Genomic DNA, 41,960 nt, shown 5'->3' with positions numbered 1-41,960 from the left:
CACAAACAGCGTCTGAAAGTAGCGAAGCTGCATGAGAAAATTGCGAACCAACGAAAAGACTTTCTGCATAAGGAGTCGCACAAATTAGCGAAACGGTATGATTGCGTGGTCATCGAAGACCTCAACATGAAGGGAATGTCCCAAGCCCTCCATTTCGGTCAACGCGTTCATGACAACGGCTGGGGCATGTTTATCACTTTCCTTCGGTACAAATTGGAAGAACAGGGGAAGAAGCTGATCAAAATCGACAAATGGTTCCCCTCGTCCAAAACGTGTTCGTGCTGCGGTCGAGTCAAGGAGTCTCTATCGCTTTCTGAACGTACATTCCGCTGTGAATGTGGATTCGAGAGCGACAGGGACGTCAATGCGGCTATCAATATCAAACATGAGGGCATGAAACGATTGGCGATCGTCTAACTTGTCCTCGAACCGTGGGGCACACGGGGATCGCTCGGTCAACTTCCCATCATGAGATGGGATTACCCGAGAAGCCCCCACCTCTAAGCGAAGCGTAGGTGGTGGGAGTATGTCACCGCTTGGCCGATGAAATTTATGCACAGCATCATCACCAAAATGAGCAATGATGCAGGCAGCCATACCCACCATTTGTTTTGCAGCACATCGGGATTGGTCGCATAGCTGACCAGCGTCCCAAGGCTTGGCGTGCTTTCCGGCAGCCCGAACCCCAGGTATGTAAGACCTGACTCAATGCCGATGTTGCCAGCTAAGTTCAACGTCAAATTGACGATGATAATGGAGCTTAAGTTCGGCAAAATTTGAAACAAAATGATTTTCCAATCCGGCGTCCCGAGCGTCTTGGATGCGCTGACATAGTCCAATTCCCGCTCGGCAAGCGTCTTGGCGCGAATGAGCCGGGCTTTGCCCGTCCATAAAAACGCGCTCATAATCAAAATGAACGTCGCCACATTGTATTTCGGGACGATGGCTACAAAGACGATCACCAACATTAAAAACGGCAAGACAAGAATAAAATCGATGATGCGCATGATGACGTTGTCGATCCAGCCGCCGAAATAGCCGGCCACAAGCCCCACCACAAGGCCGATCGCACCTGTGATTAGCGTAATCGCCAGGCCGATCGTAAAGGAATTGCGGGCTCCAATGATCAGCTGGCCGAACACATCGCGGCCGCCATAATCGGTGCCAAGCCAATGTTCCGCCGATGGCGGTGAATAAATGGCCAAAAAGTCTACCTTTACAATTTCCTCTTGGTCTAAAAAAATGGAAGCGCCGTAGACAATCAGCAAAATGACGGACAATATAATGAGCGAAACAAGAGCCAGCCGATCGCGGACGAGCTCCCGCCACATAATCGAAAGAGCGGAAGGGCTTTTCTCACAGGCTATTTCAACTGGAGCAGGACGGTTCACCTCAATTTTCATATTCCACGCCCCTCCCTTACTCAATGCGAATGCGCGGATCGACCGCACTTAAAATAATGTCAGAAAGCAAGGTCCCCACAAGCGTCGCGACCCCGGAAATCATCACAAGCGCCGTTACGACGCTGTAGTCGCGCTGCATAATCGACTGCAAAAACAGTTGTCCAAGCCCTGGATAACTGTAAATGGACTCTAAAAACACGGAACCGCCGATGAGACCCGTAATTTCATAGCCTAAAAACGCTGCGATCGGCAAAAACGAATTGCGCAAAATGTGCCGCCAGTAAATCTGGCGTTCTGGAACGCCCTTGGCGCGCGCTGTTTTCACGAAATCTTTCACTTTCGTATCAATGATTTCGCTTCGCAAATATTGAATGGTGACGACCGTGTTGATGAGCGCGCCCGATAAAGCCGGAAGCATGAGATGATTCAACTTGCTTCAACATTTTTTGTAATTTGATCCTTATCATATATGATTATTTAGAACATAAATTTGTTTGACTATATTAATGTTTCAAACGCTCAGCTTTTTTTGCTTTGTTGAATGCGCATCGAAAAAAATCGCCTTTACTCGACAAACAGAGGAGGGCGATGCTGTTTCATTTTTTCCGCCCCGTAACGTGCAAGCCAAAACGCAAAAACGCAGATGCCCATGACGAGACATCCGCGTTTTTCCATCATTTAAACGCCATCGCCGCCCGCACCGCTTTTTTCCAGCCATCGTAGAGCATCGTTCGCTTGTCATCATCCATCTTCGGCTCAAACCGGCGCTCGAGCTGCCATTGGGCGGCGATGTCATCTCGGCTGTTCCAGTAGCCGACCGCCAACCCAGCCAAATACGCCGCACCCAAGGCCGTCGTTTCATTCACAACCGGACGTTCGACCGGAACGGCAAGCAAATCACTCTGGAACTGCATAAGGAAATTGTTTTTCACCGCCCCGCCGTCAACGCGCAGCGTGGTCAGCGAGATGCCGGAATCGGCTTCCATGGCGGCGAGCACATCTTTTGTCTGGTAGGCGAGCGATTCCAAGGTGGCCCGGATGAAATGCTCTTTCGTCGTGCCGCGCGTGAGGCCAAACACCGCCCCGCGCACCTCGCTGTCCCAATACGGCGTGCCAAGACCGACGAACGCCGGGACGACATACACCCCGTCAGTCGACTCGACTTTTTCAGCGTACGCTTCGCTGTCCGCCGCTGTTTTGATCATCCGCAAGCCGTCGCGCAGCCATTGAATGGCCGAGCCGGCGACGAAAATGCTGCCTTCAAGGGCGTATTCGACCTTGCCGTCAATCCCCCAGGCGATTGTTGTGAGCAGCCCGTGTTTCGATTGCACCGCTTTTTCCCCCGTATTCATCAGCATAAAGCAGCCCGTGCCGTACGTATTTTTCGCCATCCCTTCCCGAAAGCACGCCTGGCCGAACAAGGCCGCCTGCTGGTCGCCCGCGGCGCCTGCGATCGGCACCTCGACGCCAAAGAAGTGATAAGGGGCGGTTTTCGCGTACACTTCTGACGACGGCCGAACCTCAGGAAGCATTGCCTTCGGTACGCCTAGGATATCAAGCAGCTCTTCATCCCACTCGAGCGTATGAATGTTGAACATTAATGTGCGCGACGCGTTCGAGTAATCGGTTACATGGGCGCGGCCGCCGGACAGCTTCCAAATGAGCCACGTATCGATCGTGCCGAAAAGCAATTCGCCGCGCTCCGCCCGTTCGCGCGCTCCGTCGACATGGTCCAAAATCCATTTCACTTTTGTCCCGGAAAAATAGGCGTCAATAAGCAAGCCGGTTTTTTCGCGGAACAGCGGATCATATCCTTTCGCTTTCAACTCCTCGCAAATGCCGGCCGTCTGCCGCGACTGCCAGACGATGGCGTTGTAAATCGGGTTGCCGGTGTCTTTCTCCCACACCACCGTCGTCTCCCGTTGGTTCGTAATCCCGATCCCTGCCACTTGTTCCGGCTTCACTTGCGCCTCGGACAAGACGCTGGCAATGACAGCAAGCACCGATCCCCAAATTTCATTGGCGTTGTGCTCGACCCAGCCGGGCTGCGGAAAATATTGCGTAAATTCTTTTTGCGCCATATGAACGATTTCGCCCTTTTGATTGAACAAAATCGCGCGCGAGCTCGTTGTGCCTTGGTCGATGGCTAACATGTATTGATTCATAACCTTCTTCCCCCTTCTCCTTGATGAGCTTGCAATCCCCATATGCCAGCTACAGAGAACGGCGGCTTGTGGCGCTCACTGTCTTTCCGTTTGTCATCTTCGGCGCCGCCAAAACGACTGCGGTTGCCGCCAGCACTCCCCATAATGCGGCTGACGGTTTTCCCAAGAAAACGGCTTTATAGACCAAACTGCCTAACGCACCCCCAAGCAGCGGTCCGACGATCGGCACCCACGCATACGCCCAATTCGATGACCCTTTCCCTGGGATTGGCAACAAAAAGTGAGCTAACCGAGGCCCAAAGTCTCGAGCGGGATTAATGGCGTATCCCGTCGTACCGCCGAGCGACAGTCCAATCGCCACGATCAAAAAACCAACGACAAACGGATTAAGCCCATCAGCGAATTTGTTGGCGCCAATGGCCAAGATGGCCAAAACCAACACAAACGTTCCGATGATCTCGCTAAGCAAGTTGGCAGCCGCATCCGGCACAGCCGGACCCGTCGCAAACACGCCAAGCTTGACACCCGGGTCGTCTGTTTCCTTCCAATGCGGCCAATAGTGGAGATAGACGACGGCAGCCCCAACCATAGCGCCAAGTACTTGTGCCAACACATAGCCAGGGACATCTTTCCATGGAAAATCGCCGCTTATGGCCAGTGCCACTGTCAGCGCTGGATTGAGATGGGCGCCACTATACCGGCCGACAGCGTATACGGCCACGGCCACCGCCAACCCCCACCCCATCGTAATGACCATCCAGCCCGAATTGGCCGCATATGATTTCTTTAAATTGACCCCGGCGCACACACCAGCGCCGAAAATGATGAGCAGTGCCGTACCGATGAATTCCCCTAAAAATGGCGACATTTGTTCTCTTCCCCCTTTTCATTCGTGATTTCCTCTGCTATTTCCTGCTTGGGCGGCCCCTCCGGAGGGTTAGCCGTTGGGTGGAAAAACAAAAACCCACACACTTCCCCGCTCATCAACGAGGAATATGTGTGGGTCTCCGCTTCTCCACCACAACATTATTAACTTGCTTTTAGCATATCATCTGTTGAAAACGCTGTCAACCTATTTCTTCGGCAAAATTTGCACGTAATCGAAGTCGAGCGTATCGACCGCGTCTTCGATATGAAGGCGGGTGATGAACCGGTACGACCGGCCGGGGCGCGATGGCGGCAAGGTTTCCGGAATCGTGTAGGAAAACGGGATCTCCTTTTTCTCGCCCGGCTTGATCGAAAACGCTCCGGCCGCCGGAATGACGGCGACAATGTCATCCAGTTCCTTGCCGTTTTCGATCGTTTTTTGCACGAGCTCCACATCGAGCCGCTCGATCATTTGTTCCACCGTTCCGCCGTAAATGTGGACGATCCCTTGAATCATTTCCCCCTGGCGCCATAACGATTTATTTAAGATCAAGTCGACGTGCGCCGACCCGACTCCGACTCTGGACATCATTTTGCGCAATAACACCGCAGTCACCTCTTTGTCTCTCTTGTCATATCATCATACGAAAAAACGAAGCCGCCTGTTTCAACGCGAGCCAAAAAAGAAACAGACGATGCTGGCGCGGCACGTCTGCCCCTGGGAGAAACAGGGACGAATGCGGCTTATTTTGTTACCGCTTACATTTGAGATTACCGCATTCGCCTTCCGCTGTCAATTGGTTATTCGTACACATTTTCGTTTTCGATAATGTAATCGATCCGAATGACCGGGACGTCCTGTTGCTCGACTTCCGCAACAATCAAGCCGACGCGGTCATTATAGATGCAAAACATATCCTGCCCTTTGCGAAACGCCGACTCTCCGTACGAAAGAACCATGTGGTAAATTTTATTGTCGCTGAAATAGCGGCGGCTGACCCGGTTGCCCAATCGAACGATCACTTCTTTTCCCGCGATTTTTCCGCGGTACATCCGCTTCTCCCCCTTTTCGTCGTTCCTATTCCAATGTATGGCCGTTGTTGCCCGCTCATGACTTTTTTCTCCCCAGCGGCCCGCTTTCCTTTTCAACGCATTGTTTTTCGGGCCGGCAAACAATTTTTTTCGGAAATTTCCTTTCTTTTGCTTGACGCAGCCACCCGCGGTAGTGTATAGTAAAGTCATCACATAACAGAATATATTTCAGGCATTCAACATGAAGACGCATCTTGGATGGCTGTGAAGTATATTTTGTTATTTGATAAAAATCTTGAGGTTAGCCGAACAGGCTAAAGGTATTAGGAGGAATTCAGTATTATGCAACGTGGTAAAGTAAAATGGTTTAACAACGAAAAAGGTTACGGTTTCATCGAAGTGGAAGGCGGTTCCGACGTATTCGTCCACTTCACGGCGATCCAAGGTGAAGGGTTCAAAACGTTAGAAGAAGGCCAAGAAGTTTCGTTTGAAATCGTCCAAGGAAACCGCGGACCGCAAGCAGCGAACGTTGTCAAATTATAAGACTTCGTTGACATAGACGAGAGAACGGGAGCGGAACGAGAGGCACTCTGTTTAAGCAGGGTGCCTTTTTCATTACGATTTGCATAGATTCCATCAAACGGCAAACAATAAAGAAAGGGAGGTGTTCATATGGCCAGACGCGATGCCGACATACATACGGGATACAACGACGTAAAGCAAGTGGAAATGTTCGTCGAGACGGCGGAGAAAATGGTCGGCCAGGCGACGATGCAGCTCGACCCCGAGATGCTTCGCCACGCCGAACAAGCGGTGAAAAACGCCCGCGACCAACTTGCGCGCGCCCGCCAAGAAGCAACGGGCGTCGACGGTGATTTTCTCGCCCGTTGCGAACAAACATTGGCCCGCGCCGAACACCAGCTTCGCGAGGCGCAGCAATAACAGCAAAACGGAGCTTCGCTTGGCGAAGCTCTTTTTGCACCATCTATAAGGCGGAGGACAAACAGCGATTTCCTTTTGGAGTGAAAAGAAGAACAGCTTTTGAGGTTTCTCCATGTTAAAACGTATGTTCTGTCAATCACCGGCCTTCGCAGCGCATCCGCTTCCTCCGTTCAAACGCCAGAGCTTGCCTGGTCGCAGCCGGCACCGCCCCAGGCTCGCGAAAGCGCAGATTGGGGCTCCTATCGCCCGCACCAACCGCCTCTTAAAAAAAATTCCTTCATTACCGACGCGGACGCGGCGGCGCTGATAGAAGCATCTCCCCGTACTGCCGCATTTGTTCCCCGACCGTGCATTGCTGGATGCAAAACGATTGGGCGTACGTTTTGCCGTACTCTTTCCGGAACGTGCTTTTTAAAAAGCAGCCATCGCAGTACGTTTCCTCCAGCCAAGCGATTTGGTCCAATATTTCTTTGCGTCGGTTCCGCTTCTTTCCCATACGACCTTACCCTTTCCCTGTCAATTCCGTTCGGCTTGTGATGATCTGCCCTTCAAGCGCCTGGCGGGCGAGCGAATCCGCCTCTTTATTTTGTTTGCGCGAAATCGGCTCGTACGCCGGTTCGATGTGAAGTTCGCGCATTTTCGCTTCAATGCGGTCAAGCCAGATGTTGAAATCGTCCTCAAAACACGGCCAATCGCCGGACAGCTGCTTTAACACGACGTGGGAGTCGCCGCGGAACGTCACCGGCAAATGATGAACACCAAGTTCCTCGAGCAGCTGCATGACAAACCAAAACGCCGCATACTCTGCCTCGTTATTGGATTTGATTTCGCCGAGCCGGCGGTTGGCGCGCAACCGGTAGCGATGATCGTTTTGCTTATAGTATACGACCGCGCCGGCGCCGCCTTGGGACGTCTCATGGTCAAAGCCGCCGTCGAAATACACAACGATCTCATGCGGCTCGCCGGCGATCTCCTCAAGCAGCTTTTGCAGCTCTTTTTTTGACCACACCGTGCCGTTTCGATCGATGAACTCCACTGTTTTCGTCCGCCCGGTTTTTTCAAAATCATCCGCCAAAGCGAGCGCCTTTTTGGCATCGACCCAATCGGAGACAAGAAACGCCTCTTGTTTTTTCGGCGTGATATACGTCCAGTGGATTTGTACGTCCAACGCATTGTCACCCTTCCGCGTGGCGATGATCGGAGCTGGTTTTTATTTTACCACACTTGCGCCCTTGTTCATTACCTAATATTATGCGCAAATTCTTCTTGTATCAACCATTTTGCCGCAGGCGCCCATCTTTTTTCCAAAATATCTATCTTTTTCGGCCTACTTGTGGTACACTAGCGGCTAGCACCCAAAATGAGATGGGGCGCAAGCATATGAAGAGGGAGGATTCGAATTGAAGCGTCAAACCATAGCCGATCTGAGTCTGCTCATGGTGACGTTCGTCTGGGGGGCGACGTTCGTCGTCGTCCAAAATGCCATTTCGTTTTTGGAGCCGTTGTCGTTTAACGCCGTTCGCTTCAGTTTGGCCGGCTTGTTGCTTCTCACCTGGATCGCTGCCGCTTCCCGCCCACTCTTCGGCCAGTTGTCATGGCGAGTCATCGGCGCTGGAGCGTGGATGGGGCTATGGCTGTTTTGTGGCTACGCATTCCAAACGATCGGACTGTTGTATACCACTTCCTCGAAAGCCGGCTTTATTACCGGACTGAGCGTTGTGCTCGTTCCATTGTTTTCCTTTTTGATTTTAAAGCAAAAACCGTCTGTGAATGCGGTCGTTGGAGCGGCACTTGCCGCGTTCGGCCTGTATTGGCTGACAGGGGGAGCGGAGCTGTCGTTCAATCAGGGCGATTTCTTTGTCTTTCTTTGTGCTGTTTCCTTTGCCATGCACATTATCGTCACCGGCCGCTATTCCTCTCAGCATTCGACGATGCTGTTGACCATGGTGCAAATTTTTACCGTCGGCATCCTCTGTTTCTTCTTTGCCTTTTGGTTTGAAGACGCCGCGCAAATGTGGAATATGGCGGTGCTCCGCCGTCCGGAAGTATGGGGGGCGCTCGCTGTGACATCGTTGTTGGCGACGACCGCGGCGTTTCTCATCCAAACGGCGGTGCAAAAATATACGACTCCCGCCCATGTCGCGCTGATTTTCGCCATGGAGCCGGTGTTCGCCGCTTTGACCGCCTACCTTTGGGCTGGAGAGCGGCTGTCGCCATCGGCCTGGCTTGGCGGCGCTGCGATTTTGGCCGGCATGATTTTCGCCGAACTGCCAAGCATGCGCCTCTGGGGCAGACGGTGGCGGGAAAAGCGGAACATCCCATCGTAGCCGCAACGATTGCTCTTAGCGAAAAACAGTGAAGCTTTCCTCCTTTGCTTATATTTTGACCAAGAGCGGCCATACTATCCGTAAAGAGCGGAGGTGAGAGCAATGACCAAAAACGGCGGCCGAAACCGCGGCACGAAGGCGCCGGGCGTCAACCCGCAAGGCTTTGGTCAAGACGGAACGTTCACCCCGGATCCAAAAAGCAAGCTTGAGAACGCAGCGAAAAAGCTCAACACAAAATAAAAGCAGGCTTCCCGATATGGGAGCCTGCTTTTTGTCGTTATTGTTTCACTTTCGCCAATTTTTCGCGCAACACCATTTGCAAAATGCCGCCGTGGCGATAGTAGTCGATTTCGACTTCACTGTCAAAGCGGACGATGACCTCAAATTCTTTCTTCTCACCCGTATCCGGGTTCGTCGCCGTCACTTTGACGAGATCGCGCGGTTTGACGTTTTCATCGATGTGAATGTCGAACACTTCTTTACCCGTCAAGCCGAGCGTCTCCGCATTTTCGCCTTCTTTGAATTGCAGCGGCAGGACGCCCATCAAAACGAGGTTCGAGCGGTGGATGCGCTCAAAGCTTTCGGCGATGACCGTTTTAATGCCGAGCAAGAACGTCCCTTTCGCCGCCCAGTCGCGCGAGCTGCCCATGCCGTAGTCTTTGCCGGCGATGACGACAAGCCCAGTGCCGTCTTGTTTGTATCTCATGCACGCATCGTACATCGACATCACTTCGCCGGTCGGCCAGTACGTCGTATAGCCGCCTTCCGTGCCCGGCGCGATTTGGTTGCGGATGCGGATGTTGGCGAACGTGCCGCGCATCATCACTTCATGGTTGCCGCGCCGCGAACCGTACGAGTTGAAATCTTTCGGCTCGACGCCTTTCGAGATCAAGTATTGGCCTGCCGGCGTGTTTTTGCCGATCGACCCAGCTGGCGAAATATGGTCAGTCGTGACCGAATCGCCGAACTTGCCGACGACGCGCAAGCCGGTGAGAGGTTCGACTTTGCGCACTTCCGGCGACAAGCCTTCAAAGAACGGCGGATTTTGAATGTACGTCGAGTTTTCATCCCATTGGTACAGCGGCTCATCCGTCGTTTCGATGGCGTTCCAGCGCGGATTGCCGTCGAACACGCGCTCATATTCTTTGCGGAACAGTTCCGGATCGACCGCTTGCTTGACGACATTCTTCACTTCTTCCATCGACGGCCAAATGTCGCGGAAATAGACGTCGTTGCCGTCTTTGTCTTTGCCAATCGGCTCGTTAAGCAAGTCAATGTCGACCGTGCCGGCGAGCGCATAGGCGACAACAAGCGGCGGCGATGCCAAATAGTTGCCTTTGACAAGCGGGTGGATGCGGCCTTCAAAGTTCCGGTTGCCGGACAGGACGCTTGTCACGAGCAGATCGCTTTCCGCGAGCGCTTTTTCGAGCTCCGGCGCAAGCGGACCTGAGTTGCCGATGCATGTCGTGCAGCCGTAGCCGACAATGTTGAAACCGAGCTGCTCAAGATACGGCAACAAGCCCGAATCGCGCAAATAGCCGGTGACGACTTTCGAGCCCGGCGCGAGCGACGTTTTCACGTATTTCGGCACTTGCAAGCCTTTTTCGACCGCTTTTTTCGCCACTAAACCAGCGGCGACAAGCACGTACGGGTTCGACGTGTTCGTACAGCTTGTGATGGCCGCGATGACGACAGCGCCCGTTTTCAATTTCACTTGTTCGCCGTTCAGCTCGACCGTAATTTCCCGCTCCAAGTCCGCTTCCGTCAAGCCAAAGCCTTGGTTGCCTTGCGGCGCTTTCACCGCGTCGCGGAACGACTGTTTCATTTTCGAGAGCGGGATCAAGTCTTGCGGCCGTTTCGGGCCAGACAAGTTCGTTTCAATTTCCGACAAGTTGATTTCCACCACATCCGTAAACACCGGCTCCGGTGCATCCGGCGTGTAGAACAAACCGTTCGCTTTGCAATACGCTTCGACGACTTGAACGTGATGTTCGTCGCGGCCGGTCAAGCGCAAATAGTCAAGCGCTTCAGCGTCGACCGGGAAGAAGCCGCACGTTGCCCCGTATTCCGGCGCCATGTTGGCAATCGTCGCCCGGTCGGCAAGCGGCAAAGTCGCTACTCCTGGTCCGAAAAATTCAACGAATTTGCCGACGACGCCTTTTTTCCGGAGCACTTGCGTCACCTTAAGCGCCAAGTCCGTGGCCGTCGCTCCGTCCGGCAGCTTGCCTGTCAGGCGGACGCCGATGACTTCCGGCACCGGGAAGTACGACGGTTGGCCGAGCATGCCGGCTTCCGCTTCAATGCCGCCGACCCCCCAACCGAGGACGCCGAGGCCGTTGATCATCGTCGTATGCGAGTCCGTGCCGACAAGCGTATCCGGGAACGCTTCGTACTCGCCGTTTTCCCCTTCGACCGCGTGAACGACGCTGGCCAAATATTCCAAGTTCACTTGGTGGACGATCCCCGTTGCCGGCGGAACGGCACGATAGTTGTTAAACGCTTTTTGCGCCCATTTCAAAAACTTGTACCGTTCGGCGTTCCGTTTGAATTCCAAATCCATGTTGTACTCCAGCGCATCGTCTGACCCGTAGCGGTCGACTTGCACCGAGTGGTCGATAACGAGATCGACCGGAATTTCCGGGTTGATTTCGTACGGGTCGCCGCCTAGATCCGCCATCGCTTTGCGCATCGAAGCCAAATCGACGACGGCCGGCACGCCGGTGAAGTCTTGCAAAATGACGCGCGACGGCTTAAACGGCACGTCGATGTCTTTCATTTCCGGCGTTCCCCATTTCGCCAAGTTTTCGACGTGCTCTTTCGTGATGACGCGGCCGTCGACTTGGCGAAGCACCGATTCAAGCAATACTTTGATCGAGTACGGCAGGCGGCTCACCTGGCCGATGCCCGCTTCTTCAAGCGCTTGCAAACGGTAGTAGTTGTACGTTTTGCCGTTTACAACAAACGAAGAGCGGGCGTTGAACACATCTTGTTTCGCCATATGTATAACCCCCTTCACTTCACAATAATACTATACTATTTTTTCGCACAAAAGTCGAAAAAATAGCATGAATTCTCCCAATCCCCATAAAGTTCGGCACGACTTTATCTTATTATAGAACAGCACAAGTTGTAAATAATGATTTCCAATGTCTCGCCATATTACTTCCTTACCGCGGCAAAAGAGGAATAAGGCGCCCGTTTCGTCGCAAACTAGAAGCGGAGGTGAAACGAATGGCAAAGCGAAAAGCAAACCACGTGATCCCTGGCATGAACGCCGCCAAAGCGCAAGGAATGGGAGCCGGCTACAATGAAGAGTTTTCCAATGAACCACTGACAGAAGCCCAGCGCCAAAACAACAAAAAACGAAAAAAGAACCAATAGCATGGCGGCCATTTCGCCATCCCGGACTGCCATAGCATGCAAAAAGGGAATGACCGCCGCCGGCATTCCCTTACTCGTTCTCATTGACTTCGTCAACGATCGCCTGCAAATCGCTGCGGAATTTCTCAAGCTGCATGCGCTGCGTTTCCGAGGCGACTTCAAGCGCGTTTTCAATTTGTGCAAACGCTTCGTTCACTTCCTGCCGCAAATGGGCTAACTGATGGCCGTAATCGGCTTGATCGCGGACGAGATGGTCATGCCACTCTTTTGCCTCCATCGTCGCCTTTTGCGCCGCCTGAAACGCGTCTTGCTTCGTTTTATGATAAACCATGGCTCGTTCCTCCTTCGCAGTCATCGCGGTCATCCACTACTTATCGTTTCAAACCGGGCGCAAATTATGCGCCGAATAAGCAAAAGCACAACGCCGCATGCTAACGGACAAAGGAGGGACAACAAATGACGAACAAAAACGACGGCAAAGATATGCGCAAAAACGCCCCAAAAGGCGACAATCCTGGGCAGCCGGAGCCGCTTGACGGTTCGAAAAAAGTGAAGAACCGCAATCACACGCGGCAAAAGCACAACACAAGCCACGATATGTGACGAAAACAAGCGGAGTTTCCTTATCTCCGTTTAGCCGCGCCCGGCGGCAGCCGGGCGGGCTGAACGGCTGGTGTCATTATGTTTACATAATAAAATTATTGTAAAATCAACAAAGCGGGCGGTCGCTAGAACAGCCCGTTGCCGCCCGCCTTGGGTTCATTCCCGTTGAAGTGAATCATCCTCACCCGGTCAACAAGCCGGCCGACGGCGATTATGATTCGGCTGTTTGCCGCTTGAGCGCTTCATACAGCTCCACGAATTCAGCGGCTAAGTCCTTGACCGTGATCGCCGTCATCAAATGATCTTGGGCATGCACCACAAAAATCGTCACCACCGGCTGCCGCTATGCACAAAACAAAAGAACGAGGCCTTATTCGACCCCGTTCATCTCGTGAAGACATGGTGCCCGATGCGAATCGTCACCGGACGCGACAACATCCATTTGTCTTTTGTGATTTTCGGATTGTAGAAATAAAGCGAGCCGCGGCGATCGTTTGGGAATAAGGCCAGCGCCTTGTCGACCGCCTCGTAATCCTGCTTGGTCGGCTGAATGCGGGTCAATTTCCCCGTTTTGGCTGGTACAAACGCATAGCCGGATTTCGTTTTTTGATAAATGACGCCGCGCACCGTCTTTGGAAACTCCGGATGCTTTGTGCGGTTTAAAACCACAAGCGCCACTTCCACCTTGCCGACCAACGGCTCGCTCGAACCGGTCTCCGCTTGCACAAGCTGGGCGAGAAGCTTCCGGTCAGCGGCGCTTAATGAGATCGATTTCTTCTTTGCCGGCGCCGAAGCCGATCGCTTCGCCGCAGCCGGCACTTTCAGCCTTTCTCCGGCATAAATGGCATCGCTTTTTAAGTGATTTAACAACTTTAACGAAGCAACCGTAGTATGATATTGTTTGGCGATCTTCGACAACGTATCGCCTTTTTTCACTTGATAGTATGTATACGAGCCAGCCGCTTCCGCCGACAGCCCATGAGAGCTTAACGCCATACAGCAAGTGATCGCGAGCGCTGCAATCGTCTTTTTCACTCTGCGCATCCCCCTCATCGTTGCCTTTTGGCTTTTTTCTGTTTACTAGATTAGCAGGCAAAGAAGGGAACGTCACTGTATATCTTTTCCATACAAAGCGGCCGGCGGCTTTCCATCCATTGGCGCTGTATGGCGGGACAAGCTTTTTTACAGTTGCATTACAGTTGCGTTACACTTCGTAACAAGCCGCCGTTTGAAACTTGCCAAACAGCAAGCTTTTCGACATAATAGTAGACGAATCTTGCCTATGGCAAAACAGTTGATCATCATGTTGGGGTGGGGATCGTGCTGACCGGATGGTTTCTTTGGTTTATTTTGCTTTGGGTCGTCTTTTTGCTTGTCATGATGTCGATCGGCGGCTTTTTCATGTTCCGCAAGTTTTTGAAGCGGCTGCCGAAAGAAGATGGGAAATCGGAGCTCGACTGGCAGGAATATTACATTGAACAGACGCGTCATCTATGGGGGGAAGAAGAAAAAGCGCTGCTTGAGGAATTGGTTCGCCCTGTGCCGGAATTGTTCCGCGACGTCGCGCGGCAAAAGATCGCCGGCAAAATCGGCGAGCTTGCGCTCAAGGAACAGGCGCCGCGCATCACACGCGACTTGCTCATCCGCGGGTATATTATCGCGACGCCAAAGCGCGACCATAAGTTTTTGATCCGGACATTGCAGGCGAAGAACATCGATCTCGCCCCTTATAAACATTTATTGGAAAGCCGCTGACGTTCCGCCTTTCGTCTAAGGCTGACCGGCAGCTTTCGTCTGTTTCAGCATGAAAAAAGCGGCCCAAACAAGCAGCTTTTTAGGCCGGGACCGACGACTTCAGCTCCGTCTGCGGGACAATTCCAGGGAAGCGAAGTGAAGTGGCTTGGCGCAACAAAAAAGGGAGCTGTCCATCAGCGGGACAGCTCTTTATGTCAGCACTGGCGGTTTCAGCTGCGCCGCCAGCTTTCTATACGAAACGTACATCGCAATCCGCCATGGGACGATCATCGAAAACGCGAGCAAATAAAACATGCCGCTTAACTGGCGGTAGTCGATCGTTCGTCCTAAATACGTTTTCAAGCCAAGACGAATGACAATCAACCCGAGCAAAATCCAAATAAAGGATTTTGAGCGTTTCAAATAAATATCGCTGCCGCGGATTTCAAATTTTGACGTTTTAATGAGAAACAGCGAGAAAAACAGGCCGAGAATGACCGCTTCGATGAGCTCCCCGCGCGTAACGCGAAAGACCGGATCGATGAACATCAGCGCCCCGGTGCTCATAAACAGCGGCGGCAAAATAATTTTTTTGGCATTCGTCGGCTTTTCCGACGCCTTCATGCGCACAAAAAAGATGAAAAACGCCATCACAACGGCGATGAGCGATGTAACAAGCGCCAAAGCCATCACCTTCTTCCGACAAAATTCACGGACAACGCCATTATAGCAAAAACCGCTCCGCTTGCCTACCGTCCTCTAAAGCCGCCCCCGCCTTCGCCAAACATCGCGCTCGCTTCATCCCTCTCGCTTGCCAAGAGGAACGCAGCCAGCTGTCTTCCAGCGGTCATAAGCCGGCGCCTTCCTATGCCGTACGGAGCCGAAGCCCGCTTACAAAAGACGGGCAATCGCCTCGAGCACGCGGGTTTCTTCAAACGGCTTGACGATGAAGTCGGCCGCTCCGGCTTCAATGGCCTCAACGACCATACGCTGCTGCCCGAGCGCCGAGCAGATGATGATTTTCGCCCCGGGATCGATCTCCTTAATCGCCCGCACCGCTTCAATCCCATTCATGACCGGCATCGTAATGTCCATGATGACAAGATCGGGGCGCAGCCGGCGATACAGCTCGACCGCCTCTTTGCCGTTTTCCGCCTCACCGGCTACGGTGTGATCCGTTTTTTCCAGTATGCGCGCCAGCGTTACCCGCATAAACTTCGCATCGTCAGCAATTAAAATGGCAGCCATCTTTCCATCGCCCTCTCCTCAACGATATTCCTCCAACAACAGCCGCTAAAAACCGGTGAAACCGCCAAACAAGCTTGTCGTATAAGCAATCAGCTTTGTCATCCAGTCAAAGTACAAAACGACGCCCATCGCCACCATGACATAGCCGCCCGCCTTCATGATGGATGCGCTATGGCGGCGGATCCATTGCAGCTTGCCGATAAAAAACGACAACATGAAAAACGGAACGGCAAATCCGAGCGTATAAGCAAGCATATACATCATTCCTGAGCCCGGGTTGGTGGCGGCTAGAGCGACAACCGCCACCAAAATCGGCCCCATGCACGGCGTCCAACCGGCGGCAAACGCCATGCCGATCAGCACGGAGCCGACATATCCCGATGGCCGTTCACGAAACGAAATGCGCCGGTCTTTCAGCAAAAACGCCGGCTTCCACAGCCCGGCGACGACGAGGCCGAGAGCGACGATCACGACCGCGCCGATTTGCCGGATCGCATCTTGATAATCAACAAACAGCCTTCCAAGAAGCGAGGTGCCAAAGCCAAGCGAGATAAAAATGAGCGAGAAGCCGAGCAAAAAGCAAAGCGTATGCCATAAGCTGCGGCGGTTCAGCATCGCGTTTTCCTCTTTCAACTCGCTGACCGACACGCCGGTGATATACGATAAAAACGCCGGATAAAGCGGCAAGCAGCACGGGGAAATAAACGACAAAAACCCGGCGCCGAACGCTAAAAATAGATTGAGATCATTCATTGGTGAACCAGCCCCTGCTTTTTTACTTTTTATTTTAGCAGAATTCCTTCTTCCCGTAACATGTTTCTCATTGTTCCTGGTCAATTTTTCTATTTTCCATTTTTGCGTTCACTGATAAAATAGTATAAAGCACCATACACAATACTTCAAGCAAAGGACGGTCGATTCGTGCCGAAATGCAAATTGTTGACCTTGATTGAACAAAAGCGGATGGAGCTTGTCGACACGGTGGCCAAAACGGGGTTAAACTCGGCGGCGGCCATGAAAATCAGCAAAGAACTTGACACGTTGCTCAATGCCTATCAACGCGAACAAACCAAGCGGCGAAAGCAAAGCGCCTCCCGCTAGGCGGGACATGGCGCTTTCTTCTTTTTGTTCCAAGCAGGGGCGGCAAAACGCCGCCATTTACGCATGGACGTCGACGAGGCCGTTTTGCAGCAAGTACATTTGGTAGTAAAGCCCTTTTTGCGCCAGCAGTTGCTGATGCGTACCGCGCTCGATGATTTCGCCGCGGTGGAGGACGAAAATTTGATCGGCGTCTTGAATCGTTGATAGACGGTGGGCGATGACGATCGTCGTCCGCCCTTTCCGCATGCGCATGAGCGCATCTTGAATCGCTTCCTCTGTTTCGGTGTCAATATGGGCGGTCGCCTCATCGAGCACCAAAATTTTCGGATCAGCAGCGATCGTGCGAGCAAAGGAAAGAAGCTGGCGCTGACCGCTTGATAACGTCGCCCCGCGCTCGGCGAGCACATGGTCGTAACGATCGGGCAATTGCTCAATAAACGCATCGGCCTGCACGAGCCGAGCGGCCTCCTGAATGGCTTCGTCGTCCAGTTCCTGATTATACATGCGAATGTTCTCTTTGACCGTCCCGTAAAACAAAAACGGATCTTGCAAGACAAGGCCGAGGCGGCGGCGCAGCTCGGCGCGCGAGTAATCGCGGATCGACCGGCCGTCAAGCAAAATATCGCCGCGGTCAAACTCATAAAAGCGCATGAGCAAGTTGATGATCGAACTTTTGCCGCTGCCGGTATGGCCGACAAACGCGACCGTCTGACCTGGACGGATGACAAACGACAGCCGTTTCAGCACATCCCGTTTGCCATCGTAGGAAAAGCTGACATCCCGAAATTCGATTTCCCCGCGCTCGATCGCATGCGGCGACCAGTTTGGATTGGCCGGCGCCTCTTCTTGATGATCAAGAAGGGCAAACACGCGAGAGGCGGAAACGATCGCCTGCTGGTAAAGAGACAGGCGCATCATCATTTGCGTCACCGGTTCGAAAAAGCGCTCCAAATAGTTGACAAACGCATACAGCACGCCGATCTCAACTGGGCCATCAAGCGCCGTGATGCCAAAAAAGCTGAGAACCACTATGATTGACAACATATACACCACATCGATCGCCGGTCGAAGCAGCAGTCCATCGAGGTGGATGTTTTTCATCCCCGCCTTGTAATGCGCTTCATTGACGGCGGCAAACTCTTGATATAAACGGCGCTGCTGGCGGAACGCTTGAATGACGGCCATTCCTTGCAGCGATTCGTTCAATTTGGCGTTCAGTTCGCTCAGCCGTTCGCGCATCTCTTGATAAAACACCGAGCTGTAGCGTCGGTATGTGTGCATGATGAACGCGATCGCCGGGAGGATGAACAGGCAAAACAACGCAAGCTTAGCATCAAGCGAAAACATGGCGACAAACACGCCGATGACAAACAAGCCGTTTTGCACAAAGGCCGCTAGGACGCTGATGAACATGTCCTTGATCGCTTCTGTATCGTTCGTCACCCGCGAAACGATGCTTCCGCCCGGCGTCCGGTCAAAATAGCTCATCCCGAGCCGGTGCACTTTCGCAAACACATCCATCCGCAGCGCTTGAATGACGTGCAAAGCGAGCCGCTGAAACTCGACAAGCTGGAAGTAGGAAATGATCGTTTTCAAGACGAGCACGCCGAGATAGGCGGCGGCCAGCGCCGCCACCGGTCCAAAAGCAAGGCGGCCCGGCACCAAATAGTCGTCAATGAACACTTTCACCAAATACGGGCCGGAAAGCTCCCCGGCCGTTGCCAACAGAAGAAGCGTAAACGCAAGCGCAGTTTCTTTTTTGTATCTTCCCATATAAGCGAGCAGCCGCCATAAAACGCGCCGCTGCTCTTTTGTTGTCAACCATCGGTCGTTCATCCACTTCCCCCTATCTCCACAAACAACTTGTGTTTTCATGTTTTTCGATCCGCTCGTTTTTGGCGGGAGCTCGAACGTTCAGGTCTGTTGTTACTCCGCAAGCGCCTCAAGCTGCTGGCGTCGATGCATGTCACGATACCAGCCGTCTTCTGCCATCAGCTGCTCGTGCGTTCCGGCCTGCACAATTCGCCCCCCGTCAAGGACGAGAATCCAATCGGCATGCTCAACCGCGCTTAAACGATGAGCGGCGATGATCGTCGTTTTTCCGCGCCGCTCCTGTTTGAGCGCCGCTAAAATCCGCGCCTCGGTCTTCGCATCCACGGCCGACAACGCATCATCAAAAATGAGCACTTCCGGGTCAATGAGAAGCGCCCGGGCGATTGACAGCCGCTGTTTTTGCCCACCGGATAGGGAAACGCCGCGCTCGCCGATGACCGTCTCATACCCGTCAGGAAACTGCAAAATGTCATCATGAATGTCGGCCAGCCGCGCCGCCCGGACGACCTCGTCCTCTCCGGCTTCCGGCTTGGCAAAGGCGATGTTGTCGCGGACAGAGGCAGAAAACAAGAAATGGTCTTGCGGCACGTAGCCGATCGCCGAACGGAGCGCGAAAAGCGTATAATCGCGGATGTCGCGGCCGCCGAAGCGAATCTCGCCGTCATAGCCGTCAAACTCGCGCAGCAGCAGGCGAAGCAGCGTCGTTTTGCCCGCCCCGGTTTTGCCGACGACGCCAAGCGTCGCCCCGCGCTCCAGCGAAAAACGAATGTCCGCGAGCGCCGGCTTTGTCTCTCCCGGATAGACGAACCGGCGAACACGGTATTCAATGTCCCCTTTCGGCGGGACATCTACGGCATCGGGGTGCTCGATGATTTCATCTTGTTCAGCCAACAGCGCCCGCACCCGGTCGTACGAAGCACGCCCTCGCTCAACAATGTTAAACAGCCAGCCGAACGCCAACATCGGCCAAATAAGCAGGCCAAGGTAGGTCGTAAACGACACAAGCTCGCCGATCGTCAATTCGCCCGCCAAAACCATTTGGCTGCCAAACGCCACAGCGAGAAAAAATGACAGCCCAACAAGCAGCCCGATCGTCGGATCAAACAAGGCGTCAATTTTGGCGACGGCAACGTTTTTCGCCACGACGTCTTCCGATTGACGGCGAAACGCCTCGACATCGTGTTCCTCATAGCCGAACGCCTTGATGACGCGGATGCCGTTGACGCTTTCCTGCACCTTGTCGTTCAGCGACGAAAACGCCGCTTGCGCCGTTAAAAACCGACGATGGAGCATCGTCCCATAGCGGCTCGTCGCCGCCGCCATCACGGGCATCGGCAATAGGCTGATGAGCGTCAGCTTCCAGCTGATCGAAAACGCCATCGTTGCCAACACAAACCCGCCAAGCGTCACCGAGTCAACAAGCGTCAAAATGCCGCTTCCGGCCGTCTGCTGAATCGCTTGCAAATCGTTGGTTGCATGGGCCATTAAATCGCCGATCCGCTTCCGCTGGTAAAACGACGGCGACATGTTCGTAAAATGCTGATACAGCTCGTTGCGCAGCTGGCGGGCAAGCTTGACCGCCGAACCGAAAATGAAAATGCGCCAAGCGTAGCGGAGCCCGTAAAGCGCCGCCGCAACGGCGGCGAGGACGGCGATCCAGCGGATGAGCACTTCTTTTGTCATCGTGCCGTTTTTCATATGATCGACCAACAAGCCGATCACTTTCGGCGGGACTGTCTCCAAAAACGCCACGATGACAAGCACGAAAATGCCGGTGATATACGCCTTCTTTTCTTGGCGGAAAAACCAAAACAAATCGCGAAACACGCGCATAAGGCCCGCCCTCCTTTCATTTGGCTGACGAACAATCGCCATATTATTGTAACAAAACTAGAAAAATTTTGAAAGAACATTTTGGCAAAATAAAAAGACACTCTCGATCGAGTGTCCGTTTCGCTTATTTCAGTTGATTGTTCATCATTTTCATCATCTGGTTGATTTTCTTCTGCGACGGAGTCATGCCCATTTGCATCATCATCATGCGAATCATTTGTTCATTGATCGGCGGGTTTTTCTTCAAATAATTGATCATCGTTTTGCGGGCGACGAAAAATCCGATCGCCACCCCGGCGATGAGCGCCAGCACGCCAACGAGAATCGTACCCCACATAACAGCGATTTTCCTCCTTCTTGTTGTCTCCCTAACAGTGTACTAAACGATGCGTCATTAGACAATATTTCGCGACAAAAATCTTTTCATTACGCAAATTTTCTTCCTTGCCGAGGCGCAGACAGCCAGTAGTAATCGACAAAATCGGCGTCGACCGCCAAAAACGTCGGCGAAAGCCGAGCGAGCGCCCGCCCGATGTCCGCGGCAAGCGGCGCGCTGTCAGCGACAAGAAGCAAGCGGCGCTTTTGCACGACAAGCAACGCTTCCTCGCCGGCGTCGTTTTGCAAAACAAACATATTGCGCTCCAAATTTTTGCCGACGCGGCCGGCAAAATATTGCTTTAAGCCAAGTTCCAGGCGCGAAAATGACAGCCGTTCGGTGATAAATTCGACTTGCTTGCGGCAAATCGCCTTCAGCGGCGCTTTCGCGTATTGATGCTCACGAAGCAGTTCGACAATTTTTTCTGCCCGATGGCGGTAATGCGACGCCACATCGTCATTCAACAAATAAATCCAATAGCGGACCATGCCCCATCCCCCATTTCTGTTCATCTATTTTCTATTATAGAAAAGGAAAGGGGAAAAATATGTCTATTAACGGCAAGTTTTTTCACTAACATTGTCGATTTTTGTTTGCGGTGGCCATGCGGCCGCAAACAGGCCAACACGTCATGAACAAGCCTTTGCCCTCGATTCAACCCCGAAAATACTTGACCAAGGCGCAGCCATCTTTCACAAAAACAAGCTGCCCCTGCAACAACGCAAGGGCAGCTTTCCCGGTTACTTGCCGAGCAGCGCTTTTGTGCGGCGGACGACGTTGTCAACCGTAAAGCCATACTCGGCCATGATTTTCTCTCCCGGAGCGGAAGCACCGAATCGGTCGATGGCCAAAATGTCGCCCTCGGCGCCGACGTAGCGCTCCCAACCGAGCGACGCGCCCATTTCAATGGCGAGCCGCTTCGTCACGGCCGGCGGAAGCACTTCATCGCGGTACGATTTTGGCTGCGCTTCGAAGCGGTCCCACGATGGCATGCTGATGACGGAGACATGGATGCCCTCAGCGGCAAGCGCTTCTTGCGCTTTGACGGCCAGACCGACTTCCGAGCCAGTCGCCAACAACAGCGCCTCCGGAGCACCGTTTTTCGCCGGTGAAACGACGTACGCACCTTTTTTCACGCCTTCATACGCCAACTCAGCTGTTGCCGCCAACGTCGGCACATCTTGACGCGTCAAGACGAGCGCAGTCGGCTTGTCCGTCGATTCGAGCGCCAGCCGCCATGCGGCCGCCGTTTCGTTTGCGTCAGCCGGACGGATGACCGACAAGTTCGGCATCGCCCGAAGCGAAGCGAGATGTTCGATCGGCTCGTGCGTCGGGCCGTCTTCGCCGACGGCGATGCTGTCGTGCGTCAAGACGTAGATGACCGGCAAGCCCATCAGCGCCGCCAAGCGGATCGCCGGACGCAAATAGTCAGAGAACACGAAGAACGTGCCGCCGAACACTTTCAATCCGCCGTGAAGCGCCATGCCATTGAGCGCCGCCCCCATGGCAAACTCGCGCACGCCAAACCAAATGTTGCGCCCTTCGTAGCTGTCCGGCAAGAAGTTGCCGCCGCCTTTGATGAGCGTTTTATTCGAGCTTGCCAAGTCCGCCGAACCGCCAAACAATTGCGGCACCGCTTTGGCGATGGCGTTGATCACGTCCCCGGACGATGAGCGGGTCGCCAGGCTTTTGCCTGCTTCGTATACCGGCAAAGAAGCTTCCCATCCATCTGGCAGTTTGCCTTCGATCGCTCGCTTCAATTGGGCGGCCAGTTCCGGATGGGCCTGTTCATAGGCGGCGAGCTGCTCATTCCATTCCGCCTCTTTTTTCGCTCCCGGCTCTTGCACCGTCGCACGGAAGTGGGCGTACACTTCTTCTGGCACGTAAAAATCTTCCGCAAATGTCCAACGATACGCCTCTTTCGTCAGCTTCGCCTCTTGGGCGCCGAGCGGAGCGCCGTGGACGCCGGACGTGCCCGCTTTATTTGGCGCGCCGTAGCCAATCGTCGTTTTGACTTCAATGAGCGTCGGCCGGCTGAGGTCCGCCCGCGCCTCCTCGAGCGCTTTGGCGATTTCTTCAATATTGTTGCCGTCCTCAACGCGCAAATATTGCCAACCGTACGCTTGGAAACGTTGGGCGACGTTTTCCGAGAACGACAGGTTGAGCTCCCCGTCCAGCGAAATGTCGTTCGAGTCATACAGGACGATCAGACGGCCGAGCTTCAAGTGGCCGGCGAGTGACGCCGCTTCGCTCGCCACTCCTTCCATCAAATCGCCATCGCCGCAAATGGCGTACGTATAATGATTGATAATCTCAAACCCGTCGCGGTTGTATGTAGCGGCCAAATGCCGCTCCGCCATCGCCATGCCGACCGCCATCGCGATCCCTTGGCCAAGCGGTCCCGTCGTCGCTTCCACGCCCGGCGTATGGCCGTATTCCGGATGGCCCGGCGTTTTGCTTCCCCATTGACGGAATTGTTTCAAATCATCCATCGATACGTCGTAGCCGCTTAAATGAAGCAAGCTGTACAATAACATCGACCCGTGCCCGGCTGACAAGACAAACCGGTCGCGGTTGAACCAGTTTGGATTCGCCGGGTTATGATTCATAAATTTCGTCCAAAGCGTGTACGCCATCGGCGCCGCGCCCATCGGCATGCCCGGGTGCCCGGATTTCGCTTTTTCGATCGCGTCAATCGACAGCGTTCGAATCGTCGTAATCGCCAACTCCTCGATTGAATGCGCCATCGTCTTCCTCCCTTTCATCAACATGGTGTCATTTACTATCATATAGAAAATCGATCGGCTTGTACAACGTTATTTTCCGAGCCACCCCTCTTTCGACCGTTTAATGGAAGCGCCGCCGCTGGCTTTCCTTTAATTTTTTCGGCGTCACGTCGTTGCCGTTCGGGTCAATGACGGTCACTGTATGGAGCATATCGGTCATCGCCTTGCGGAACGCTTGAATGTACTCACGGCGCAGCTTCGCTTGCTCGAAGGCCTCTTCGGCCGACAAGCCGGCCGTTTTCGCTTTTTTCGCCAGTTCATTGATGCGGGCTAATTTATGTTTGGCAAGCATTGATCATCTTCTCCTATCTGCCATATTCTCACTCTGTTTTATCTTATCTGATCAACCGGGAAGATGGCAACGATGGCATCTTGGCTTCCTTTGCCCGCTCGCCGCTTTAGGGTCAGGCGCAGTACACGATCAACGCCGCCTTTGTTGCTCGTCCATATATTCCTGGTAACGCCGATGGACGGTCGCCTTGGACGCCTCGTAACCGAAGCTTCGCATCGTCGCGGCGATATCGGCAAACGTCAGTCCGCGCTCGCGCAAGCGGACGATCTCCTCAACCGGCAGATCAATTCGATCGCGCCCGGCGTTTTCGCCCCGGCGCCTTAGGTTCCGCTCCGGTCGGTAGCCGCTGGCGATGGCTCGCTGCATGCCACGCTTAATTTTGGCGTTATGTATTTTTCTTTGGTACTCCTCGACAATCGCGATGATGGATAACACCATCTCATCGGCCTCCGACAGCGGCATCTCCCCGCGGTGGCTGGCGCTGTATATTTTCACCCCTTGCTTTTTCAAGCAATGCAGCACCGCCATGCGCGCATGGCCGCGCCCAAGCCGCGTTTCATCTTGAATGAGCAGCACATCGACCTCGCCTTCCTCGCAAAGCGAAAGCAGCTCCAACACGCCGTCGCGGTCGGCTTCATAACCGCTCGCCTGCTCGGCGATCACTTTAACGACTTCAAATCCACACTCGGCCGCCAGTCGCTCGAGCTCATCTCGTTGCCTCGCGAGCGACGTTTCCTGTTCAGCTTTGTCCGTGCTGACTCGGCAGTAAATGACCGCCCTCATGGCCAATCCCTTCTTTCCATCACTGATTGACGGCCACCGAGCCGCCCTGCTTTGATTTTAACACAGGAATGACAATTTGTTCACCGGCGGCAAGACGCGGGCTCGGCAAATGGTTGACATCGACGACCCAGCGGATGAACTCATCAGGCGGCATATGGTGTTCCTGTTCGTACTGTTTTGCCAGCCCCCAAAGCGTATCGCCGGGAGCGACCGTGATCGTCACGTATTCTTTTTTATCGACCGGGCTGCTGGCGTAAACGAACCCTGCCAACACGAGCGCAAACAAAAATGAAAACAAAACATAGTGCAGCAACGTTCTCCCCATTCTCCCCACCCTTTCTAGAATGTTTGTTCGCTTTCCTTCATTATAGTCAAGAACATTTGTTTGTGTCAATAAAAAAACTCGAACTTATGTTTGTTTTTTCGTCTTCCGCATGGTATAATGAAGGCAAATGATGTGGCGAGAGGTGTGAAACCATGACGAAACTGTCAAAACGACAACAGCAAATTTTAGAGTTTATTAAACAGGAAGTAAAAACAAAAGGCTATCCTCCGTCGGTGCGGGAAATTGGGGAAGCGGTTGGACTGGCGTCAAGTTCGACGGTCCACGGGCATCTCGCGCGCCTAGAAAGCAAAGGGTACATCCGCCGCGACCCGACAAAGCCGCGCGCCATTGAAATTTTGGACAACGATATGGCCAAGGAGAGAGAAAAAGAGGAGATCATCTCGGTGCCGATCATCGGCAAGGTGACGGCCGGTCAACCGATTACAGCGGTGGAAAACATCGAAGGCTACTTTCCGCTGCCGAAGCGGCTCGCCGCCGGCGAGGAGCAGCTGTTTATGCTTGAAGTGATGGGCGACAGCATGATCGAAGCCGGCATTCTCGACGGCGACTACGTCATCGTCCGCCAGCAGTCATCGACCAACAACGGCGACATCGTCGTCGCCATGACGGAAGACAACGAGGCGACGGTGAAGCGGTTTTTCAAGGAAAAAGACCACATCCGCCTGCAGCCGGAAAACGCCCATCTTGAGCCGATCATCGTCCGCGACTGCACGATTCTCGGCAAAGTGATCGGCGTCTATCGCCTGTTCGACTGACTCGTGCCGGCCTGCGCCCATAAAAAAGCTGCCCTGAAAAAAACGGGGCAGCTTTTTTATGAATCAGTAGAGTTCCATATATTGGTCCAATTCCCATTGATGAACCGTTGTCCGATACATATCCCACTCGATTTCTTTCGCTTCGACGAAATGCTCGAATAAATGTTTGCCGAGCGCGTGAATCATCACTTCATCGGACTTCAAGTTTTCCAACGCTTCATAGAGCGTTGCCGGCAAATCGACAATGCCTTCTTCGAGCCGTTCTTCTTTCGTCATGACGTAAATGTTTCGATCCACTGGCGCCGGAGGAGTGAGCTTGTTGCGAATGCCGTCAAGCCCAGCGGCTAAAAGCACCGCCATGGCCAAGTATGGGTTGGCCGACGGGTCAACGCTGCGCACCTCAATGCGCGTGCTCATGCCGCGCGAAGCTGGAATGCGGATGAGCGGGCTGCGGTTGCGCGCCGACCAAGCGACGTAGCACGGCGCTTCATAGCCTGGAACAAGCCGCTTGTACGAGTTGACGGTCGGGTTCGTCACCGCCGTAAAGTTCGGCGCATGCTTCAGCACACCGGCGATAAACTGCCGTGCCGTATCGCTCAACTGCAAGTCGCCGTTCGGATCGAAAAAGGCGTTTTCACCGTTGCGGAACAGCGACAGGTTGCAATGCATTCCTGAACCGTTAATCCCAAAAATCGGCTTCGGCATAAAGGTCGCATGCAATCCATGTTTGCGGGCGATCGTTTTGACGACGAGCTTAAACGTTTGAATGTCGTCGCACGCTTTAATCGCATGGGCGTATTTAAAATCGATCTCATGCTGGCCCGGGGCGACTTCATGATGGGACGCTTCGATTTCAAACCCCATTTCCTCAAGCTCGAGCACAATGTCGCGCCGGCAGTTTTCCCCAAGATCGGTCGGCGCCAAATCGAAATAGCCGCCGCGATCGTTCAGCTCCATCGTCGGGTGTCCTTTTTCGTCAAGCTTGAAAAGGAAGAATTCAGGCTCAGCTCCTAAGTTAAAGGCGTTGAAGCCAAGCGCCTCCATCTCTTTCAGCATCCGCTTCAAGTTGTAGCGTGGGCAGCCTTCAAACGGCGTGCCGTCCGGGTTGTAAATGTCGCAGATAAAGCGGGCGACTTTCCCTTTTTCTGCGGTCCACGGGAAAATGACGAACGTATCCAAGTCCGGATACAAATACATATCCGACTCTTCAATGCGGACAAATCCTTCGATCGACGACCCGTCAAACATAATTTTGTTGTTAAGCGCTTTCTCCAGCTGGCTGATCGGAATTTCGACGTTTTTGATCGTGCCCAAAATATCGGTGAATTGCAGGCGGATGTACTTGACATTTTCCTCTTTGACGATGTGTAGAATGTCGTCACGCGTATATTTTGCCATGTCCAAACTCCTCCCCGGCTCGGAAATCATGTTCCGTCATTAATGAAAGAAGCGAGCGAGATCTCCTTGGCGAAGCGATGCGCGCTGGAACCGCCCGGCCTGCAGCAATTCATTCCGCAAAATTTCGCGCAGTTCTTCGTCCGACAGCTTCGGTTTTCCTACTTTTTCGACTTTCTCCGCCTGCTGGTGGCGTCCTTCCTCCCGCGCGGCAAAAATTTGCTTAATGCCCGCCAAGTTGACGCCTTGGTCGATCAAATCTTTAATTTCCAGCAAGCGGTCAATGTCATTGAGCGAAAACAGCCGCCGGTTGCCTTCCGTGCGCGCTGGCGTGACGAGGCCGTGCTCTTCGTAATAGCGGATTTGGCGGGCCGATAGATCCGTCAGCTGCATCACGATCCCAATCGGAAACAATGGCATGGAACGACGAATATGGCTGCTCATGCCAATTCCTCCTCGCTTTTGATACCTTCATTTTACCATAATGTCAAGAAACGAGTCAATGAAGCGTTACATTTTCTCACAAACAAATCAACTGCTGTTCAAGCAAACGGTGGACGGCTGAACAAATGGCGATTTTGACGTGTGAATACGTCAGCCCGCCTTGCACGTAGGCGACATATGGCGGCCGCAGCGGCCCGTCTGCCGTTAGCTCGATGCTCGCGCCCTGCACGAACGTGCCTGCCGCCATGATGACTTTGTCCTCATAGCCGGGCATCTCGCTTGGATACGGGGTGAAATGGGCGTTGACGGGAGAAGCGGCTTGGATGGCTTGGCAAAAAGCGACCATTTGTTCTGGATCGTCAAAACGGACGGACTGAACCAAATCCGTGCGCTTCTCCTTCCACGACGGCGATGTCGAAAGCCCGATGCGCTCGAGCATCGCCGCCGTAAACACCGCCCCCTTGAGCGCCTGTCCGACAACATGTGGAGCAAGGAAAAACCCTTGGTACATATCGGGCAGGCTGTACAGCGACGGGCCGACTTCCGCCCCGATGCCCGGCGAGGTCATCCGGTAAGCGCACGCTTCGACGTATTTTTGCCTCCCAACGATATAGCCGCCTGTTTTCGCCAAGCCCCCGCCCGGGTTTTTAATGAGGGAGCCGGCCATCAAATCGGCGCCGACATGACACGGCTCTTTCTCCTCCACAAACTCGCCGTAGCAGTTGTCGACAAACACGACGACGTCGGGCTTAATCGCTTTGACAAAAGCGATCATCTCCGCGATTTCGTCGACCGTAAACGACGGGCGTGTCGCATAGCCGCGCGAACGTTGAATGCCGATCATTTTCGTCCGCTCGTTCATCGCCCCGCGCACCGCCGGAAAATCAACGGCCCCGTCCGCCGTAAGCGGCACGCTTCGGTAGCGGATGCCAAACTCTTTCAGCGAGCCGACGCCGCGGCCGCGGACGCCGACGATTTCCTCAAGCGTATCGTACGGAGCGCCGGTGATGTAAAGCAGTTCATCGCCCGGGCGCAACACGCCAAACAGCGCGATGGCAATCGCGTGCGTGCCGGAAATGATTTGTGGGCGCACAAGCCCTGCTTCCGCCCCGAATACATCGGCGTAAATGCGGTCAAGCGTATCGCGGCCGATATCGTCATAGCCATACCCGGTCGATGGGATGAAATGCCCGTCGCTCACTTGATGGCGGCGGAAACTGTCGAGCACGCGATATTGGTTCGCATCGACCATCCGGTCGATGCGCCGGTGGATCGGCGCAATTTGCTGTTCAACTTCCTCAACAAGTGCAGCGATCGTTTCTCCATGTTTCCATTGTGTCCAAAACATCGATGAACCCTTTCTACCGTTGGAATGATTGCAATTCCCCATACAAGGGATGCGCTGGCAGCACGTACCCTTGGCAGTCGTACGTGCCCCTTTGTTCATTATAATGCCATTCGTGCAAAATGGTGTCCGATTTTAGCTGGGCGAGCAGTTTTCCTTCCCCGCTCGGGATCGATACGTCATAATGAACCATTTGCCGTTTCACCGCTTCTTCAATAAAGCGGCGGAGCCGGTCGACATCGGCAGCCGAGAGCGCGCTCATCACGATCGCATCGGTTGTCGTCGGGAGAAATTCCAGCGTTTGCCGGTCGCTTTTATTGTAAACGGTGACGGCCGGAATGGAAGAAGCCCCTAGTTCCGCCAAGAGCCGCGATACCGTCCGCTCATGCTCGGCGTAGTCCGGATGCGACGAATCGACGACGTGAAGCAATAAATCCGCTTCCTTCACTTCTTCAAGCGTCGAGCGAAACGCAGCGACAAGCGTCGTCGGCAAGTCTTGAATGAACCCGACCGTATCGGTGAGAAGCACCGTGTAGCCGCATGGCAAGACGCATTTGCGCGTCAACGGGTCGAGCGTGGCAAACAGCAAGTTTTCCTCGAACGAATCGGCGGCGGTCAGCCGGTTGAAAATCGTCGACTTGCCGGCGTTCGTATAGCCGACAAGCGCCACTTGAAAGGCGCGGTTTTTTTGCCGGCGCTCGCGGTAGCGTTCGCGATGCTCAGCCACCCGGCGAAGTTCGCCTTTAATATCGTCAATGCGGCGGCGAATGTGACGGCGGTCGGTCTCCAGCTTCGTCTCCCCCGGACCGCGCGTGCCGATGCCGCCGCCCAAGCGAGACAGCGCCTCCCCTTGGCCGCTAAGGCGCGGCAGCATATACTCCAGCTGGGCGAGCTCGACTTGCAGCTTTCCTTCTTTCGATCGGGCGCGCTGAGCAAAAATGTCTAAAATGAGCTGCGTCCGGTCAATCACTTTCACCTCGCCAAGCATGTTCGTCAAATTGCGCGCTTGGCTTGGAGAGAGCTCGCTGTTGAAAATAACCACGTCCGGTTCCAGCTGCTTGACTATGGCGGCGAGCTCTTCCGTTTTCCCTTTTCCGATATACGTCGCCGGGTGCGGCGCTTCACGTTTTTGCGTCACCTCTGCCACAACCTCGCCGTTCGCCGTCGCAACGAGCGAAGCGAGCTCCTCCATCGAATAGCGAAACCGTTCATCATCGACACCAGCGAGCTGGCAGCCGACAAGGATCGCTTGTTCACGGCTCATGGCATCCCCCTTCCTTTCCCTCGCGGCGAACATGTTCTCTACGTTCATGATACCAAATCCCACCGTCGGTCTGCTAGTTCGTTCCAAAAAAACGATTGATTTTCCGCCGCTTTTGCCTCTACAATGATACAAGAACACGACACGGAAAGGAACAGCACGAATGACGTGGGAAGTATTGAGCATCATCGGCACGATCGCCTTTGCCATCAGCGGGGCGATCGTCGCGATGGAAGAGGAGTACGATTTGCTTGGGGTGTACATTTTAGGGATTGTCACCGCTTTTGGCGGCGGGGCGGTGCGCAATTTGTTGATCGGGGTCCCCGTGTCGGCGTTATGGGAACAGCAGCCGCTCTTTCTTGTCGCTTTGGCGGCCATGACAGTTGTGTATTTGTTCCCAAAGCAAATGCTGCCGCCGTGGAAGCGGTGGGGCAACTTTTTTGACGCCCTTGGGTTGTCCGCGTTCGCCATTCAAGGGGCGCTGCATGCCGTCAACATGGGGCATCCATTAAGCGCGGTCATCGTCGCCGCGGTGTTGACCGGAAGCGGCGGCGGCATGATCCGTGACGTGTTGGCGGGAAGAAAGCCGCTCGTGTTGCGCGCAGAAATTTATGCCGCCTGGGCCATTCTCGCCGGTCTCGCCGTTGGGCTGAAATGGGCCGAATCGCCCATGGAGCTGTATGTGCTGTTGATTGTCGTCGCCGCCCTCCGCATTTTGTCGTACACATACGGTTGGAAGCTGCCGCGGCGGGCGGTTGGAGAAAAAGCGGGCGAGCAATGATCAAACGGCAAAAACAACATCTACTCATTGATTCGTACGAAAAGATAGGCGGCTCCTCGCTTTTATATAGATGCAATTTAAAGCTTTGCCATTTTTCTTTTTTACCGGTCATTTCATCCGACTGTCGAGTGACCGAACAACGCCGCTTAAAGACCCATATATGGGTCTGTGAAGCAGGCGGTTGTTCGGTCCTCCGTCACGCCAAGGCGTGACGGAGAAGCCTGTGGCTTTCCTCCGACAGTCGAAAAGGGGAAAACCGCTTTTCCGTCAAGGATATGTTAAACTTCTTCGTTGCATCTATATAGTTTGCTGACGCTTTCCTTTACGCGCTTTGCCCGCTTCGCACCGCCACGACCACCCCAGCAACGATCAGCGCCCCACCAAGCCAAAACGAGGCGGTGAGCTCCTCATGCAACAGCAGCCAGCCAAAGAGCGAGCCGACAAGCGGCTGGAAAAAGAAAAAGAGCGAGCCGACGCCGGCGTCGATCATTTCCATCCCTTTGTTCCAAAGAAAAAATGCCCCCGCCGTCGATACAACGCCAAGATACAACACTCCAAGGGCGACGGGAACGCTCCAATGGCTCGCGGCAAGCCCCGGCCCTTCGGTGAGCATCATCGGCGTCATGCCGATAAACGCAGTGAAAATAGCGTACGTGGTGATCGAAAGCACGGACAGGCGGGCCGAAGCGATTTTCACCAGCACCGACAACAGCGCCCAAGTGATCGCCGCGCCGACTAACGCCATATTTCCAGCGAACGTCGACTCCCCGCTGCCCCCGAGGCCAACGATGACGATGACACCCGCTGTCGCCAGTAGCAGCGCGGCCATTTTCCGCCATGTAAGCGCCTCGCCAAGCAGCCAGCGGGCAAACAAGACGACAAACGCCGGCGTTGAGGCGGTAATGAGCGAAGCAGTATGGGCGTTCGACCATTTCGTGCCGACAAACTGCAAGGAAATAGAAACGACGTAGCCGATGATTCCGATCGCGATGACCATTCCCCAATCACGCCCGTTTTTCGGCGGGCGCTCGCGTTTCACCGCGGCGATGGCACCGAGCACAATCAAGGCGACGGCGTAGCGCAGCCAGACGAGCGTAAACGGCGGAATGTAGTCCAACACGTATTTGCTCACGACGTACATCCCGCCCCAAATGCTGGCAGCAAGCGATAAACACAAGGAAGCGAGAACAGGTTGTTTCATGGCATCGATCCCCCTATGCGTTCTTCTTTCTGCTGCTGACATCAAAGGCGAAGCCGTTATTTCCAGAGATGGCAGTCAAACAAGGCTGTTCTCCATCAGCTACACATCGCTTTCTTCCGGAGGAAACACGGGGGCGAGCGAAACCGTCAAATCCGGTTGCCAAAAAGAAACCAACTCATCGCTTGGCCCAAAAACCGCTCGCTGCTCGAATCGTCCATCTTGCCAGCTGAGCACTTCGATCGTTCGATTGCTGGGGTCTACCATCCAATATTCATGCACACCATATTTTTCGTATAAATAGTATTTCTGGTTTCGATCGCGTAGAGCGGTGCTTGGTGACAGCACTTCCACAACGAGATCGGGAGCCCCCTTCATTCGCCGATTCCCGATTCGCTCCACCCGACAAACGACTGATAAATCCGGCTGAACAACCGTTTTCGCCATCCGTTCCGGCTCCTCAGGATCAAGCTGAACATCAAACGGGGCCAGAATGACATGACAGCCACGCGCCTGAAAATGCGAAGCCAATGCAAGGTGCAGTTGTCCGACCACATACTGGTGCTCAAACGACGGAGACGCCAATAAATAGGGAACGCCATCGATCAGTTCCCAATTCCCTTCCCAATGTTGAATGTCGCCATACGTGTAAAACGGCTTCTCCTTCTGCACTGTGCTTGCGCTCCTCCTTTCACTTGCTTTTCTTTCATCTTATCACAATGTTCCAGCTCCATGGCATATTTTTATTTTCAAAGAGAAAACAGCGGCCGCCACCGCTGTTGAGTGTGTGTCAAACAAATGTTTTTTCCACGCGTTGCTCTTACTCCCGCTCGATGATCGTGGCCGTCGCCATCCCGTGGCCGATGCAAATCGTCAATAGCCCATAGCGGCCGCCGCGCCGTTCCAGTTCGTGAACGAGCGATGTCATGAGCTTCACACCGGTGGCGCCGAGCGGATGGCCAAGCGCAATGGCGCCGCCGTTGACATTCACCTTCTCAAGCGGAGCGCCGATTTCTTTTTGCCAGGCGAGCACGACCGGGGCGAACGCTTCGTTGATTTCAATGAGGTCGATGTCATCGATCGAGAGGCCGGCTTTTTTCAACACTTGCCTCGTCGCCGGAATGACGCCATCCAGCATGTACGTTGGGTCGGAGCCGACGACCGTTTGCGCGACGATGCGCGCTTTCGGCTTCAGTCCGAACCGCCTCGCCGCCTCCCGTTCCATCAAAAGCACAGCGGCCGCCCCGTCGCTCATTTGGCTCGCATTGCCGGCGGTGATGACGCCGTCTTCTTGAAACACCGGCTTGAGCGCGGCGAGCGCTTCCGGTGATGTATCGGCCCGCGGCCCTTCATCATCGGTGACAAGGATTTCGCGGCCATCGCGGTCAAGCCCTTTGACTGGGACAATTTCGGCGCGAAACTTCCCCTCGCGCAAGGCGGCCAAGGCGCGCCGATGGCTTTCGTAGGCATAGGCATCCAGCTCCGCGCGCGTCAGGCCGTATTTTTTGGCGATCCGCTCAGCCGAGACGCCCTGGTGGATGAATTCGTATTTTTCATGAAGCGACGGCGGAATCGTCTGCTCGTTGCCATCGCTTAAAATCGGCACTTTCGTCATGCTTTCGACTCCGGCGGCGATCGTGACATCCATATCGCCAGAGCGGATTTCCTGGGCGGCGAAATGAATCGCCTGCTGCCCCGAGCCGCACATTCGGTTGATTTGCACGGCCGGCACTTCGATCGGGAATCCGGCCTCGAGCGCCGCCAGCCGGCCGATGTTGTACCCTTGTTCGGCGATCGGCGTCACGCAGCCCATGACGATGTCTTCGACCATCCGTTTCTCAATGCCCGCCCGGCGCACGACTTCATCGAGCACCACCGCGGCAAGATGCACCGGATGAACATCCCGGAAGACGCCGTTTCGCTTGCCGACCGGCGTCCTGACGGCTTCCACAATCACCGCTTCACGCACCATTTTCTCCTCCTTGTTGATGTTGTCAACGCCACGCCTTGACGGCGCAGCCGCACCGTTGTATCCAACGATGCACCGCGGCGCCGCCAAACGAGCCCGTTTCTGTCCACCTCTCCGTGAGAGGCGCTTGTTCATTTTGCATACGTATAGAACCCTTTCCCTGTTTTCCGCCCTAAATGCCCGGCTTCAACGAGCTTGCGCAAAAGCTGAGGCGCCCGGAACCGGTCGCCGTATGCTTCCGTCATGTTTTCACTCACAAACAGGAGCGTATCAAGCCCGACCATGTCGGCGAGCTCAAAGGGACCCATCGGGTAATTGAGCCCAAGGCGCACCGCTTTATCGATGTCTTCCACAGAGGCTACTCCCTCTTCGTACATGCGGATGCACTCGATCATATGAGCGGCGATCGCTCTTGTCGTCACAAATCCTTGCCGGTCTTTCACGACGACCGTTTCTTTGCCAAGCTCCACAGACAGCCGACGGATGGCGTCGACTGTGTCGTCAGAAGTCGTCTCACCTTTCACAATTTCGATCAACTTCATCACTGGCGCCGGATTGAACCAATGCATGCCGATGACGTTTTCCGGCCGCTTCGTCGCGGCGGCAAGCGCCGTGACGCTCAGCTCGGATGTGTTGGTCGCTAAAATGGCGTCCGGCTTCGCCAGTTGATCAAGCTGCTGAAACACGTCTTTTTTCAGCGCCAAGTTTTCCGGCACGGCTTCGATGACGACATCCGCCCCGCGCACCGCTTCGGCCAAATCGACGGTCGAGCGGATGCGCCCGAGCGCCGCTCGCGCTTCCGGCTCGGACAGCCCGCCGGTTTTGACAAAGCGGCGCAAGCTTTTTTCCGCCGAAGCGAGCCCATTTTGCAAGGCCGCTTCGGACACGTCATATAAATACACCGTTTTTCCCGCCATCGCCGCCGTTTGCGCGATGCCGCTTCCCATCACCCCGGCGCCAATGACCGCAATTGTGTCTGCCACGGTGTCCGCCTCCTTTACTCCTTCGCCGCATCGGCATAGCGCGCTGCCATCTCATCGCGCAGTTTCCGCTTCAAAAACTTGCCGACGCTCGTTTTCGGAATTTCATCGAGAAACACAATGTCATCCGGCAGCCACCATTTTGTAAATTGCGGGCGCAAAAAGTCGTACAGCTCTTCTTTTGTCACGCTTTTGCCTTCTTTCAGCACGACGCAGGCAATCGGGCGCTCTTGCCATTTCGGATGCGGCACAGCGACGACCGCCGCTTCGAACACCGCCTCATGGGCCATAAGCGCATTCTCCAAATCAACCGATGAAATCCATTCGCCGCCGCTTTTAATGACATCCTTCGTCCGGTCGACAATTTTCACAAACCCTTCTTCGTCCACGGTGACGACATCGCCGGTATGGAGCCAGCCATCGCGAAATGCTTCGTTCGTTCTCTCATCGTTGTAATACTCGGCGGCAATCCACGGACCGCGCAAGCAAAGCTCGCCCATTTCCTGGCCGTCCCAGCGAACCGGCCCGTTTTGGCCGATCACTTTCATCTCAAGCCCCGGCGCAAGCAGCCCTTGCTTGGCGCGAACATCAAGTTTCTCCTCGTACGACAGCCCGTCTTGATAGCTTTTCAGGCGTGAGACAAGCACAAGCGGGCTCGTTTCGGTCATGCCGTACGCGTGAATGAACGGAATGCCGTATTTTTCTTCAAACGCGCGGATGATCCCTTTCGGCGCGGCTGAACCGCCGCAAATGACGCGCGTCAGGCTGCTGACGTCATAGTTTCCTTTCTCCAACTCTTGCAACAGCCCGAGCCAAATCGTCGGCACGCCAGCGGTGATCGTCACTCGTTCGGCGTCAATCAGCTCGGCAAGCACTTTCGGCGTAAACGCCGGACCCGGCATGACGATCGTCGAACCGAACCAAGTAGCGGCAAACGGCAGCCCCCACGCGTTGACATGGAACATCGGTACGACCGGCATGACGACATCGCGCTCGCATAACCCTTGCGTATCAGCCAGCCCTAACGCCATCGCGTGCAAGACGGTGCTGCGGTGCGTATACACAACCCCTTTCGGATTTCCCGTTGTCGCCGACGTATAACACATACCAGCCGGTTGGTATTCATCGAGGTCTTTCAAGAACGGAAATGTTGGATCGCCCTCGGCAAGCAGTTTCTCGTAATGGTACACCGGCGAGAGCTTCGTTTCCGGCAGCTCGTCGGCATCGGTCATGACGATGAAAGCGCGTACGTTCGGGATCTCGTCCTTGATCGCTTCAATTGCCGGCAGCAAATCATCATCGATCAGCAGCACACGGTCATCGGCGTGGTTGATGATGTAAGCGATATGCTGCGCGGAGAGGCGGATGTTGATCGTATGGAGCACCGCTCCAATGCCGGGAATGGCAAAATACGCTTCCAAATGGCGGTGATGATTCCAAGCGAACGTGCCAACGCGGTCGCCGACTTCAACCCCGATCCGCTTCAACACGCTTGACAGCCTGCGCGTCCGCTCGCCGATCTCCTTGTATGTATGGCGGACGATGCCGCCTTTCATGCGCGAAACGACTTGCTTTTTTGGGAAAAACAACTCCGCCCGCTCGAGCATCATGGAAATGTTTAACGGTGTTTTCATCATCGGTCATTCCTCCCCCTTTACCAAATGCGCATGTTCATTGACTTTAGGCGGCTCCCCGCCGCCCCATTGGCCATCCGGCCCATGCGCAGCCGTCCACACGCCGCCCGGCTGCAGCCGAACGAGATGGCGGAGCCGGCCGTCAGCAAACAGCGCCTTCGCCTCACCCGTCTCCAGCACCGGGGCAAGGCAGACGTCGACCGCTTCGGCGAACGCGCTCCACTCATCCAATGTCTTTTCACGGAACAAGGCGGCGAGCTCGTCATATACGGCTTCCCCCGATCGCGCCGGCGCCCATTGCGCCTCCGTCCATTCCGGATGGCCGACCGCCTCGCAAAACCGCCGCCAAAAGTGCGGCTCGAGCGCCGCTAAACTCATATAACGGCCGTCTTTTGTCTCGTACAGCTGATAGCACACCACCTCCCCAGACAACTCGGAAAGACCGGTCTTCGGCCCACCGCCGTGTTCAATGGCAAAATGGCCAGCCATCATCGCGACCAATCCGTCCACAAGCGAGACGTCAAGATAAGCCCCCTTGCCGGTCCGCTCGCGGGCAAACAGCGCCGCCAACACGCGCTCGGCCGCCGCCATGCCGCCGATAAAATCGGCAAGCGTGATCTTCGGATGAACCGGTCGGCCGCGTTCATCGGCGAGCTGCGCCAACAAGCCGGAGAGCGCCATGTAGTTTAAATCATGGCTTCCGAGCAGCGAGCGCCCGCTCTGTTGGCCAAAGCCGCTGATCGAGCAGTAAATGATCCGTTCGTTGTCGCGGCGCACGTCGTCGTAGCCGAGCCCAAGCCGCGCCATCACCCCGGGCCGGAAGCTTTCGATCAACACGTCGGCGCGGGCGGCGAGCCGCCGGGCTTGGTCTCGTCCTTCTTCCGTCTTTAAATTTAACGCAACGCTTTTTTTGCCGGCGTTGTAGGCGGCAAACAGCCGGCCCCCGGCGAACGGGCGCAGCCGGTCGCCGGACGGCGGCTCGATTTTGATGACGTCCGCTCCGAGCTGCGCGAGCCGCCAGCTGGCAAACGGGCCGGGCAAGTAATGGGAAAAATCAACGACTACAATGCCATGAAGCATGTCTTTCCCTCTCTCTACAAATCTAGCTGCCGGGCGATGATCGTTTTCATCATCTCGTTCGTCCCGGCGTAGATGGCGCTGACCGGAATATCGCGATAGCGCCGGGCGATCTCGTACTCCTCCATATAGCCGTAGCCGCCGTGCAGCTGCATCGCCTCGGCGGCGACGCGTTTCGCCATCTCGGTGATCCACCATTTCGCCATCGACACTTCCGTGACGATCTGTTTTCCCGCTATATGCTCCTCGATGACACGGTCGACAAACGTGCGCCCGAGGGCGATTTCGGTCGCCATTTCGGCAAGGCGGAACTGAACGGTCTGAAACTCGCTCACCCGTTTGCCGAACGCCGTGCGCTGTTTGACATATTGCTTCGTCAAGGAAAACATCACTTCCGCCGCCGTTTGGGCGGCAATGGCGACGACCAACCGCTCTTGCTGGAGCTTTTCCATCAAGTAGTAAAATCCTTTTCCTTCCTCGCCAAGCAAGTTATGTGCCGGCACTTTCGCATCCTGGAAAAACAGCTCGGCGGTATCTTGAGCGTGCAGCCCGACTTTTTCAAGTTTCCGGCCGCGCGTAAACCCCGGTGTGTCGCGCTCGACGACAAGTAAGCTGATGCCGCGGTGCGGCGGTTTCGTGTGCGGGTCGGTTTTGCAGGCGACAACGATCAAGTCGGCATGAATGCCGTTCGTGATAAACGTTTTTTGCCCGTTGACGATGTAATAATCGCCCTCTTTAATGGCCGTCGTTGAAATGTTCGCCAAATCCGAACCGGCGCCCGGCTCAGTCATGGCGATCGCCGTGATGAGCTCGCCGGTGACGCATTTTGGCAGCCATTTTTGTTTTTGCTCCTCCGTTCCGTACGATGCGATATACGGCGTGACAATGTCGTTGTGCAAGCCGATGCCGACGAGGCTCGATCCAACTTTTTCTAGTTCTTCGTTAATGACAACCGAATAGGCAAAATCGGCGTTTAGACCCCCATACTTCTCATCGACCCAGGGGCAAAGAAAGCCGTTCTCGCCCATCTTCGCCCAAAACGAACGCGGAATGATGCCGCGCTTCTCCCAATCGTTATAATGCGGGTACGCTTCTTTTTCCAAAAACTTGCGAAACGCCGCGCGGAACATATGGTGCTCCTCACGCAAATAGCGAGCCGTCACCCGTTCATCCCTCTCTTCTGTTCGGTCACTTTTTCTCTGTTCCGCCCGCCGCCTGTTTTTTCAGCTGTTCGCGCAGCAAAAACTTTTGGATTTTCCCGCTCGCGTTGCGGGGCAGAGCATCGATGAAATAGTAGGCGCGCGGACGTTTGTACGGAGCAAGGCGGTCGCTCGTTTTGCAAAACTGCTCGAGCTCATCGGCGGTGAGGCTGATGTCCTTTTTGACGACAAACGCAACGACCTTTTCGCCCCACAGCTCATCCGGCTCGCCGAGCACAGCGACATCAAGCACTTTCGGATGCTCGTACAACACGTCCTCGACTTCGCGCGGATAGACGTTTTCCCCGCCGCTGATCACCATGTCATCGACCCGGTCGGCGACATACAAGTAGCCGTCTTCATCAAGGTAGCCGAGGTCACCGGAATGATACCAACCTTTGTACAACGCTTTTTCCGTCGCTTCCTCGCGCTTGTAGTAGCCGGCCATCATGCACGGCCCGCGCATCACAATTTCACCGACTTCATATGGCGGCAGCACATCGTCTGGGTCGGACGGCCCGTCTTCACGCGCGCGGACGACGCGGATCTCATGGTTCAGGCAGGCGCGTCCAGCGGAACCGGCTTTTTTCAGCTGCTCGTCTTCCAACAAAAACGTCACCGCCGGCCCCATTTCCGTCATGCCGTACGCTTGAATCAGCTCGATGCCGAGCCGCTCTTGGCATTGCCTGACAAGGGCTGGAGCCATCGGAGCGGCGCCGTATAGGCCGAGGCGAAGCGAAGATAAATCGTAACCGCTTACATTCTCCTGCAAGATCATGTTCCACATCGTTGGGGCTCCGAATAGGATCGTAATCCGCTCCCGTTCGATCGTTTCAAGCACGAGCTTGGCGTCAAAATGGTGCAAAATGACGCTCGCCGCTCCGGCATGCACGCGCGGCAGCAAGCAGCAATGCAGCTCGGCGCAATGGAACAGCGGCGCTGCCGCCAGCCCGCGATCCGTCTCGCGGATGCGCATGACGCCATGGCAAATGACGCTTTGCTCGATCATGTCGCGGTGACGGTGCATCACTCCTTTTGGACGCCCAGTTGTGCCGCTTGTATACATAATGGCATAAAGATCGCTCTCATCCACATGAACACGCGGCGCTTCCTCTCCAGCCCGCGCGGCCTGCTCGTGAGCGTTTTTGGCAAACGGCGGCGGATCTCGGTCGATCGACCAAAATGACACGTGCGGGAAACGGCTGTGAATCGCGGCAAGTTCCGGTTCCACCGCCCGTTCAAACAGCACAATTTTCGGCTCGGCGTCCATCAAAATATAGGCAATTTCTTCCGCCCTCAGCCGAAAGTTGATCGGATTGAACACCGCGCCGATTTTGGCGCAGGCAAACAAAGCGGTCGCGAGCTCAAGCGTATTGTACAGCACCGTCGAAACGCGGTCTCCTTTGCGGACGCCCGCTTCCAAAAACGCGTTCGCCCACCGGTTGACCTCCCGCTCCCATTCGGCGTACGTATAGCGGCGCCCGGTCGCCACTTCGACAACCGCTTCCCGGTCCGGAAACTTTCGCACTGTTTGGGAAAACATCTCTCCAATCGTCACGTACAAACGCCTTCTCCCCCTTTTTCGTGTCTCGACAGAGGGCGGGCGGATCCCATAGACAGACAATTCAAATAATTTAGTGCATATGCCCCCGTTGTTTATGTATTCGCTCTTTTGGCCGGCATTCCTCTTTTTACGGCACAAAAAAAAACGAAAAGGAGACCCCTTTCGTTTTACGCATGGAAGACGAAATCGCGGTCGCGGATCGTCATCAGCTCTTTTTTGTCATAGCGCCCTTCGTGCAGAAGACGGACCGCCTGCTTGCGGATCGCTTTTTCGATCAAATTGCGCACATAGCGGCCGTTGCTGAACTTGAGGCGGCCGGTCGCTTCCAGCGTCCCTTCGAGATGAATGTACAGTTTCCGCTCCGCTTCCGGCGTCATTTCATACTCGCGTTCGCGCAGCATTTGCTTGGCGATTTGCACAAGCTCCTCGACCGTATAATCGGGAAACTCGATCGTGAGAGGAAAGCGCGACGGCAAGCCGGGATTTAGCGACAAAAAGTAGTCCATTTCTTTCGGATAGCCGGCCAAAATCACAACCAAGTCGTCGCAATAGTCTTCCATCCCTTTGACAAGCGTGTCAATCGCTTCTTTGCCGAAATCTTTTTCGCCCCCGCGGGCGAGCGAATACGCTTCATCGATGAACAAAATTCCGCCGCGCGCTTTTTTGATCAAATCGCGCGTTTTGCTCGCCGTATGCCCGATGTACTCTCCGACCAAATCGGCCCGCTCCGCCTCGATGAAATGCCCTTTGGACAGCACGTTCATCTCAAAAAACAGCTTGCCGAGCAAGCGCGCCACCGTCGTTTTGCCGGTGCCGGGATTGCCTTTGAAAATCATATGGAGCGCCTGGCGGTTGGCCTTTAAGCCGTTCTCCTTGCGCAGCCGGTTGATGTACAGCCAGGCGTAAATTTCCTTGATGATTTTTTTGACATGATCAAGGCCGATCAGTTGATCAAGCTCCTTTTGAATATTGCGGAGCGCCTGATGCTCTTCGCCATCGAGCCAGTCGTTTCTCTCTTCTTTCACTAAATGGTTTACCGTTTTGGAGTTCAACACGATGTTGATTTGCCCTTTCGCCTTGTTCATCGTCAATTCTGACAAGGGGCGTCACCTCGCTTCCCGTTTTCTGCCATCCGCACACGTTCCGCATTCGCTGCCGGCGCCTCGCGCTTTTGCTATTAGTATACGTACGCCGCCGCCGATCCGTGACAATCGCCCAAGCGAACAACCGGCCGGTCGCAGCGGGAAAAGTTTGTATATTTTTACAGGCGTGTTGATTATCCAATAAAATCCAAAGGGTATAGAAA

Annotated in this window: 46 protein-coding genes and 2 pseudogenes; 11 read left to right on the top strand and 37 right to left on the bottom strand. The window is 54.6% G+C overall.

Annotated features, from left to right (window positions below; translation table 11 throughout):
• Positions 1-417, top strand: a 417-nt coding sequence (locus ETR37_RS15515; RefSeq protein ID WP_164978013.1) for an RNA-guided endonuclease InsQ/TnpB family protein, incomplete at its 5' end; no start/stop codon positions are given.
• Between the two features lie 83 nt (positions 418-500).
• Here the strand turns inward: ETR37_RS15515 and ETR37_RS15510 are convergent.
• From ETR37_RS15510 to ETR37_RS15485, 6 genes and pseudogenes are all read right to left on the bottom strand, one after another.
• Positions 501-1,403: an ABC transporter permease gene (locus ETR37_RS15510; protein ID WP_081133000.1), complete on the bottom strand. Its 903-nt coding sequence runs from the start codon at positions 1,401-1,403 to the stop codon at positions 501-503.
• A 16-nt stretch (positions 1,404-1,419) separates the two neighbouring features.
• Positions 1,420-1,839 (bottom strand): annotated as a pseudogene (locus ETR37_RS15505) (ABC transporter permease); the annotation flags it as partial.
• Between the two features lie 238 nt (positions 1,840-2,077).
• The gene (glpK, locus tag ETR37_RS15500; protein ID WP_081133001.1) at positions 2,078-3,568 is read right to left on the bottom strand and encodes a glycerol kinase GlpK; all 1,491 of its coding nucleotides are present in this window, start codon (positions 3,566-3,568) and stop codon (positions 2,078-2,080) included.
• 49 nt (positions 3,569-3,617) lie between these two features.
• Entirely contained in the window at positions 3,618-4,436 is an 819-nt protein-coding gene (locus ETR37_RS15495; RefSeq protein ID WP_081133002.1) for an MIP/aquaporin family protein, read from the bottom strand.
• Between the two features lie 204 nt (positions 4,437-4,640).
• On the bottom strand, positions 4,641-5,042 hold the full coding sequence (locus tag ETR37_RS15490) for a sporulation protein (RefSeq protein WP_013145663.1): 402 nt from the start codon (positions 5,040-5,042) through the stop codon (positions 4,641-4,643).
• A gap of 194 nt (positions 5,043-5,236) precedes the next feature.
• Positions 5,237-5,488, bottom strand: coding sequence for a hypothetical protein (locus ETR37_RS15485; protein ID WP_013145664.1), 252 nt, complete (start codon positions 5,486-5,488; stop codon positions 5,237-5,239).
• 321 nt (positions 5,489-5,809) lie between these two features.
• Here ETR37_RS15485 and cspD point away from each other — a divergent pair, with 321 nt between their 5' ends.
• Complete coding sequence (cspD, locus tag ETR37_RS15480; RefSeq protein WP_003251474.1) at positions 5,810-6,010, top strand: cold-shock protein CspD; 201 nt, start codon at positions 5,810-5,812, stop codon at positions 6,008-6,010.
• Positions 6,011-6,139: 129 nt separating this feature from the next.
• Complete coding sequence (locus ETR37_RS15475; RefSeq protein WP_015374483.1) at positions 6,140-6,409, top strand: DUF2564 family protein; 270 nt, start codon at positions 6,140-6,142, stop codon at positions 6,407-6,409.
• 280 nt (positions 6,410-6,689) lie between these two features.
• Here ETR37_RS15475 and ETR37_RS15470 read toward each other — a convergent pair whose 3' ends face one another.
• Positions 6,690-6,905: a zinc-finger domain-containing protein gene (locus tag ETR37_RS15470; RefSeq protein WP_013145666.1), complete on the bottom strand. Its 216-nt coding sequence runs from the start codon at positions 6,903-6,905 to the stop codon at positions 6,690-6,692.
• A gap of 6 nt (positions 6,906-6,911) precedes the next feature.
• Entirely contained in the window at positions 6,912-7,577 is a 666-nt protein-coding gene (locus ETR37_RS15465; protein ID WP_015374482.1) for a ribonuclease H family protein, read from the bottom strand.
• A gap of 232 nt (positions 7,578-7,809) precedes the next feature.
• On the opposite strand from ETR37_RS15465, the gene ETR37_RS15460 reads away from it, so the two are divergent.
• Together ETR37_RS15460 and sspL are read left to right on the top strand one after the other, a co-directional pair.
• On the top strand, positions 7,810-8,736 hold the full coding sequence (locus ETR37_RS15460; RefSeq protein WP_015374481.1) for a DMT family transporter: 927 nt from the start codon (positions 7,810-7,812) through the stop codon (positions 8,734-8,736).
• A gap of 102 nt (positions 8,737-8,838) precedes the next feature.
• A complete protein-coding gene (gene sspL, locus ETR37_RS15455; protein WP_011230846.1) occupies positions 8,839-8,976 on the top strand; it encodes a small, acid-soluble spore protein L in 138 nt (45 codons plus the stop codon).
• 37 nt (positions 8,977-9,013) lie between these two features.
• On the opposite strand, the gene acnA is transcribed toward sspL, so the two are convergent.
• Positions 9,014-11,734 carry an aconitate hydratase AcnA gene (gene acnA, locus ETR37_RS15450; RefSeq protein ID WP_013145670.1) on the bottom strand — a complete coding sequence of 907 codons (2,721 nt, stop codon included), beginning with the start codon at positions 11,732-11,734 and terminating at the stop codon, positions 9,014-9,016.
• 233 nt (positions 11,735-11,967) lie between these two features.
• Between acnA and sspO the strand changes: the two genes are divergently transcribed.
• Positions 11,968-12,117 (top strand): small acid-soluble spore protein O, encoded by a 150-nt coding sequence (gene sspO, locus ETR37_RS15445; RefSeq protein ID WP_008879509.1) that lies wholly within the window; start codon positions 11,968-11,970, stop codon positions 12,115-12,117.
• A 70-nt stretch (positions 12,118-12,187) separates the two neighbouring features.
• Here sspO and ETR37_RS15440 read toward each other — a convergent pair whose 3' ends face one another.
• The gene (locus ETR37_RS15440; protein WP_015374479.1) at positions 12,188-12,448 is read right to left on the bottom strand and encodes a hypothetical protein; all 261 of its coding nucleotides are present in this window, start codon (positions 12,446-12,448) and stop codon (positions 12,188-12,190) included.
• A 125-nt stretch (positions 12,449-12,573) separates the two neighbouring features.
• On the opposite strand from ETR37_RS15440, the gene ETR37_RS15435 reads away from it, so the two are divergent.
• Positions 12,574-12,720 (top strand): small acid-soluble spore protein P, encoded by a 147-nt coding sequence (locus ETR37_RS15435; RefSeq protein WP_011230843.1) that lies wholly within the window; start codon positions 12,574-12,576, stop codon positions 12,718-12,720.
• A gap of 211 nt (positions 12,721-12,931) precedes the next feature.
• Here ETR37_RS15435 and ETR37_RS15430 read toward each other — a convergent pair.
• Both ETR37_RS15430 and ETR37_RS15425 read right to left on the bottom strand, forming a co-directional pair.
• Positions 12,932-13,051: pseudogene (locus tag ETR37_RS15430) on the bottom strand (PTS lactose/cellobiose transporter subunit IIA); the annotation flags it as partial.
• A gap of 53 nt (positions 13,052-13,104) precedes the next feature.
• The gene (locus ETR37_RS15425; RefSeq protein WP_174520695.1) at positions 13,105-13,773 is read right to left on the bottom strand and encodes a cell wall hydrolase; all 669 of its coding nucleotides are present in this window, start codon (positions 13,771-13,773) and stop codon (positions 13,105-13,107) included.
• A 267-nt stretch (positions 13,774-14,040) separates the two neighbouring features.
• Here ETR37_RS15425 and ETR37_RS15420 point away from each other — a divergent pair, with 267 nt between their 5' ends.
• Entirely contained in the window at positions 14,041-14,475 is a 435-nt protein-coding gene (locus ETR37_RS15420; protein WP_011230841.1) for a DUF2621 domain-containing protein, read from the top strand.
• A gap of 189 nt (positions 14,476-14,664) precedes the next feature.
• Here the strand turns inward: ETR37_RS15420 and ETR37_RS15415 are convergent, their stop codons facing one another.
• The 3 genes from ETR37_RS15415 to ETR37_RS15405 all read right to left on the bottom strand — a co-directional run bounded on the left by ETR37_RS15415 (position 14,665) and on the right by ETR37_RS15405 (position 16,455).
• Positions 14,665-15,144: a CcdC family protein gene (locus ETR37_RS15415; protein WP_483299682.1), complete on the bottom strand. Its 480-nt coding sequence runs from the start codon at positions 15,142-15,144 to the stop codon at positions 14,665-14,667.
• 201 nt (positions 15,145-15,345) lie between these two features.
• Positions 15,346-15,702 (bottom strand): response regulator, encoded by a 357-nt coding sequence (locus tag ETR37_RS15410; protein WP_011230839.1) that lies wholly within the window; start codon positions 15,700-15,702, stop codon positions 15,346-15,348.
• Positions 15,703-15,747: 45 nt separating this feature from the next.
• Positions 15,748-16,455: a cytochrome c biogenesis protein CcdA gene (locus tag ETR37_RS15405; protein ID WP_011230838.1), complete on the bottom strand. Its 708-nt coding sequence runs from the start codon at positions 16,453-16,455 to the stop codon at positions 15,748-15,750.
• A 168-nt stretch (positions 16,456-16,623) separates the two neighbouring features.
• Between ETR37_RS15405 and ETR37_RS15400 the strand changes: the two genes are divergently transcribed.
• Positions 16,624-16,803: an aspartyl-phosphate phosphatase Spo0E family protein gene (locus ETR37_RS15400; RefSeq protein ID WP_011230836.1), complete on the top strand. Its 180-nt coding sequence runs from the start codon at positions 16,624-16,626 to the stop codon at positions 16,801-16,803.
• A gap of 57 nt (positions 16,804-16,860) precedes the next feature.
• On the opposite strand, the gene ETR37_RS15395 is transcribed toward ETR37_RS15400, so the two are convergent.
• The 8 genes from ETR37_RS15395 to yneA form a co-directional block, all read right to left on the bottom strand.
• Positions 16,861-18,639, bottom strand: coding sequence for an ABC transporter ATP-binding protein (locus ETR37_RS15395; RefSeq protein WP_015374475.1), 1,779 nt, complete (start codon positions 18,637-18,639; stop codon positions 16,861-16,863).
• Between the two features lie 90 nt (positions 18,640-18,729).
• Positions 18,730-20,469, bottom strand: coding sequence for an ABC transporter transmembrane domain-containing protein (locus tag ETR37_RS15390; protein ID WP_129447491.1), 1,740 nt, complete (start codon positions 20,467-20,469; stop codon positions 18,730-18,732).
• 124 nt (positions 20,470-20,593) lie between these two features.
• A complete protein-coding gene (locus ETR37_RS15385) occupies positions 20,594-20,806 on the bottom strand; it encodes a YneF family protein (RefSeq protein ID WP_011230833.1) in 213 nt (70 codons plus the stop codon).
• A gap of 89 nt (positions 20,807-20,895) precedes the next feature.
• Complete coding sequence (gene sirA / locus ETR37_RS15380; protein ID WP_011230832.1) at positions 20,896-21,333, bottom strand: sporulation inhibitor of replication protein SirA; 438 nt, start codon at positions 21,331-21,333, stop codon at positions 20,896-20,898.
• A 252-nt stretch (positions 21,334-21,585) separates the two neighbouring features.
• Positions 21,586-23,592, bottom strand: coding sequence for a transketolase (gene tkt, locus ETR37_RS15375; RefSeq protein ID WP_015374472.1), 2,007 nt, complete (start codon positions 23,590-23,592; stop codon positions 21,586-21,588).
• 100 nt (positions 23,593-23,692) lie between these two features.
• Positions 23,693-23,923 carry a DUF896 domain-containing protein gene (locus ETR37_RS15370; protein WP_013145682.1) on the bottom strand — a complete coding sequence of 77 codons (231 nt, stop codon included), beginning with the start codon at positions 23,921-23,923 and terminating at the stop codon, positions 23,693-23,695.
• 129 nt (positions 23,924-24,052) lie between these two features.
• Entirely contained in the window at positions 24,053-24,706 is a 654-nt protein-coding gene (locus tag ETR37_RS15365; protein WP_015374471.1) for a YneB family resolvase-like protein, read from the bottom strand.
• Between the two features lie 19 nt (positions 24,707-24,725).
• Positions 24,726-25,031: a cell division suppressor protein YneA gene (gene yneA, locus ETR37_RS15360; protein ID WP_033006263.1), complete on the bottom strand. Its 306-nt coding sequence runs from the start codon at positions 25,029-25,031 to the stop codon at positions 24,726-24,728.
• Positions 25,032-25,183: 152 nt separating this feature from the next.
• On the opposite strand from yneA, the gene lexA reads away from it, so the two are divergent.
• On the top strand, positions 25,184-25,807 hold the full coding sequence (gene lexA / locus ETR37_RS15355; RefSeq protein ID WP_129447490.1) for a transcriptional repressor LexA: 624 nt from the start codon (positions 25,184-25,186) through the stop codon (positions 25,805-25,807).
• 63 nt (positions 25,808-25,870) lie between these two features.
• Here the strand turns inward: lexA and glnA are convergent, their stop codons facing one another.
• From glnA to hflX, 4 genes are all read right to left on the bottom strand, one after another.
• Positions 25,871-27,205: a type I glutamate--ammonia ligase gene (glnA, locus tag ETR37_RS15350; RefSeq protein WP_033006260.1), complete on the bottom strand. Its 1,335-nt coding sequence runs from the start codon at positions 27,203-27,205 to the stop codon at positions 25,871-25,873.
• Positions 27,206-27,244: 39 nt separating this feature from the next.
• Entirely contained in the window at positions 27,245-27,646 is a 402-nt protein-coding gene (locus ETR37_RS15345; protein WP_020756060.1) for a MerR family transcriptional regulator, read from the bottom strand.
• Positions 27,647-27,722: 76 nt separating this feature from the next.
• Positions 27,723-28,994, bottom strand: coding sequence for a methionine gamma-lyase family protein (locus ETR37_RS15340; protein WP_129447489.1), 1,272 nt, complete (start codon positions 28,992-28,994; stop codon positions 27,723-27,725).
• 13 nt (positions 28,995-29,007) lie between these two features.
• Positions 29,008-30,255 carry a GTPase HflX gene (gene hflX, locus ETR37_RS15335; RefSeq protein WP_060788113.1) on the bottom strand — a complete coding sequence of 416 codons (1,248 nt, stop codon included), beginning with the start codon at positions 30,253-30,255 and terminating at the stop codon, positions 29,008-29,010.
• Positions 30,256-30,415: 160 nt separating this feature from the next.
• On the opposite strand from hflX, the gene ETR37_RS15330 reads away from it, so the two are divergent.
• A complete protein-coding gene (locus tag ETR37_RS15330; RefSeq protein WP_015374465.1) occupies positions 30,416-31,033 on the top strand; it encodes a trimeric intracellular cation channel family protein in 618 nt (205 codons plus the stop codon).
• A 322-nt stretch (positions 31,034-31,355) separates the two neighbouring features.
• Here ETR37_RS15330 and ETR37_RS15320 read toward each other — a convergent pair whose 3' ends face one another.
• From ETR37_RS15320 to spoVK, 10 genes are all read right to left on the bottom strand, one after another.
• A complete protein-coding gene (locus tag ETR37_RS15320) occupies positions 31,356-32,234 on the bottom strand; it encodes a DMT family transporter (protein WP_129447488.1) in 879 nt (292 codons plus the stop codon).
• A 99-nt stretch (positions 32,235-32,333) separates the two neighbouring features.
• Entirely contained in the window at positions 32,334-32,903 is a 570-nt protein-coding gene (locus tag ETR37_RS15315) for a Uma2 family endonuclease (RefSeq protein ID WP_013145689.1), read from the bottom strand.
• Between the two features lie 148 nt (positions 32,904-33,051).
• Complete coding sequence (locus tag ETR37_RS15310) at positions 33,052-34,203, bottom strand: thiolase family protein (RefSeq protein ID WP_205728153.1); 1,152 nt, start codon at positions 34,201-34,203, stop codon at positions 33,052-33,054.
• Positions 34,185-34,310, bottom strand: coding sequence for a hypothetical protein (locus ETR37_RS20040; RefSeq protein ID WP_255348558.1), 126 nt, complete (start codon positions 34,308-34,310; stop codon positions 34,185-34,187). The genes ETR37_RS15310 and ETR37_RS20040 overlap by 19 nt, the downstream gene beginning before the upstream one ends.
• Before the next feature lie 21 nt (positions 34,311-34,331).
• Entirely contained in the window at positions 34,332-35,183 is an 852-nt protein-coding gene (locus ETR37_RS15305; protein ID WP_013145691.1) for a 3-hydroxyacyl-CoA dehydrogenase family protein, read from the bottom strand.
• A gap of 14 nt (positions 35,184-35,197) precedes the next feature.
• Positions 35,198-36,817 carry a long-chain fatty acid--CoA ligase gene (locus ETR37_RS15300; RefSeq protein WP_020756050.1) on the bottom strand — a complete coding sequence of 540 codons (1,620 nt, stop codon included), beginning with the start codon at positions 36,815-36,817 and terminating at the stop codon, positions 35,198-35,200.
• 3 nt (positions 36,818-36,820) lie between these two features.
• On the bottom strand, positions 36,821-37,894 hold the full coding sequence (locus tag ETR37_RS15295) for a CaiB/BaiF CoA transferase family protein (RefSeq protein ID WP_081212776.1): 1,074 nt from the start codon (positions 37,892-37,894) through the stop codon (positions 36,821-36,823).
• Between the two features lie 14 nt (positions 37,895-37,908).
• Positions 37,909-39,054 carry an acyl-CoA dehydrogenase family protein gene (locus ETR37_RS15290; protein WP_081212775.1) on the bottom strand — a complete coding sequence of 382 codons (1,146 nt, stop codon included), beginning with the start codon at positions 39,052-39,054 and terminating at the stop codon, positions 37,909-37,911.
• Positions 39,055-39,079: 25 nt separating this feature from the next.
• Positions 39,080-40,654, bottom strand: a complete 1,575-nt coding sequence (locus ETR37_RS15285) for a fatty acid--CoA ligase (protein WP_081212774.1) — start codon at positions 40,652-40,654, stop codon at positions 39,080-39,082.
• Positions 40,655-40,821: 167 nt separating this feature from the next.
• Positions 40,822-41,754 (bottom strand): stage V sporulation protein K, encoded by a 933-nt coding sequence (spoVK, locus tag ETR37_RS15280; RefSeq protein ID WP_129447486.1) that lies wholly within the window; start codon positions 41,752-41,754, stop codon positions 40,822-40,824.
• Positions 41,755-41,960: the final 206 nt, after the last annotated feature.

It is taken from the genome of Geobacillus sp. PK12, from assembly GCF_004123125.1.
In the GTDB taxonomy this organism is placed as follows: domain Bacteria; phylum Bacillota; class Bacilli; order Bacillales; family Anoxybacillaceae; genus Geobacillus; species Geobacillus zalihae.
Note: the sequence above shows the minus strand (reverse complement) of the source record. Positions and strands in the feature narration are given on the sequence as shown.

What these genes read in the sequence shown, in the direction of transcription:
- ETR37_RS15510 (WP_081133000.1), bottom strand. Translation starts at nt 1,403, where the DNA reads ATGAAAATTGAGGTGAACCGTCCTGCTCCAGTTGAAATAGCCTGTGAG.
- glpK (WP_081133001.1), bottom strand. Translation starts at nt 3,568, where the DNA reads ATGAATCAATACATGTTAGCCATCGACCAAGGCACAACGAGCTCGCGC.
- ETR37_RS15495 (WP_081133002.1), bottom strand. Translation starts at nt 4,436, where the DNA reads ATGTCGCCATTTTTAGGGGAATTCATCGGTACGGCACTGCTCATCATT.
- ETR37_RS15485 (WP_013145664.1), bottom strand. Translation starts at nt 5,488, where the DNA reads ATGTACCGCGGAAAAATCGCGGGAAAAGAAGTGATCGTTCGATTGGGC.
- cspD (WP_003251474.1), top strand. Translation starts at nt 5,810, where the DNA reads ATGCAACGTGGTAAAGTAAAATGGTTTAACAACGAAAAAGGTTACGGT.
- ETR37_RS15475 (WP_015374483.1), top strand. Translation starts at nt 6,140, where the DNA reads ATGGCCAGACGCGATGCCGACATACATACGGGATACAACGACGTAAAG.
- ETR37_RS15470 (WP_013145666.1), bottom strand. Translation starts at nt 6,905, where the DNA reads ATGGGAAAGAAGCGGAACCGACGCAAAGAAATATTGGACCAAATCGCT.
- sspL (WP_011230846.1), top strand. Translation starts at nt 8,839, where the DNA reads ATGACCAAAAACGGCGGCCGAAACCGCGGCACGAAGGCGCCGGGCGTC.
- acnA (WP_013145670.1), bottom strand. Translation starts at nt 11,734, where the DNA reads ATGGCGAAACAAGATGTGTTCAACGCCCGCTCTTCGTTTGTTGTAAAC.
- sspO (WP_008879509.1), top strand. Translation starts at nt 11,968, where the DNA reads ATGGCAAAGCGAAAAGCAAACCACGTGATCCCTGGCATGAACGCCGCC.
- ETR37_RS15440 (WP_015374479.1), bottom strand. Translation starts at nt 12,448, where the DNA reads ATGGTTTATCATAAAACGAAGCAAGACGCGTTTCAGGCGGCGCAAAAG.
- ETR37_RS15435 (WP_011230843.1), top strand. Translation starts at nt 12,574, where the DNA reads ATGACGAACAAAAACGACGGCAAAGATATGCGCAAAAACGCCCCAAAA.
- ETR37_RS15425 (WP_174520695.1), bottom strand. Translation starts at nt 13,773, where the DNA reads ATGAGGGGGATGCGCAGAGTGAAAAAGACGATTGCAGCGCTCGCGATC.
- ETR37_RS15415 (WP_483299682.1), bottom strand. Translation starts at nt 15,144, where the DNA reads ATGGCTTTGGCGCTTGTTACATCGCTCATCGCCGTTGTGATGGCGTTT.
- ETR37_RS15410 (WP_011230839.1), bottom strand. Translation starts at nt 15,702, where the DNA reads ATGGCTGCCATTTTAATTGCTGACGATGCGAAGTTTATGCGGGTAACG.
- ETR37_RS15405 (WP_011230838.1), bottom strand. Translation starts at nt 16,455, where the DNA reads ATGAATGATCTCAATCTATTTTTAGCGTTCGGCGCCGGGTTTTTGTCG.
- ETR37_RS15395 (WP_015374475.1), bottom strand. Translation starts at nt 18,639, where the DNA reads ATGAACGACCGATGGTTGACAACAAAAGAGCAGCGGCGCGTTTTATGG.
- ETR37_RS15390 (WP_129447491.1), bottom strand. Translation starts at nt 20,469, where the DNA reads ATGCGCGTGTTTCGCGATTTGTTTTGGTTTTTCCGCCAAGAAAAGAAG.
- ETR37_RS15385 (WP_011230833.1), bottom strand. Translation starts at nt 20,806, where the DNA reads ATGTGGGGTACGATTCTCGTTGGCGTGCTGGCGCTCATCGCCGGGGTG.
- sirA (WP_011230832.1), bottom strand. Translation starts at nt 21,333, where the DNA reads ATGGTCCGCTATTGGATTTATTTGTTGAATGACGATGTGGCGTCGCAT.
- tkt (WP_015374472.1), bottom strand. Translation starts at nt 23,592, where the DNA reads ATGGCGCATTCAATCGAGGAGTTGGCGATTACGACGATTCGAACGCTG.
- ETR37_RS15370 (WP_013145682.1), bottom strand. Translation starts at nt 23,923, where the DNA reads ATGCTTGCCAAACATAAATTAGCCCGCATCAATGAACTGGCGAAAAAA.
- ETR37_RS15365 (WP_015374471.1), bottom strand. Translation starts at nt 24,706, where the DNA reads ATGAGGGCGGTCATTTACTGCCGAGTCAGCACGGACAAAGCTGAACAG.
- yneA (WP_033006263.1), bottom strand. Translation starts at nt 25,031, where the DNA reads ATGGGGAGAACGTTGCTGCACTATGTTTTGTTTTCATTTTTGTTTGCG.
- lexA (WP_129447490.1), top strand. Translation starts at nt 25,184, where the DNA reads ATGACGAAACTGTCAAAACGACAACAGCAAATTTTAGAGTTTATTAAA.
- glnA (WP_033006260.1), bottom strand. Translation starts at nt 27,205, where the DNA reads ATGGCAAAATATACGCGTGACGACATTCTACACATCGTCAAAGAGGAA.
- ETR37_RS15345 (WP_020756060.1), bottom strand. Translation starts at nt 27,646, where the DNA reads ATGAGCAGCCATATTCGTCGTTCCATGCCATTGTTTCCGATTGGGATC.
- ETR37_RS15340 (WP_129447489.1), bottom strand. Translation starts at nt 28,994, where the DNA reads ATGTTTTGGACACAATGGAAACATGGAGAAACGATCGCTGCACTTGTT.
- hflX (WP_060788113.1), bottom strand. Translation starts at nt 30,255, where the DNA reads ATGAGCCGTGAACAAGCGATCCTTGTCGGCTGCCAGCTCGCTGGTGTC.
- ETR37_RS15330 (WP_015374465.1), top strand. Translation starts at nt 30,416, where the DNA reads ATGACGTGGGAAGTATTGAGCATCATCGGCACGATCGCCTTTGCCATC.
- ETR37_RS15320 (WP_129447488.1), bottom strand. Translation starts at nt 32,234, where the DNA reads ATGAAACAACCTGTTCTCGCTTCCTTGTGTTTATCGCTTGCTGCCAGC.
- ETR37_RS15310 (WP_205728153.1), bottom strand. Translation starts at nt 34,203, where the DNA reads ATGGTGCGTGAAGCGGTGATTGTGGAAGCCGTCAGGACGCCGGTCGGC.
- ETR37_RS15300 (WP_020756050.1), bottom strand. Translation starts at nt 36,817, where the DNA reads ATGATGAAAACACCGTTAAACATTTCCATGATGCTCGAGCGGGCGGAG.
- ETR37_RS15295 (WP_081212776.1), bottom strand. Translation starts at nt 37,894, where the DNA reads ATGCTTCATGGCATTGTAGTCGTTGATTTTTCCCATTACTTGCCCGGC.